The 57,172-nt window shown below is 71.3% G+C and carries 47 protein-coding genes (1 of these 47 cut by a window edge); 28 read left to right on the forward strand and 19 right to left on the reverse strand.

Going from position 1 to position 57,172, the window contains the following annotated elements; all coding sequences use genetic code 11:
- Nucleotides 1-127 precede the first annotated feature (127 nt).
- The 9 genes from ACIBQ6_RS24145 (at nt 128) to ACIBQ6_RS24185 (ending at nt 10,707) form a co-directional block, all read left to right on the forward strand.
- Nucleotides 128-796 carry an amino acid ABC transporter permease gene (locus ACIBQ6_RS24145; RefSeq protein ID WP_397214581.1) on the forward strand — a complete coding sequence of 223 codons (669 nt, stop codon included), beginning with the start codon at nt 128-130 and terminating at the stop codon, nt 794-796.
- Nucleotides 793-1,710, forward strand: a complete 918-nt coding sequence (locus ACIBQ6_RS24150) for an amino acid ABC transporter permease (protein ID WP_397214583.1) — start codon at nt 793-795, stop codon at nt 1,708-1,710. Before ACIBQ6_RS24145 ends, ACIBQ6_RS24150 begins: the two co-directional genes overlap by 4 nt.
- Before the next feature lie 127 nt (nt 1,711-1,837).
- On the forward strand, nt 1,838-2,689 hold the full coding sequence (locus tag ACIBQ6_RS24155; RefSeq protein ID WP_397214814.1) for a glutamate ABC transporter substrate-binding protein: 852 nt from the start codon (nt 1,838-1,840) through the stop codon (nt 2,687-2,689).
- 40 nt (nt 2,690-2,729) lie between these two features.
- On the forward strand, nt 2,730-4,535 hold the full coding sequence (locus ACIBQ6_RS24160) for a S9 family peptidase (RefSeq protein ID WP_397214585.1): 1,806 nt from the start codon (nt 2,730-2,732) through the stop codon (nt 4,533-4,535).
- A 203-nt stretch (nt 4,536-4,738) separates the two neighbouring features.
- A complete protein-coding gene (locus tag ACIBQ6_RS24165) occupies nt 4,739-6,565 on the forward strand; it encodes an ABC transporter substrate-binding protein (protein WP_397214587.1) in 1,827 nt (608 codons plus the stop codon).
- Between the two features lie 61 nt (nt 6,566-6,626).
- On the forward strand, nt 6,627-7,664 hold the full coding sequence (locus ACIBQ6_RS24170; RefSeq protein ID WP_352352400.1) for an ABC transporter ATP-binding protein: 1,038 nt from the start codon (nt 6,627-6,629) through the stop codon (nt 7,662-7,664).
- A complete protein-coding gene (locus ACIBQ6_RS24175; RefSeq protein WP_387672309.1) occupies nt 7,664-8,662 on the forward strand; it encodes an ABC transporter ATP-binding protein in 999 nt (332 codons plus the stop codon). Before ACIBQ6_RS24170 ends, ACIBQ6_RS24175 begins: the two co-directional genes overlap by 1 nt.
- Entirely contained in the window at nt 8,659-9,702 is a 1,044-nt protein-coding gene (locus tag ACIBQ6_RS24180; protein ID WP_397214589.1) for an ABC transporter permease, read from the forward strand. The genes ACIBQ6_RS24175 and ACIBQ6_RS24180 overlap by 4 nt, the downstream gene beginning before the upstream one ends.
- 42 nt (nt 9,703-9,744) lie before the next feature.
- A complete protein-coding gene (locus ACIBQ6_RS24185; RefSeq protein WP_352327360.1) occupies nt 9,745-10,707 on the forward strand; it encodes an ABC transporter permease in 963 nt (320 codons plus the stop codon).
- A gap of 215 nt (nt 10,708-10,922) precedes the next feature.
- Here ACIBQ6_RS24185 and rny read toward each other — a convergent pair whose 3' ends face one another.
- Nucleotides 10,923-12,539 carry a ribonuclease Y gene (rny, locus tag ACIBQ6_RS24190; protein ID WP_358291906.1) on the reverse strand — a complete coding sequence of 539 codons (1,617 nt, stop codon included), beginning with the start codon at nt 12,537-12,539 and terminating at the stop codon, nt 10,923-10,925.
- Between the two features lie 530 nt (nt 12,540-13,069).
- On the opposite strand from rny, the gene ACIBQ6_RS24195 reads away from it, so the two are divergent.
- Nucleotides 13,070-13,471: an NUDIX domain-containing protein gene (locus tag ACIBQ6_RS24195; RefSeq protein ID WP_397214591.1), complete on the forward strand. Its 402-nt coding sequence runs from the start codon at nt 13,070-13,072 to the stop codon at nt 13,469-13,471.
- A gap of 455 nt (nt 13,472-13,926) precedes the next feature.
- On the opposite strand, the gene recX is transcribed toward ACIBQ6_RS24195, so the two are convergent.
- Nucleotides 13,927-15,957 carry a recombination regulator RecX gene (recX, locus tag ACIBQ6_RS24200; protein ID WP_397214593.1) on the reverse strand — a complete coding sequence of 677 codons (2,031 nt, stop codon included), beginning with the start codon at nt 15,955-15,957 and terminating at the stop codon, nt 13,927-13,929.
- 473 nt (nt 15,958-16,430) lie between these two features.
- A complete protein-coding gene (recA, locus tag ACIBQ6_RS24205; protein WP_352323144.1) occupies nt 16,431-17,525 on the reverse strand; it encodes a recombinase RecA in 1,095 nt (364 codons plus the stop codon).
- A 706-nt stretch (nt 17,526-18,231) separates the two neighbouring features.
- On the opposite strand from recA, the gene ACIBQ6_RS24210 reads away from it, so the two are divergent.
- Nucleotides 18,232-18,498, forward strand: a complete 267-nt coding sequence (locus tag ACIBQ6_RS24210) for a hypothetical protein (RefSeq protein WP_358291898.1) — start codon at nt 18,232-18,234, stop codon at nt 18,496-18,498.
- Between the two features lie 28 nt (nt 18,499-18,526).
- Here ACIBQ6_RS24210 and ACIBQ6_RS24215 read toward each other — a convergent pair whose 3' ends face one another.
- Together ACIBQ6_RS24215 and ACIBQ6_RS24220 are read right to left on the reverse strand one after the other, a co-directional pair.
- Nucleotides 18,527-18,721 (reverse strand): DUF3046 domain-containing protein, encoded by a 195-nt coding sequence (locus ACIBQ6_RS24215; RefSeq protein ID WP_352352391.1) that lies wholly within the window; start codon nt 18,719-18,721, stop codon nt 18,527-18,529.
- Between the two features lie 252 nt (nt 18,722-18,973).
- A complete protein-coding gene (locus ACIBQ6_RS24220; RefSeq protein WP_387672296.1) occupies nt 18,974-19,462 on the reverse strand; it encodes a VOC family protein in 489 nt (162 codons plus the stop codon).
- A gap of 83 nt (nt 19,463-19,545) precedes the next feature.
- On the opposite strand from ACIBQ6_RS24220, the gene ACIBQ6_RS24225 reads away from it, so the two are divergent.
- From ACIBQ6_RS24225 to ACIBQ6_RS24240, 4 genes are all read left to right on the forward strand, one after another.
- A complete protein-coding gene (locus ACIBQ6_RS24225) occupies nt 19,546-24,339 on the forward strand; it encodes an ATP-dependent helicase (RefSeq protein ID WP_397214596.1) in 4,794 nt (1,597 codons plus the stop codon).
- A 57-nt stretch (nt 24,340-24,396) separates the two neighbouring features.
- Nucleotides 24,397-25,074, forward strand: coding sequence for a GntR family transcriptional regulator (locus ACIBQ6_RS24230; protein WP_397214598.1), 678 nt, complete (start codon nt 24,397-24,399; stop codon nt 25,072-25,074).
- Between the two features lie 124 nt (nt 25,075-25,198).
- The gene (locus tag ACIBQ6_RS24235) at nt 25,199-27,013 is read left to right on the forward strand and encodes a gamma-glutamyltransferase family protein (RefSeq protein ID WP_397214816.1); all 1,815 of its coding nucleotides are present in this window, start codon (nt 25,199-25,201) and stop codon (nt 27,011-27,013) included.
- Nucleotides 27,014-27,119: 106 nt separating this feature from the next.
- Entirely contained in the window at nt 27,120-27,866 is a 747-nt protein-coding gene (locus tag ACIBQ6_RS24240; RefSeq protein ID WP_358291893.1) for a sulfite exporter TauE/SafE family protein, read from the forward strand.
- 20 nt (nt 27,867-27,886) lie between these two features.
- Here ACIBQ6_RS24240 and ACIBQ6_RS24245 read toward each other — a convergent pair whose 3' ends face one another.
- From ACIBQ6_RS24245 to ACIBQ6_RS24255, 3 genes are all read right to left on the reverse strand, one after another.
- Nucleotides 27,887-28,972, reverse strand: coding sequence for a glutamate--cysteine ligase (locus ACIBQ6_RS24245; RefSeq protein ID WP_358291891.1), 1,086 nt, complete (start codon nt 28,970-28,972; stop codon nt 27,887-27,889).
- Nucleotides 28,973-29,046: 74 nt separating this feature from the next.
- Nucleotides 29,047-29,703 carry a M15 family metallopeptidase gene (locus ACIBQ6_RS24250; RefSeq protein ID WP_397214600.1) on the reverse strand — a complete coding sequence of 219 codons (657 nt, stop codon included), beginning with the start codon at nt 29,701-29,703 and terminating at the stop codon, nt 29,047-29,049.
- A 12-nt stretch (nt 29,704-29,715) separates the two neighbouring features.
- Nucleotides 29,716-30,864, reverse strand: coding sequence for an ROK family transcriptional regulator (locus ACIBQ6_RS24255; RefSeq protein ID WP_358291887.1), 1,149 nt, complete (start codon nt 30,862-30,864; stop codon nt 29,716-29,718).
- 137 nt (nt 30,865-31,001) lie between these two features.
- Between ACIBQ6_RS24255 and ACIBQ6_RS24260 the strand changes: the two genes are divergently transcribed.
- The 4 genes from ACIBQ6_RS24260 (at nt 31,002) to ACIBQ6_RS24275 (ending at nt 35,700) form a co-directional block, all read left to right on the forward strand.
- On the forward strand, nt 31,002-32,321 hold the full coding sequence (locus ACIBQ6_RS24260; RefSeq protein ID WP_358291885.1) for an extracellular solute-binding protein: 1,320 nt from the start codon (nt 31,002-31,004) through the stop codon (nt 32,319-32,321).
- A gap of 2 nt (nt 32,322-32,323) precedes the next feature.
- Nucleotides 32,324-33,337 (forward strand): carbohydrate ABC transporter permease, encoded by a 1,014-nt coding sequence (locus ACIBQ6_RS24265; RefSeq protein ID WP_397214603.1) that lies wholly within the window; start codon nt 32,324-32,326, stop codon nt 33,335-33,337.
- Nucleotides 33,334-34,185, forward strand: a complete 852-nt coding sequence (locus ACIBQ6_RS24270) for a carbohydrate ABC transporter permease (RefSeq protein WP_352352381.1) — start codon at nt 33,334-33,336, stop codon at nt 34,183-34,185. The genes ACIBQ6_RS24265 and ACIBQ6_RS24270 overlap by 4 nt, the downstream gene beginning before the upstream one ends.
- A gap of 75 nt (nt 34,186-34,260) precedes the next feature.
- Nucleotides 34,261-35,700, forward strand: coding sequence for a glycoside hydrolase family 3 protein (locus tag ACIBQ6_RS24275; protein ID WP_397214605.1), 1,440 nt, complete (start codon nt 34,261-34,263; stop codon nt 35,698-35,700).
- 24 nt (nt 35,701-35,724) lie between these two features.
- Here ACIBQ6_RS24275 and ACIBQ6_RS24280 read toward each other — a convergent pair whose 3' ends face one another.
- Nucleotides 35,725-36,906 carry an ROK family transcriptional regulator gene (locus ACIBQ6_RS24280; RefSeq protein WP_352352797.1) on the reverse strand — a complete coding sequence of 394 codons (1,182 nt, stop codon included), beginning with the start codon at nt 36,904-36,906 and terminating at the stop codon, nt 35,725-35,727.
- 89 nt (nt 36,907-36,995) lie between these two features.
- On the opposite strand from ACIBQ6_RS24280, the gene ACIBQ6_RS24285 reads away from it, so the two are divergent.
- The 3 genes from ACIBQ6_RS24285 to ACIBQ6_RS24295 all read left to right on the forward strand — a co-directional run bounded on the left by ACIBQ6_RS24285 (nt 36,996) and on the right by ACIBQ6_RS24295 (nt 40,189).
- Entirely contained in the window at nt 36,996-38,867 is a 1,872-nt protein-coding gene (locus ACIBQ6_RS24285) for an endonuclease/exonuclease/phosphatase family protein (RefSeq protein WP_397214607.1), read from the forward strand.
- An 8-nt stretch (nt 38,868-38,875) separates the two neighbouring features.
- Complete coding sequence (locus ACIBQ6_RS24290) at nt 38,876-39,325, forward strand: Rrf2 family transcriptional regulator (RefSeq protein WP_358291879.1); 450 nt, start codon at nt 38,876-38,878, stop codon at nt 39,323-39,325.
- Nucleotides 39,326-39,409: 84 nt separating this feature from the next.
- Nucleotides 39,410-40,189, forward strand: coding sequence for a DNA-formamidopyrimidine glycosylase family protein (locus ACIBQ6_RS24295; protein ID WP_397214609.1), 780 nt, complete (start codon nt 39,410-39,412; stop codon nt 40,187-40,189).
- Here ACIBQ6_RS24295 and ACIBQ6_RS24300 read toward each other — a convergent pair.
- The 6 genes from ACIBQ6_RS24300 to ACIBQ6_RS24325 form a co-directional block, all read right to left on the reverse strand.
- The gene (locus ACIBQ6_RS24300; protein ID WP_352323171.1) at nt 40,186-40,542 is read right to left on the reverse strand and encodes a helix-turn-helix transcriptional regulator; all 357 of its coding nucleotides are present in this window, start codon (nt 40,540-40,542) and stop codon (nt 40,186-40,188) included. The genes ACIBQ6_RS24295 and ACIBQ6_RS24300 overlap by 4 nt on opposite strands.
- A 286-nt stretch (nt 40,543-40,828) precedes the next feature.
- Nucleotides 40,829-41,320 (reverse strand): CinA family protein, encoded by a 492-nt coding sequence (locus ACIBQ6_RS24305; RefSeq protein ID WP_397214611.1) that lies wholly within the window; start codon nt 41,318-41,320, stop codon nt 40,829-40,831.
- An 8-nt stretch (nt 41,321-41,328) separates the two neighbouring features.
- Nucleotides 41,329-41,901 (reverse strand): CDP-diacylglycerol--glycerol-3-phosphate 3-phosphatidyltransferase, encoded by a 573-nt coding sequence (gene pgsA / locus ACIBQ6_RS24310; RefSeq protein WP_357985696.1) that lies wholly within the window; start codon nt 41,899-41,901, stop codon nt 41,329-41,331.
- Nucleotides 41,898-43,307 (reverse strand): 30S ribosomal protein S12 methylthiotransferase RimO, encoded by a 1,410-nt coding sequence (gene rimO / locus ACIBQ6_RS24315; protein WP_352323163.1) that lies wholly within the window; start codon nt 43,305-43,307, stop codon nt 41,898-41,900. The genes pgsA and rimO overlap by 4 nt, the downstream gene beginning before the upstream one ends.
- A 58-nt stretch (nt 43,308-43,365) precedes the next feature.
- Entirely contained in the window at nt 43,366-44,130 is a 765-nt protein-coding gene (locus ACIBQ6_RS24320) for a helix-turn-helix domain-containing protein (protein WP_358291873.1), read from the reverse strand.
- Between the two features lie 77 nt (nt 44,131-44,207).
- Nucleotides 44,208-46,718 (reverse strand): DNA translocase FtsK, encoded by a 2,511-nt coding sequence (locus ACIBQ6_RS24325; protein ID WP_397214613.1) that lies wholly within the window; start codon nt 46,716-46,718, stop codon nt 44,208-44,210.
- Nucleotides 46,719-46,799: 81 nt separating this feature from the next.
- Between ACIBQ6_RS24325 and ACIBQ6_RS24330 the strand changes: the two genes are divergently transcribed.
- Complete coding sequence (locus tag ACIBQ6_RS24330) at nt 46,800-47,087, forward strand: hypothetical protein (RefSeq protein ID WP_397214615.1); 288 nt, start codon at nt 46,800-46,802, stop codon at nt 47,085-47,087.
- On the opposite strand, the gene ACIBQ6_RS24335 is transcribed toward ACIBQ6_RS24330, so the two are convergent.
- Nucleotides 47,071-47,778 (reverse strand): GntR family transcriptional regulator, encoded by a 708-nt coding sequence (locus ACIBQ6_RS24335; protein WP_358291867.1) that lies wholly within the window; start codon nt 47,776-47,778, stop codon nt 47,071-47,073. The two genes, ACIBQ6_RS24330 and ACIBQ6_RS24335, sit on opposite strands and share 17 nt — an antisense overlap.
- Before the next feature lie 215 nt (nt 47,779-47,993).
- Between ACIBQ6_RS24335 and ACIBQ6_RS24340 the strand changes: the two genes are divergently transcribed.
- On the forward strand, nt 47,994-50,456 hold the full coding sequence (locus tag ACIBQ6_RS24340) for a SpoIIE family protein phosphatase (protein WP_358291863.1): 2,463 nt from the start codon (nt 47,994-47,996) through the stop codon (nt 50,454-50,456).
- Here ACIBQ6_RS24340 and ACIBQ6_RS24345 read toward each other — a convergent pair.
- The 3 genes from ACIBQ6_RS24345 to ACIBQ6_RS24355 all read right to left on the reverse strand — a co-directional run bounded on the left by ACIBQ6_RS24345 (nt 50,446) and on the right by ACIBQ6_RS24355 (nt 53,217).
- The gene (locus ACIBQ6_RS24345) at nt 50,446-51,381 is read right to left on the reverse strand and encodes an aldose epimerase family protein (protein ID WP_397214618.1); all 936 of its coding nucleotides are present in this window, start codon (nt 51,379-51,381) and stop codon (nt 50,446-50,448) included. The two genes, ACIBQ6_RS24340 and ACIBQ6_RS24345, sit on opposite strands and share 11 nt — an antisense overlap.
- Complete coding sequence (locus ACIBQ6_RS24350) at nt 51,378-52,340, reverse strand: LacI family DNA-binding transcriptional regulator (protein ID WP_364342723.1); 963 nt, start codon at nt 52,338-52,340, stop codon at nt 51,378-51,380. The genes ACIBQ6_RS24345 and ACIBQ6_RS24350 overlap by 4 nt, the downstream gene beginning before the upstream one ends.
- Nucleotides 52,341-52,422: 82 nt before the next feature.
- Nucleotides 52,423-53,217 (reverse strand): NAD-dependent epimerase/dehydratase family protein, encoded by a 795-nt coding sequence (locus ACIBQ6_RS24355; RefSeq protein ID WP_397214620.1) that lies wholly within the window; start codon nt 53,215-53,217, stop codon nt 52,423-52,425.
- A gap of 135 nt (nt 53,218-53,352) precedes the next feature.
- On the opposite strand from ACIBQ6_RS24355, the gene ACIBQ6_RS24360 reads away from it, so the two are divergent.
- The 4 genes from ACIBQ6_RS24360 to ACIBQ6_RS24375 form a co-directional block, all read left to right on the forward strand.
- Nucleotides 53,353-54,660 (forward strand): extracellular solute-binding protein, encoded by a 1,308-nt coding sequence (locus ACIBQ6_RS24360; RefSeq protein ID WP_397214622.1) that lies wholly within the window; start codon nt 53,353-53,355, stop codon nt 54,658-54,660.
- Nucleotides 54,657-55,583, forward strand: a complete 927-nt coding sequence (locus tag ACIBQ6_RS24365) for a carbohydrate ABC transporter permease (protein WP_397214624.1) — start codon at nt 54,657-54,659, stop codon at nt 55,581-55,583. Before ACIBQ6_RS24360 ends, ACIBQ6_RS24365 begins: the two co-directional genes overlap by 4 nt.
- Nucleotides 55,580-56,440: a carbohydrate ABC transporter permease gene (locus ACIBQ6_RS24370; protein ID WP_397214626.1), complete on the forward strand. Its 861-nt coding sequence runs from the start codon at nt 55,580-55,582 to the stop codon at nt 56,438-56,440. Before ACIBQ6_RS24365 ends, ACIBQ6_RS24370 begins: the two co-directional genes overlap by 4 nt.
- A 66-nt stretch (nt 56,441-56,506) precedes the next feature.
- Nucleotides 56,507-57,172, forward strand: partial view of an IclR family transcriptional regulator gene (locus ACIBQ6_RS24375; RefSeq protein WP_358291848.1) — the 5' portion only. Its footprint extends 96 nt past the window's final position; only the first 666 of its 762 coding nucleotides appear in the window; it begins with the start codon at nt 56,507-56,509; its stop codon lies beyond the right edge, outside the window.

Raw genomic sequence — 57,172 nt, forward strand, 5'->3', positions numbered from 1 at the left:
TGTGGGGGGGGGGGGTGGGGGGGGGTGTGGGGGGGGGCCCGGGCCCCCGGGGGGGGGGGGGGATGCTCGCCCCGCGGGGGGGGGGGGGGGGCCCCCGGCCCCCCGCCGCTCTATGCGGTGGAGCACGATGGATGAACTAATCAAGTACCTGCCCGACCTCGCGATGGGCTTCTGGGGGAACATCAGGATCGCGCTCGTGGCCGCGGTCGTCTCGCTCGTCCTCGGGACGGTCCTGGCCGGGATGCGCGTCTCCCCGACGCCCGTGCTGCGCGCGGTGGGCACGGTCTATGTGAACGTGGTGCGCAACACCCCCCTCACCCTGGTGCTGGCGTTCTCGGCGCTGGGCCTGAGCGACAAGCTCGGCCTCGTCTTCTCCGGCGAGCCGCGGACGAACTCCTTCTGGATCGTCTCGATGGGCCTGTCGATCTACACGTCGGCGTTCGTGTGCGAGGCGGTGCGCTCGGGCATCAACACGGTCCCGATGGGACAGGCGGAGGCGGCCCGCGCGATCGGGCTGAGCTTCATGCAGACGCTGCGGCTGATCATCCTGCCGCAGGCCTTCCGATCGGTCATCGCGCCGCTGGCCAGCGTGATGATCGCCATGATCAAGAACACGACGGTGGCGGTCGCCGGCGGGTACGCCGCCGACGTGGCCGCCGAGATGAAGCTCACGTTCGACACCACGGGGGCCTCGATCCCGATCTTCCTCGGGGTGGTCGTGGCCTTCATGGTCGTGACCATGCCGATCGGCTTCTTCTCCGGCTGGCTGGCCCGGCGTCTGGCGGTGGCACGATGAGCGCGTCCGTCCTGTTCGACGCCCCCGGCCCCCGGGCCCGGCTGCGCAACCACCTGCTGACGGCGATCAGTGTCCTGGCGGTCCTGGCCGTCGCGTACTTCGTCTACCGGGGCTTCGACGCCAAGGGCCAGTGGGACGGCAAGATCTGGCAGCCGTTCCTGACGGCCGAGGTGTGGCAGGAGTTCATCCTGCCGGGCCTGCTCGGCACGCTGGAGGCGGCGGCCGCCGCGGCGGTGCTCGCGCTGGTCTTCGGCGCGGTCTTCGGCCTGGCCAGGCTCTCCGACCACGCCTGGATCAGGGTGCCGGCGGCCGCGGTGGTGGAGATCTTCAGGGCCATCCCGCTGCTGCTGCTGATCTTCTTCATCTTCTACCTGGCCCCGGCCATCGCCGGTGGCGGCGACTACGCCTTCATCGCGGTGGTGCTGGGCCTGATGTTCTACAACGGCTCGGTGCTGGCGGAGATCGTGCGCGCGGGCGTGCACGCCATCCCCAAGGGGCAGGCCGAGGCCGCCTACGCGGTGGGCATGCGCAAGAACCAGGTGCTGCGCCTGGTGCTGCTGCCGCAGGCGGTCACGACGATGATGCCGGCGATCGTCAGCCAGCTCGTGGTGCTGCTGAAGGACACCGCGCTCGGCTACATCATCGCCTACGTCGACCTGCTCAACACCGGGTTCAAGATCCTGCCGGCCGCGTACTTCGGCTCGCTGATCCCGGCGGCGATCGTCATCGGCGTCATCTACGTGGCGCTCAACATGACGCTGAGCTACCTGGCCACCCTGCTGGAGCGGCGCAGCCGGCGCAGCAGGAAGACCTCGGCGCGGCCGATCGCCACCCCCGGCGCGGCCTCCGTCGGCGTCGCCACCGGCCAGGGCACCGAGGGCGGCGGCATGGCGCCCGACATCCCCGTGGAGTGACCTGCGAGCATGGCGGCGGGGTTCCCGTCCCGCCGCCGTCTCGTAAAGAAAGCCTCAGATCTTCGCCGGTGCGGCACGCAGACCGGGCCCGCCGGGCCGCCGAGCCCACAGACTCCTGTGCGTGCGGATGCGTGGAGTCGTGGTGGCGCTGGCCGGCACGGCCGTGTTCGCCGTCCCGGTGGCGTGCGGGGGCGGCGGCGCCTACTCCGACGTCGTGGGCAAGATCAGGGGCACCGGCCAGGTCATCGTGGGGACCAAGTGGGACCAGCCGAGCCTGGGTCTGAAGGCCGGTCCCGGCGATCCCGTGGGCTTCGACGTGGACGTCGCCCGGTACGTCGTCGCCAAGCTGGCCCGCGGCCGGCCCGTGCGCATCACCTGGCGGGAGGCGCCGGCGGCGGGCCGCGAGGCGCTGCTCCAGAACGGCACCGTGGACATGGTGTTCGCCACCTACTCCATCACCGAGGCCCGCCGGCCCAAGGTGACCTTCGCCGGCCCGTACGTGCTCGTGCACCAGGACACGATGGTCCGGGCCGAGGACGCGTCCATCCGCGACGTCAACGACCTGCGGGGCAAGCGCGTGTGCCAGGTGCCGGGCTCCAACTCCTTCAAGCGCGTCGCCGACCCGCCTCCTGACGGCAAGCTCGACCTGCCCGTCGTGGCCGTGCCCGCGGCCAACTACTCCGACTGCGTGCGCAAGCTCAGCGACGACGAGCTGGACGCCGTCTCCACCGAGGACCTGACCCTGGCCGGCTTCGCCCAGCAGGCCCCCGGCCTGTTCCGGCTGCTGAACGACCCCTTCACCGACGAGCGGTACGCCATCGGCCTGAAGAAGGGCGACATCGTCACCTGCGAGGCCGCCGAGCGGGCCGTGGTCGAGATGTGGCGGGACGGGACGGCCACGCGCCTGCTGCGCAAGTGGTTCGGCGACACCGGGCTCAACCTGCCCACCTCGATGCCGCCGCAGGAGAGATGTTCTTGATCGCGCCCCACGGCCCCGGATCTTCCGGCAGGATGCGGGTATGCCTTTCTGGCCGTCCCCCATCTCCGCCCGCGACGTCGCCGCCGCCGGTCTGCGGCCCGGCTGGCCCGTCGCGCAGGGCGGCCGGGTGTGGTGGACCGAAGACCGTCCGGGCGAGGGCGGCCGCACCGCGATCGTCCGCCGCGAGGCCGACGGCACCTGCCATGACCTGCTGCCCGCCCCCTGGAGCGCGCGCACGAGGGTCCACGAGTACGGCGGGCGTCCCTATGCCGTGACGCCCGGCGGCGACGTGGTCTTCGCCGGTCTGGCCGACCAGCGCCTGTACCTTCTCGGGCAAAACGGCCAGCCGAAACCCCTCACCGCCGAAGGTTCCCGCTACGCCGACCTGACCGTCCACGACGGCGAGATCTGGGCGGTGCGCGAGCGCCACGGCGAGCACGGCAAGATCACCCGGTCCGTGGTGTCGATCCCGCTGGAGGGCGGCGAGCCCCGGGAGCGGGCCTGCGGCCACGACTTCTACGCCTCCCCCGTCCTGTCCCCCGACGGCGCCCACCTGGCCTACGTCTGCTGGAACCACCCCCGCATGCCCTGGGACGGCACCGAGCTGCGCGTCGTCCGGCTGCGCGACGGGCGGGCCCGCACGGTGCTGGGCGGCGCGGCGGAGTCCGTCCTGTCGCCCGCCTGGAAGGACGACGCCACCCTCTACCTGGTCTCCGACCGCTCCGGCTGGTGGAACCTCTACGAGTGCGGCCTCGACGGCGCCGCGCCGCGGGCGTTGTGCCCGGCCGAGGAGGAGTTCACGCAGCCGCCGTGGCAGCTCGGCGGCGCGCCCTACGCCGTGCTCGGCGACGGACGGCTCGCCGTCCTGCACGGGTGCGGCGACCTGCGGCTGGGCGTGCTCGACCCGGCCACGGGAGCGCTCCACGACCTCGACCTGCCCTACACGGGATGGCAGGCCGCGCTCGCGGCCGACGGCATGTCCGTGACGGGCGTCGGCCACGCCGCCCGGCTGCCGCGCTCTGTCGTGCGGGTCGACGTCGCCGCCGGGCGGGCCGAGCCGCTGGCGCGGGCCGGCGAGCGCCTGCCCGACCTGTCCGGGGTGCCCGATCCGCGGCCGGTGGTCGTGCCGGGCGAGCGGCCCGTCCACGCCTTCCTGCACCAGGTCGCCGAGGAGCCGACGCCGTTCGTGGTGTTCGTGCACGGCGGCCCGACCGCCCACGCCGACACGGCGCTCGACCTGGAGAAGGCGTTCCTGACCTCGCGCGGCATCGGCGTGCTCGACGTCAACTACGGCGGCTCCACCGGCTACGGCCGCGCCTACCGGGAGCGGCTGCGCGGCCAGTGGGGGCTGGTCGACGTCGCCGACACCGTCGCCGCCGCCCAGTGGCTGGCCGACTCCGGGCTGGCCGATCCGGCCCGGATCGCGGTGCGCGGCGGCAGCGCGGGCGGCTGGACGGTGATGGCCGCCTGCTGCCGCTCCGGCGTGTTCGCGGGCGGGGTGTCCTACTACGGCGTCAGCGCGCTCGCGCCGCTCGCCGCGCACACCCACGACTTCGAGTCCCGTTACGTCGAGTGGCTGGTCGGCGACGACCCGGCCGTCTACGCCGCCAGGGAGCCGCTCGGCCTGGTCGACGGGGTGTCCTGCCCGATGCTGCTGCTGCAGGGGCTCGACGACCCGGTGGTGCCGCCCGAGCAGTCGACGGCCTTCGCCGACGCATTGTCCGAGCGCGGCGTCCCGTGCACTTATCTCGCTTTCGACGGCGAATCCCATGGATTTCGCCGATTGGAGACGCGGGTCGCGGCCCTGGCCGCCGAGCTGGCTTTCTACCAGCAGCTATTCAGTTAATGTCGCGATCTCCAGACAATTCCCGTACTGAATCAGCATTACCGACCAGTCGCTAGTCGCAAACAGTTACGTAACCGACCTCGACAGTCTTCCTCCGGCATGGGTTGCTCGTCTCAGTAAACGTGGGGCGCGCGTCGCGGCCACGACGCGCGCCCCAGCTGTGCCAGCCAACAACACCCCCATCTCGGCACGAGGGAGGCCAGATGGCCAGCTTGCGCCATCTCAGCATCATCACGGTGGCGGCGGCAACTCTGCTCGCCACCTCCTGCGCGACGCAGAACGGAACCAGCAGATCCGCTCCGCCCCCCGCAGCAAGCCAGAGCTCCGGAAGCCCCGTCACGGGCGGCACGCTCAGGCTCGTGGGCTCGGGCGACGTCGACCATCTCGACCCGACCAGCATCTACTACGTCGTCACCATCGGGATCATGCGCGGCTACTCGCGCCAGCTGTACGCCCTCCAGGGCGTCGCGGCGGGAGCCGACACCACCAAGGGCTACGAGGTGCTGCCCGACATAGCGACCGAACTGCCCACCGAGGCGAACGGCGGCCTGAGCGCCGACAAGCTCACGTACACGATCAAGTTGCGCGACGGCGTGCAGTGGGACACCCAGCCGCCGCGGCCGGTGACGGCGGGCGACTTCGTCCGCGGCTTCAAGCGCATCTGCAACCCGGTGGCGGGCTCCGGCGCGCCCGGCTACTACACCAGCACGATCAAGGGCATGGCCGAGTACTGCGACGCCTACATCAAGGCGTTCGAGAAGGCCAAGCCCACCGCCAAGGCCCTGGCCGACTTCCAGAACGGCCACGACATCGCCGGCGTGCAGGCCAAGGACGACAAGACGGTCGTCTTCACCCTGACCCAGCCCGCCGGTGACTTCCTCAACATCCTGGCCCTGAACTTCGCCTCGGCGGCGCCGCAGGAGTACGACCAGTACGTCCCCGACGACGCCACCTTCCGCCAGCACGTGATCTCCAACGGCCCGTACAAGATCACCTCGTACGTGGCCACCAAGTCGATCCGGCTGGAGAAGAACCCGGCCTGGAAGCAGGAGTCCGACCCGATCAGGCACCAGTACGTCAACGCCATCGACGTCAAGATGGGCGTCGGCGAGCCCGACGCGGTCCAGCAGCAGATCGAGGCCGGCAGCGCCGACCTGTCGTGGGACCTGCCGGTGCCGACCTCGCAGATCCCTCAGCTCAAGAGCAACGACCCCAACTTCACGATCTTCCCCGGCGCGGTGACGAACCCGTACGTGGTGTTCAACCTGCAGAGCAAGAACGCCGGCGGGGCGATGGGCAAGCTCAAGGTCCGCCAGGCCATCGAGTACGCGATCAACAAGACCGCCATCGCCAAGATCTACGGCGGCGCGGACGTCGCGACCGCGCTGCACACGGTCATCCCGCCCGGCAACATCGGCTACCAGGAGTACAACCCGTACCCGACGCCTGGCGACCAGGGCGACCCCGCCAAGTGCAAGCAACTGCTGAGCGAGGCCGGCTACCCCAACGGGCTGACCCTCATCGGCGCCTTCCGCAACGCGGGCAACCACCCGGCCAACTACCAGTCGTACTCGGCCGACCTGAAGAAGTGCGGCATCACCGTCAAGGGCCTGCCGCTGCGCCAGGGCGACTACTACACCTACCTGCAGACGCCCTCGCACGCCAAGAACAGCGAATGGGACCTGTCGGCCCCCGGCTGGATCCCCGACTGGTACGGCAACAACGGCCGCGCGGTCATGCAGCCGCTGTTCCAGACCAACTGCAACGCCGGCACCAGCAACTACGGCTGCTACAGCAACCCCAAGGTGGACGACCTGATCAAGCGGGCGCTCGCCGAGACCGACCAGGCCAAGGCCGCGGCGCTGTGGCACGAGGCCGACCAGACGGTGCTGGGCGACGCGGTGATCGTGCCGCTGAACAACCAGAACACGCCGCTCTACAAGAACAAGCGGGTGCAGAACGCCCTGTACCTGCCGTCGTACCAGATCTACGACGTCACCAACCTCTGGCTGAACCCCAGCACGCCTTGACGACCGGCGTCCCGCGGGCGCGCCGGCAGGCGGGCCCGCGGGACGGCCGCGAGGGAGACATATGAGCCTGCTTGAGGTAACCGACCTCCAGGTGTCCTTCCCCACCTCCGACGGCGTGGTCCAGGCGGTGCGGGGGCTGTCGTTCACCGTCGACCGCGGCCAGACTCTGGCGATCGTCGGCGAGTCCGGCAGCGGCAAGACCGTGAGCACCCAGGCGATACTCGGGCTGACCCCCGACGCCGACATCACGGGCACGGCCCTGTTCGAGGGCGTCGACCTGCTCGGACTCGACAACGAACAACTTCGCCGCATCCGCGGCGCGGAGATCAGCGTGGTCTTCCAGGACCCGCTGACCAGCCTCCACCCGCTCTACAAGGTCGGCTGGCAGATCGAGGAGCTGATCCGCGTCCACAATCCCGGCACGCGCCGCGCCGAGGCCAGGAAACGGGCCGTCGAGCTGCTGGGCCTGGTGGGCATCCCCCGTCCCGACCGCAGGGTGGACGACTACCCCCACCAGTTCTCCGGCGGCATGCGGCAGCGGGCGATGATCGCCATGTCGCTCGCGCTCAACCCCAAGCTCATCGTCGCCGACGAGCCCACCACCGCGCTGGACGCGACCGTCCAGGCGCAGATCCTGGAGCTGATCGGGCGGGTGCAGGCCGAGTTCGACATCGCGCTCGTCCTCATCACGCACGACCTCGGCGTGGTGGCCGGCATGGCCGACGAGGTGCTCGTCATGTACGCCGGGCTCGTCGTCGAGCGGGCCGACCGGCGCACGCTCTACTACCAACCGCACCACCCGTACACCAAGGGCCTGCTGGAGTCGATCCCGGGCAGCACCGGCGACCGCGGCGGACGGCTGCGGCCCATCCCCGGCTCGCCGCCGAGCCTGATCGCGATCCCGTCCGGGTGCGCCTTCCATCCGCGCTGCCCGTACGTGATGCCGGTCTGTCCGGCCGAACGGCCGCCGCTGGCCTCCATCACGGGCGCGCGCGGGCACGCCTCGGCGTGCTGGCTGCCGCACGAGGCGATCGGGCTCGGCGCGGAGGCCGAGGCGCTGCGCAAGCGGGCGGTGCTCGGCACGGCGGAGGAGGCCTGATGCTGCTCGAAGTCGAGAACCTGGTCAAACACTTCCCCATCACCAGCGGCATGCTGATCAAGCAGACGATCGGCCAGGTCAGAGCCGTCGACGGCGTCAGCCTGTCGCTGTCGCCCGGCGAGACGCTCGGCCTGGTCGGCGAGACCGGCTGCGGCAAGTCCACGCTTGCCCGGTGCATCGCGGGCCTGCATCCCATCACCTCCGGCAGCGTGCGCTTCGACGGCGCCGACATCACGAACCTGCCGCGGCGCCGGATGCGGCCCTACCGGCGCGACATCCAGGTGATCTTCCAGGACCCGTACGGCTCGCTGAACCCGCGCCGGCGGGTCGGCTCGATCATCGCCGACCCGCTCGTCATCCACCGGGTGCAGAGCGGCCAGGAGCTGCGGCGGACCGTCCAGGAGCTGATGGAACGGGTCGGGCTCAACCCCGAGCACTACAACCGGTTCCCCGCCGAGTTCTCCGGCGGGCAGCGGCAGCGCATCGGGGTCGCGCGGGCGCTCGCGCTGCGGCCCCGGCTGATCATCTGCGACGAGCCGGTGTCGGCGCTCGACGTGTCCATCCAGGCCCAGATCCTCAACCTGCTCAAGGACCTCCAGGACGACTTCGGGCTGACGTACCTGTTCATCGCCCATGACCTGTCGGTGGTGCGGCACGTCAGCGACCGGATCGCGGTCATGTACCTGGGCAAGGTGGCCGAACTGGCCACCGCTGAGGAGCTGCACGCGGCGCCCCGCCATCCGTACACGAACGCGCTGCTGTCGGCGACCGCCGTGGCCGACCCCGACGAGGCCGAACGGCGGCACCGCATCATCCTCACCGGCGACGTGCCCTCGCCGATCGACCCGCCCGCCGGCTGCCGGTTCCATCCGCGGTGCCCGAAGGCGCGCGAACGCTGCTCGGCCGAGGAACCGCTGCTGGTGCCCCAGGAGCACCTGGTGGCCTGTCACTACCCCGTCGAGGCGGGCGAGGACCTGACCGCCGGGAGGACCGCATGACTCTCACGGAGATCCGTCCGGACGTCGTCACCGACCGCACGATCGCCGGACGCAGCCCCTGGCAGCTCGCCTGGGCGCGGATCAGGTCCGACCGGGTGGCTCTGATCTCGGGCATCGTCGTCGTGCTGCTGTGCCTGCTCGCCCTGGCCGCGCCCCTCATCTCGGCGTGGAACGGCCACGACCCCGACGAGCAGTTCCGCGACACCGGCATCACCGACCAGGGCCTGCCCGTCGCGCCCAACGGCGAGTTCTGGTTCGGCACCGACCGCCTCGGCCGCGACCTGTTCATCAGGGTTCTGTACGGCGCGCGCGTCTCGCTGCTCGTCGGCGTGGTCGCGACCGGCGTGGCGGCGCTGATCGGGGTCGTCATCGGGCTGCTGGCCGGTTACTACGGCGGCGTCATCGACACCATCCTGTCCCGGCTCATGGACGTGGTCCTGTCGTTCCCGTACCTGATCTTCGCGATCGCGGTGGTGTCCATCGCCGGGCCCTCGCTGACCGCGACGATCGGGGTGATCTCGTTCTACTCCTGGGCGGCGATCGCCCGCGTGGTGCGCGGCCAGACCTTGTCGCTCAAGGAACGCGAGTACGTGGAGGCGGCCCGGTCCATGGGGGCCGGCGACGCGCGGATCATGTTCGTGGACATCCTGCCGAACCTCCTGGCCCCCGTCATCGTCCTCACCACGCTGCTGGTGCCGGCCGCGATCGTGTTCGAGTCCACCTTGTCCTATCTGGGGCTCGGGATCGTTCCCCCCACCCCGTCGTGGGGGAACCTGCTGAGCGAGGCCCAGGGGTTCTACCGGGTGGCGTACTGGTATCTGGGCTTCCCGGCGGCCTCGCTGCTGATCACGACGCTGGCGTTCAACCTGGTGGGCGACGGGATCAGGGACGCCATCGATCCCCGGATGGAACGGCTGTTCAGCCGCCGGCGACGGCGGAACCGGCGCGCGGCCTCCGCTCCGGCGTCCGCTCCGGCCTCCGCGCCCGCCGTCGGTGGGTCCGATGCCGCTGCTGGGGGGTCCGATGCCGCTGCTTCGTGACCGGGGTGGGATGCCGGGGTTGTTTCAGGAGGTGGAGGGCTGATGTTGCGACGGTTCCTGCTGCGGCGGACACTGCTCGGGGTGCTGGTGTTGTGGCTGGTCTCCCTGGGCACGTTCTTCCTGTTCTTCGTCGCCCCCGGCGACCCCGCCCGTACGCTGGCCGGCCGCCAGGCCACTCCCGAGCAGGTCGACCTGATCCGGCACAACCTCGGCCTCGACCGTCCCACCATCGTCCAGTACTTCGACTACCTGGGCCGGCTCCTGCACGGCGACCTCGGCCAGTCGTACTTCTCGGGCGAATCGGTGGGCAAGCTGCTGGCCCAGGACTTCCCGCCGACGTTCTCGCTGGTGCTCGGCGGCGCCGTCCTGTGGCTCTGCGTCGGCGTCGGCGCCGGCGTGCTCAGCGCCACCCGCGTACGCTCGTTCCTCGACCGCGCCCTGACCACGCTGGCCCTGGCCGGGGTCTCGATGCCGACGTTCGTGGTCGGCCTGTTGCTGCTGTATTTCTTCTTCTTCCAGCTCACCATGGCGGGCGCCCCGATCCTGCCGCCCGACTCCTACGTGCCCTTCTCCGAGAACCCCGGCGAATGGGCCCGGCACCTGATCCTGCCGTGGATCACGTTGGCCATGGTCCAGGCGGCCTCGTACGCCCGGCTCACCCGGGGCTCCATGCTGGACGTCCTGGGCGAGGACTACATCCGTACGGCCCGCGCCAAGGGCGTGCCCGAGGGCCGCGTCATCTACCGGCACGGCCTGCGGGCCGCGCTGACCCCCGTGGTGACCCAGCTCGGTGTGGACATCGGCACGCTGATCGGCGGTCTGGTGGTGACGGAGTCGGTCTTCGGGCTCGGCGGCATCGGGCAGGCGGTGGTGCAGGCGTTCATCAGCGGGGACCTGCCGGTGATCATGGGCGTCGTCATCCTGGCCACCACCGCCGTGGTGGTGGCGAACCTGATCGTGGACATCGCCTACGGGCTCCTGGACCCCCGGATCCGTCTGGCCTGACGATGCGAGCGGCGCCTCCCGGCGGGCGCACCACGCGCGCCCGCCGATGCGCCGCCCTCGCAACCGTCTCGTCCGTCGGGAGGCTTCGGCATCGGCCTGATCTGCGCATTAGGACGCTCCGCCCCTGCCCCGCGCTCCCAGCCTCCTCGGAAGGGGCTCGCAAGGGGCTCGGAATGAGCGGGCCTGCTTGGGACCGGCGGGCGGGATCCTCGGGGTCAGCGGGCGAACTCGGTGGCGCGGGACTCGCGCACCACCGTGATCCGGATCTGCCCCGGGTACGTCAGCTCCTCCTCCACCTGCTTGGCCACGTCCCGGGCGATCACCTGCGCCTGGATGTCGTCGATCGCGTCCGGCTTGACCATGACCCGGATCTCCCGCCCGGCCTGCATGGCGAACACCTTCTCCACGCCCTCGTACGACTGCGCGATCTCCTCCAGCCGCTCCAGCCGCTTGACGTACGCCTCCAGCGACTCCCTGCGCGCCCCCGGACGGCTGCCGCTGATGGCGTCGGCCGCCTGCGTGAGCACCGCCTCGACCGTACGGACCTCGACCTCGTTGTGGTGCGCCTCGATGGCGTGCACCACGTCCTCCTGCTCGCCGTACCGGCGGGCGATCTCGGCGCCGATCAGCGCGTGACTGCCCTCGACCTCGTGCGTGAGGGCCTTGCCGATGTCGTGCAGCAGCGCGCACCGCTTCATGAGTTGCTGGTTCATCTTCAGCTCGGCCGCCATGATCCCGGCGATGTGCGCGGACTCGATGAGGTGCTTGAGCACGTTCTGACCGTAGGAGGTGCGGTATCGAAGCTGCCCGAGCAGCAGCGTCAGCTCGGGATGCATGTCCGTGATGCCCAGCTCGACCAGCGCGTCCTCGCCGGCCCGCGCGCAGAGGTCCTGGACCTCCTGGCGGCTGCGGTCGTGCGCCTCCTCGATGCGCTGCGGATGGATGCGCCCGTCCAGCACCAGCTTCTCCAGCGTGAGCCGCGCCGTCTCCCTGCGCACCGGGTCGAAACACGACAACAACACCGCCTCCGGCGTGTCGTCGATGATCAGGTTCACGCCGGTGGTCGACTCGAACGCCCGGATGTTGCGCCCCTCGCGCCCGATGATCCGGCCCTTCATCTCGTCGCCGGGCAGATGCAGCACGCTGACGACCGACTCCGCCGTCTGCTCGGCCGCCACCCGCTGGACCGCCAGCGTCACGATCTTGGTGGCCCGCTTCTCGCCCTCCTTGCGGGCCTCGCCCTCGATCTCCCTGATGATCAGCGCCGCCTCGCGCTTGGCCTGGTTCTCGATCTCCTTGACCAGCTCGGACTTGGCCTGCTCGCCCGTCAACCCGGCGACCCGTTCCAGGATCACCCGCCGCTCGTCCTCGACCTGGAGCAGTTCCTCGCGCCGGTCGGCCAGCTCGACCTCGGTCTCGGCCAGCTTCCTGTCCCGCTCGGACTGCCGCCTGGCCTCCTCGTCGAGCCGCTGCTCGCGCTCGGCCAGCCTGGCCTCCCTGCGTTCGAGATCGGTCCGGAGCTCCTTGAGCTCGGACTTCAGGATCCGGCTCTCCTCCTCGACCTCCCGCCGCATCTGCGCGGCGCTCTCGACGGCGCTCTCCGACCTGCGCAGGAGCTCCTCGGCGTCGCTCTCCGCCTTGGCGCGGATCTCCCTGGCCCGCTCCCGCGCCTCCTCAAGCTCCGTGTGTACGGCCTCCACCTGCTCAGGGCTCGGCTCGGACTTCCGGGGCAAACCGCTAGAGGTACGGCGTATGACGACGAGCAGCGCCACGATCATCCCGAACGCGAGCACGAGCACCGCCACCATCAGCACCACGACAAGCGGCTGCATGCGCGCCCCGCCCTCCTCGCGTCGTCAACACCTCATAACGCGGACCCAAAACGGGAGGGGTCACGTGCGCGCCACGGAAAGCCCGGTCGGCGTCGTCTCCAGGGCCGATGTCAGGCCAAGGCGGACCGGGCATCGGCCCCCATAGCCGACACCTCGCCTGCCTCGATCAACCGAGCTCGTTCGTCCGTCGTTCACCGGTATGGCAATCCGCGCTGCGCGGAGTAACTCCTCACTGCCGTCGAGGTTATGCGTCGAACAGGTCACGGGCAAGCAAACGCGTCCTCAAGCGTGTCTTACAGGCCCGCATCTCCCCAATCAACCACATAACCCACGATCACCCCCATTTGTCCCCCACCCGCACCTCTCCAACCCCCATAGCCCAGACAAACCCCACAACCAGCACCCAGCGACCACCCGGCCGTGAAACCGTAGGCCTCCGACGGGCGCCCCCAGCCCTACGTCCCCCGTCGCCCGCGAGAAACTCTTCGAACGCCCGACGCCCGGCTCGCCCGCCCTCACAGGAGCACACGGTGAACAACCTCATCGACAAGATCGCCTGGATCCACCTGGACAACAACAAGATCCTCAGCACCCGCTCACGAGGCAAGAACGCCTACTACCTCCCCGGCGGCAAACGCGAGCCCGGCGAAACCGACCTCGACACCCTGATCCGCGAGATCGACGAGGAACTCTCCATCACCATCATCCCGGCCACCGTCACTCACCTGGGCACCTTCCACGCCCAGGCACACGGCCACGCCGACGGCGTCACCGTACGGATGACCTGCTACACCGCCGAGCACCACGGAGTCCCGACCCCCGGCAACGAGATCGAAGAGATCACCTGGCTGACCTACGCCGACCGCAACCGCGTATCGCCGGTCGACCAACTCATCTTCGACCACCTCCACCAAACCAACCAACTCCCCTAACCCCACCCCACCGCCCCAACCCCCAACCCCCAAGCCCCAAGCCAATCCCCCAACCTCCAGTGACTCAGCACCCCAAGCCTCCACGGACCAGCGCTCTGAGGCGATCCCCCTGCCTCGCCTTCCGCCTCCTCCGCGTCCCAACCCCATCCTTATGGGCGCCTATCCAGGCAGCAGCCCACGCCCTCCGCCTCCCTGCCCCCTGAACAGGAGACGCTCCGGCCCGGCAGCCCCACAACCCCTTCATCTGCCTGAGCCCGAGCGTAAGAAGCCCCAAACCCGGCGTCAGACCCGCAACCCTTTCGGCCTTCCTATGCTCCGAACCCGGCGGCAGACCTCCAGCCCTCCCACAATCCCCGAGCGAGAGAGCGCCCGGCCCGGAGGCAGACCCACAGCCCCTCCATCTCTCTGAGCCCCGAGCGTGACGAGCTCCGGACCTGGTGGAGGCCGCTGGGGGATCAGGAGAAGTCGTCCTCCAGGTCGATGCCTTCCTGTGCGAGAGCCTCTCGGATCACCCGGTACGCCAGCCCCGACGAGTACCCCTTGCGGGCGAGCATGCCGGCCAGACGCCGCGTACGGGTCTGCGAGTCGAGAGATCGGGTGGAGGCGAGCTTACGGTCCACCAGCCGTCGGGCCGTCTCGGCCTCCTGGTCGGAGTCCAGGCGCTCCACGGCTTCCTTCACGGTCTCGGTGTCCACACCCCGATGGCGCAACTCGGCCGCGAGCGCACGCTTGGCGAGGCCCCGACCATGGTGCCGGGAATCGACCCATGCCTCCGCGAACGCCTCGTCATTGATCAGCCCGAGCTCGACAAACCGATCAAGCACCGTTCCGGCAGCCTCATCCGGTACGTCCCGCTTACGAAGGGCCTCGGCGAGCTGCGCCCGCGTCTTGGGAGCCATGGTGAGCAGCCGAAGACAGATGGCCCGCGCAACGGACTCCGGGTCCGCCGCGGGCGCCGCCGCAGCGGAACTGCCGACGTCCGGCCCATCAGGCAACGGCCCGCCATGCGATGACCCGTCGTGCATTGGCCCGTCGTGCATTGGCCCGTCAGACGGCGACCCGTCGGACGGCGGGCCGCCACGGCCGGTCGCGCCTCTCCCGAAGCGTCCGCTCCCCCTGCCGCTCCCTCGTCCAGTGCCCCGGCCACCTGTCCGGCGCCCCTTGCCTGAACGCTTCTTCCCACCCGCGTCCTGCTCATCGCCGAACCAACTGCTTCCGGCCAGCACCTCAGAATGCCACTCATCGGCGCCGCGCTTCTCCTCGGAGGAAGCCTCACCCTCCGGCCTTCCGCCAACGCCGCCGGGCTCGTACGGATCTTCCCGTTCCCGCAGGCGCTCCTCAGCGACACCGTCGTCATCCTGACCACTCAGCCCAGCCGACCGCGCCCCGGAGCTTTCCTCATTCTCCTGATCTCCGTGCCCGTTCGTACGCCGCGGAGCAACGCCGGCAGCATCCTCGCCGTCATGGCCACTCAGCTCATCCGAAGGGCTTCCAGAGAAACCCTCGCCGTCCCGAGCCCTCCGCCTGCTCGTGCGCCGCCCAGCATCCCCGGCAGCGCCCTCGCCGTCATGATCGCCCAGCTCGCCCGGGGAGCTTCCGGCGAATCCCTCGTCGATCTGGGCCTTCTTCTTACGCCTTCCGGAACTGCCCTTACGGGCCGGTTCGGTGCGGGCGTCTTCGGCAAGCAAGTCCGGGACACCGCTGCGGTCGGCAGGGGTCTTACGCTCGCCTGGCCAGACGAAGATCGGCGCGTCGGCGCCCTCGTCCGAGCGCCCTCGGGATCCCCGTCCCCCGGCCCGGCCGCCGGTCCGGCCGCCGGTCCGGCCACTGCCTCGCCCACCAGCTCGGCCGCGATCAGACGGGCTGCCGTCGGGGGCGGCTTCGTCGTCCTGAGCGCTGGGGGCGGCCGAGTGGAGCCGGCCGGGAGAGGGCTGGTCAGCCGGATCGCCATGCTCAGCGCCCGGCCACGTCATGAACACCTCACTGCGCGGCCTGAGCCCGAAACCCGCTTCACCGCCCAGCCCAACATCGGCCTCACTGCCCGGCGTGACGCCAGCCCCTTCGCCCAGCCCAACACCGGCGTCACCTTCCGGCGCAACGCCCGCCCTTCTGCGCGGCCCAACGTCAGCCTCATCGTTCGGGACGACGGGCGCCCCTTCGCCCAGCCCGACCTCAGCCCTCTGGCTCAGGCTCCCGTCGGCTTCGCGAGTCGAGTCCGTATCTTTCTCGTCGGCCTGGGGGCGGGGGTCGCCCGGCCAGTGGAAGGTCGGCGCGGCCATCTCCCGGCCGGGGCCCCACGCCGGGGGCACGACAACGGCCTGCCCGCCCGTGCCCCAGCCCGACACACCCCCGTCGTCCACGTGCGCAGGTACGACCACGTCGTCCACCTGCGCAAGGACGACCACGTCGTCCACATCGTCGCGAACCACCACGTCGTCCGCTTCATGGTGAACGACCGCAGCGTCCGCCTGATCGTGGACGGCCATGCCCTCCACGCCAGCGGCCCCGGCGGGATCGGCGGCGTCGGCCAGCCCGTCGTGGGGAGCCGGGTCATCTGCCCTGGTGTGGGTGGTCGGGGGGTGGTCGTCGTCGGGGGTGGTCGGCTCGGAGGCGGCGGCGCGGAGGCGGGCGCGTTGTTCGTGCCATTCGTCTACCGACGGCCAGCCGTCCGCGGCCGACCGGGCCAGGTCGGCGCCACGTGCGCCCCTGCCCGAGGCGGGACGGCCGGTAGCCCGGGTCACCGGCTCGGGGGTGGTGGCCCCGGACATCGACTCGGCCGGGGTGGCCCAGGTCGGCGAGCCGGGGGTGGTGGAGGTGGACGTCGGGTCGGAGGGGGTGGCCCGGGGGCCGCGAGGTCCGCGCTTTCTGCGCTCCCCCGAGGCGGGGAGGTCGGGCCATGCGCCCCACTCCTGGGAACGGGGCGCCTGCGACGGATCCCTGTCACTCATGCGCCGACCGATCAGACGTCACCCGGCTTGGGGGTGGACTTCGAGCCACGACCCGAGGGCGCGGCGGCGGGAGCCGGGACGGCGGCGGCGGGCTCGGCGGGCGTGTCGAGCTTCGGACCGACACCGAGCTTGTCCTTGATCTTCTTCTCGATCTCGTTGGCCATGTCGGGGTGGTTCTTCAGGAAGTTGCGCGCGTTCTCCTTGCCCTGGCCCAGCTGGTCGCCCTCGTACGTGTACCAGGCGCCCGACTTGCGGACGAAGCCGTGCTCGACGCCCATGTCGATGAGGCCGCCCTCGCGGGAGATGCCCACGCCATAGAGGATGTCGAAGTCGGCGACGCGGAAGGGCGGGGCCATCTTGTTCTTGACGACCTTGACCCGGGTGCGGTTGCCGACCGCCTCCGTGCCGTCCTTCAGGGTCTCGATGCGGCGGATGTCCATGCGGACGGAGGCGTAGAACTTGAGCGCCTTACCACCGGTCGTGGTCTCGGGGCTGCCGAACATGACGCCGATCTTCTCGCGGAGCTGGTTGATGAAGATCGCGGTGGTGCCGGTGCTGTTGAGCGCGCCGGCGACCTTGCGCAGGGCCTGGGACATGAGGCGGGCCTGGAGGCCGACGTGGCTGTCGCCCATCTCGCCCTCGATCTCGGCCTTGGGCACCAGGGCGGCCACCGAGTCGATGACGATGATGTCGACCGCGCCGGACCTGATCAGCATGTCGGCGATCTCGAGCGCCTGCTCACCGGTGTCGGGCTGGGAGACCAGCAGGGCGTCGGTGTCGACGCCCAGCTTCTTGGCGTATTCGGGGTCAAGGGCGTGTTCGGCGTCGATGAACGCCGCGATGCCGCCGGCCCGCTGGGCGTTGGCCACCGCGTGCAGGGCGACCGTGGTCTTGCCCGAGGACTCGGGGCCGTAGATCTCGACGATGCGCCCACGCGGGAGGCCGCCGATGCCGAGGGCCACGTCAAGGGAGATCGACCCGGTGGGGATCACCTCGATGGGGGCTCGGGCGTCGTCGCCCAGTCGCATGACGGAGCCCTTGCCGAACTGCCGCTCGATCTGAGCGAGCGCGGTCTCGAGGGCCTTCTCGCGGTCGTTGATAGCCATGGGAGCTCCCTCTGGAGGGTCGTGGTCCGATCAGTCGAGTGAAAGCTACGGCCTGCCACCGACATTTTCTGAGACGGTCGGGGAAGGCGTGGCCGGGTTCGGCAGGTTCATCGTAGCCGAACGGCTGTTCGATCACATCACGAACACGCTGCTGGGATGCATGCGGCGTGTTCAGAGGAGGGCGAGGCCGATGCTCGGACGTCGCTCGCGTTCATGGTGGTTGCCGGCCGATTGGCCGTGGGGTCTGCCCGGGGGGTCACGGCCGTGGGATCGGGCGCGGCGGGCGGAGGTGATGGGGTGCCCCCGCATGGGCGGCTGCCTGGGTCCGGGTCCGACGAACGCCTGTCCCTTGCGGACGGGCGACATCTGACCCCTCCGGGAAAACGCGGCTCCGGCCGTCCCGGAGAACACGAATCCGGCCCGTCCCGAAGAACGCGGACCTGGACCGTCCCGGAGAACGCGGACCTGGACCGTCCCGGAGAACGCGGACCTGGACCGTCCCGAAGGATGCGGATCGCCGCGTGGGGAGACGTCACGGACGCTCTCCCCACCGGCGCGGAGAGCACGGGCACCGGGGCCAGGGGGACACCGGGGACACGTGGGGCGAGGGCGTTCGCGATCTCCCGCGCGGGTTGCCGCCGACGTGTTGTCATACGCCGTGAGCTGGGGAGACTCCCATGCAGGGGATTGGCTGGGAGGCGGCGAAGTGGCGAGTGGCTACACCGGGGAACGACGCACCCTTCTGGAGGCGCTCGCCGAGTTGCTGCCCCATCAGGGGCTGGTCAGCCGCATGGTCGGCGGTGACGATCCGGTGCTGTGGGTGTGGCATCCGCGCACGCGCCGCCAGACGATCATCTTCGCCACCCCCTCCAGCGGGGGCTGGACGTTGTTGTGGTCGCCGGGCGGCCAGGGCAGCGCGGACGACCTGGAGGCCACGGCGGACGCGCTCCGCCGGACGCTGGGCTCGACGTAGCCCGGGACGGGACGTCCCCGACCCGGGTTCAGCGCAGCCCGGGCGAGACGTCCTCCACCTGGCACACGGCCCGCCACACGGTCTTGGCGCTCTCGCCGTCGGCCAGCGCCTGGATGACGGTACGGCCGCCCAGCGGGGCGATCACGTAGTCGCGGGCCCACGACTCGGCATAGGTCTCGCCGAAATGGACGTTCATCCGTCTCCAGAACTCGGTCAGGCGCATGGACCAAGTATGGAATCGCGTCAGGTGTGGGTAAGACATCCGCATGCCAAAGACCCCCAAGTCTTCACCCCCGAAGACCGCCAGGACCAAGGCCAACAGGGCGCGGCGCCGCCGGCTGTTACTCGCGATGCGGCAGGCCGTCCAGAAGGAGAAGGGACAGCGATCGGAGCGGCACGCGGGAATCAGGCGGGAGCCGCGTGCGGGCAGCCCGCGTACGCGCAGGGCGTCACGGCGCTGAGCCGGGACGAACCGTCACAGAACTCGCGCACCGTACATCTCACCGAGATGGTCGGCGAGCAGCTCCAGGCGGGCGCCGTCGGGGTCCTTGAAGTAGATGGAGGCGCCGCTCTCGATCTGGTGCGGCACGCCGGCCATCTCCAGCTTGCCGCGCAGCCGCTCCCAGGTGGCGGGGTCGACGGAGATCGCCACGTGGTGCAGCCCGCCGAGCACCTCCTGGTACGGGCCGAGGTCGAGCCCCGGGAAGTCGAAGAACGCGAGCAGGTTGCCGTTGCCGATGTCGAAGAAGAAGTGGCTCGAACCCTTGTAGTCGCGGTTCTCGATGATCTCCGTCAGCGGGAATTCCAGCAGTTCCTGGTAGAACTTGATGGTCCGCTCCACATCGGACGACAACATGGCCACGTGGTGCAGGCCACGGGCGCTGCTCGACGGCCGGTGCGGTAAGGCGTACTGGCTTCTCAACTGTGCGCGTCGGGTCTCGACGGCGGCATAATCAATGGTCACGGTCGCTGTATGTCCGCCTTGACCCCCGCTCAACCACCCGGCGCCGCTCGAATGCGTTTTCTGTCGGTGGCGCGAGGCAGTATGTGCTGGTGAGCTCGCTAGACCACTTCACCCAGGTGACCAGGCAATGGTTCGCCGGCGCCTTCCAGGCGCCCACGGCGGCCCAGGAGGGCGCGTGGGAGTCGATCGCGCGCGGCGACAACACGCTGGTCGTCGCCCCCACGGGGTCGGGCAAGACGCTGGCGGCGTTCCTGTGGTCGCTCGACCGGCTCGCGGCGCGGGCGGCCGAGCAGGCACCGGGCGAAGGCGTCGCGAAGGGGCACAAGCCGGGCACGCGCGTGCTCTACGTGTCGCCGCTCAAGGCGCTGGCCGTCGACGTCGAGCGCAACCTGCGCGCGCCGCTGGCCGGGCTCAGGCAGACGGCGCGCCGGCTCGGGCTGCCCGTCCCGGAGATCTCGGTGGCGATCCGCTCCGGCGACACCCCGGCCGAGGAGCGCAGGCGGTTCGCCGCCAAGCCCTCCGACATCCTGATCACCACTCCCGAGTCGCTGTTCCTGCTGCTCACCAGCCAGGCGCGCGACGCGCTGCGCGACGTCGAGACGGTGATCGTCGACGAGGTGCACGCGGTCGCGGCCACCAAGCGCGGCGCCCATCTGGCGCTCAGCCTGGAGCGGCTCGACGCGCTGCTGGAGCGTCCGGCCCAGCGGGTGGGGCTGTCGGCGACCGTGCGGCCGGTGAGCGAGGTGGCGGCCTTCCTCGGCGGCACGCGTCCGGCGACGGTGGTGCAGCCGCCGTCCGACAAGCGCATCGAGATCGAGGTCGTCGTCCCGGTCGAGGACATGACGGAGATGGCGGGGGCGCCCGATCCCGAGCAGGTCGAGCCGTCGTCCAGCCGGTCGATCTGGCCCCATGTGGAAGACCGCCTGTTCGACCTGATCGAGTCCCACAGCTCGACGATCGTGTTCGCCAACTCCAGGCGGCTGGCCGAGCGGCTGTGCACCCGGCTCAACGAGCTGGCCTACACGCGGCGGCAGGGCCCGGAGGCGATCGACCTGTCGATCTGGGAGACGCCGCCGCAGGGCCAGGAGCCGTCGCCGGACGACCAGGAACCCCCGCCGTCCAGGCGCATGCCCGCCGAGACGATGGCGCAGGCGGGGGCGAGCAAGGGCGCGGTGAGCGAGATCGTCCGGGCCCATCACGGCTCGGTGTCGAAGGAGGAGCGGGCCCAGATCGAGGAGGCGCTCAAGTCGGGGCGGCTGCCCGCCGTGGTCGCCACCTCCAGCCTGGAGCTGGGCATCGACATGGGCGCGGTCGACCTGGTGGCGTGCGTGGAGGCCCCGCCGAGCGTGGCCAGCGGGCTGCAGCGCATCGGCCGGGCCGGCCACCAGGTGGGCGCGGTCTCCCGAGGGGTGATCTTCCCCAAGTACCGGGGCGACCTCGTCCAGACGGCCGTGGTGGCCGAGCGCATGCGCGGCGGGCAGATCGAGGAGTTGCGCTACCCGCGTAACCCGCTCGACGTGCTGGCCCAGCAGATCGTGGCCATGACCGCGCTCGACGAGTGGACCGTCGACGAGCTGGAGACCGTGGTCAAGCGGGCCGCCCCCTACGCCACCCTGCCGCGCAGCGCGCTGGAGGCGACGCTCGACATGCTGGCCGGCCGCTACCCGAGCGAGGAGTTCGCCGAGCTGCGGCCGCGCATCGTCTGGGACCGCGTCACCGGCGCCCTCCAGGGGCGGCCCGGCGCGCAGCGGCTGGCCGTGACCAACGGCGGCACGATCCCCGACCGCGGCCTGTTCGGGGTGTTCCTCGTGGGTGAGAAGGCGTCCCGGGTGGGCGAGCTCGACGAGGAGATGGTCTACGAGTCGCGGGTGGGCGACGTGTTCGTGCTGGGCGCGACGTCGTGGCGGATCGAGGACATCACGGCCGACCGGGTGCTGGTCTCGCCCGCTCCCGGCCAGCCGGGGAAGCTGCCGTTCTGGCACGGCGACACGGCCGGGCGTCCGGCCGAGCTGGGCCGGGCGATCGGGCAGTTCCTGCGGGAGCAGGCCAAACAGGGTTCCACCGACCGCATCAGGGAGGCGGGGCTCGACGAGTTCGCCGCGAGCAATCTGCTGGCCTACCTCGACGAGCAGCGCGAGGCCACGGGCTACGTGCCCGACGACCGTACTCTGCTGGTCGAGCGCTTCCACGACGAGCTGGGCGACTGGCGGGTGGTGATCCACTCCCCCTACGGCGCGCGGGTGCACGCGCCCTGGGCGCTGGCGATCAACCGGCGGCTGCGCGAGCGTTACGGCATCGACGTGCAGGCCGTGCACTCCGACGACGGCATCGTGCTGCGCATCCCCGACACGCTGGCCGAGCCGCCCACCGACGTGGCGGCGTTCGACGCCGAGGAGATCGAGCAGATCGTCACCGAGGAGCTGGGCGGGTCGGCGATGTTCGCCTCCCGGTTCAGGGAGTGCGCGGGGCGGGCGCTGCTGCTGCCGCGCCGCGTGCCGGGCCGGCGCAGCCCGCTGTGGCAGCAGCGCCAGCGGGCCGCCCATCTGCTGGGCGTGGCCTCCCAGTACGCCTCGTTCCCGATCGTGCTGGAGACGATGCGCGAGTGCCTCCAGGACGTGTTCGACGTGCCGGGGCTGGTCCAGCTCATGCGCGACATCGCGGCCCGGCGGATCCGGGTGGTGGAGGTCGAGACGTCGCAGGCCTCGCCGTTCGCCGCGTCGCTGCTGTTCCACTACGTCGGCGCGTTCATGTACGAGGGCGACGCGCCGCTGGCCGAACGCCGCGCGCAGGCCCTGGCGCTGGACACCACGCTGCTGGCCGAGCTGCTCGGCCAGGCCGATCTGCGCGAGTTGCTCGACCCAGACGTGATCGTGAGCAGCGAGCGCGAGCTGGCCCGGCTCGACCGGCCGCTGCGCGACGCCGAAGACCTGGCCGACCTGCTGCGTTCGCACGGGCCGCTGCTGACGCCCGACGTGAGCGTGCGCGGCGGCGACCCGTCCTGGCTGGAGGAGCTCGAACGCGCGCGCCGGGCCATCCGCGTGCGCATCGCGGGCGAGGAGCAGTGGGCGGCCGTGGAGGACGCCGCCCGGCTGCGCGACGCGCTCGGCGTGCCGCTGCCCGTGGGGGTGCCGCACGTGTTCCTGGAGCCGGTGCCCGACCCGCTGGCCGACCTGGTGGCCCGGCACGCCCGCACCCGCGGGCCCTTCCACGCCGGCACCGCCGCCGCCAGGTTCGGGCTCGGCGCGGCCGTGGTGACCGACGCGCTGCGGCGGCTGGCCGCCTCGGGGCGTGTGATGAACGGCGAGTTCCGGCCGGGCGGCCGGGGCGAGGAGTGGTGCGACGCCGGGGTGCTGCGGATGTTGCGCCGCAGGTCGCTGGCCCGGCTGCGCAAGGAGGTCGAGCCGGTCGCGCCCGAGACGCTGGCCCGCTTCCTGCCCGCCTGGCACGGCATCACCGGTTCTGGCACGTCGTCCGACGGTTCACGGGCCGGGGCGGCCCGGGCCATGGACGCGCTGGTGCGATCCGTCGAGCAGCTCCAGGGGGCCGCGGTGCCGGCGTCCGCGTTGGAGACGCTGGTGCTGCCCTCGCGGGTGCCCGGCTACCATCCGGCGCTGCTCGACGAGCTGACCTCGTCGGGCGAGGTGATGTGGGTGGGGCAGGGGTCGTTGCCCGGCGGCGACGGATGGGTGTCGCTCTACTTCGCCGACACCGCGCCGCTGCTGCTGCCCGACCCGGCCGAGATCACGATGACCCCGCTGCACGAGCGCGTGCTCGACCTGCTGGGCGGCGGGGGCGCGCTGTTCTTCCGGGGCATCTCCGACCAACTCGGGGCCCAGGGCGGGGCGCTCGACGACGCGACGCTGGTCTCGGCGTTGTGGGATCTGGTGTGGTCGGGCCGGGTCTCCGGCGACACGCTCGCGCCGCTGCGGGCCACGCTGGGCACCGGGCGTCCGGCGCACCGGCCCGCCACGACGCGGCGGCGCCGGGCCGTGCTGCCGTCGAGGAGCGGGCCGCCGACCGTGGCCGGGCGGTGGTGGCTGCTGCCCGGTCCGGCCGACGACGCGACGCAGCGGGCGCACGCGCAGGCCGAGGTGCTGCTCGAACGGCACGGCGTGGTGACGCGCGGGGCGGTGACCTCCGAACGGCTGCCCGGCGGGTTCACGCCTGTCTACCAGGTGCTTCGCGCCTATGAGGAGAGCGGGCGGTGCCGCCGGGGGTACTTCGTCGAAGGGCTGGGGGGTGCGCAGTTCGCGCTGGCGGGCGCGGTCGACCGGATGCGCGCCATGACCCCGAGCGTCGCACCGACCGGCGGTGGGCCGGGCGAGGGCTTCGGCCCGCCGCCCGAGACCCCCGCTTGGGAGACCGGCCGGCCCGGCGGCGGGGGGTTCGGTCCCCCCGGCGGGGGGTTCGGTGGTGGAGAGGGTGGCCGGAGCTCACGGCCCGGAGGCGGCGGGTTCGGCCAGGGCGGCGAGGCCGGGATGCCTGGTCAAGGCGGCCGGAGCGGGGCCGGGCGGCGGGCCGTGGTGCTGGCCGCCGCCGACCCGGCCAGTCCGTACGGGGCCGCGCTGCCCTGGCCGCAACGTCCCGGCGACGTCGGGCACAAGCCGGGCAGGAAGGCGGGCGCGCTGGTCGTGCTCGTGGACGGCTACCTCGTCCTGTACGTGGAGCGGGGCGGCAAGACGTTGTTGTCGTTCGCCGACGACGAGCGGCTGCAACCGGCGGTCGACGCGCTGGCGCTGGCCGTACGCGACGGGGCGCTCGGCAAGCTGACGGTGGAGCGGGCCGACGGCACGTCCATCGTGGAATCGCCGCTGGCGGCCGCCCTGGAGGCGGCCGGGTTCCATCCGACCCCCCGGGGGCTGCGCCTACGCGCCTGACCAGTCGGTGGTGGTGGCGGTCGGCCGCCCGCGGATTTGTATACGATGGGCGGCCATATGACTGATGTGATGCGGGGCGCGGGGCGTACGACGCTGCTGGGCGAGGTCACCGAGGAGCTGCGTCGTCGCATCCTGTCCGGTGAGCTGGCGCAGGGAGAGCGGCTGGTCGAGGATCGGCTGGCTGCGCTGCTCGGCGTGTCGCGCAACCCCGTGCGCGAGTCCATCCGGGTGCTGGCGGCCGAGGGGTTCGTCGAGGTCGTCCCGCGGGTCGGCGCGACGGTCGCGCGGCTGACGGCCGAGGAGGGCGAGGAGCTCTTCGACGTGCGCATGGCGGTCGAGGGCCTGGCCGCCCGGCTGGCGGCGCGCAAACGCAGCCCCGAGGCCGTCGCGCGGCTGCGCCGGATCCTCGACGCGACCAGGCAGGCCGTGGAGGCCGGGCGACCGGCGGAGGTGGCCGAGCTCAACACCGCCTTCCACCTGGCCGTGGGCGAGGCGGCGGGCAACTCCTACCTCAACCTGATGATGAGGCCCATGGTGCTGCGGGCGCAGTGGGTCTTCAGCCAGACCGCCGCCGCCCGGGGGCCGCACTCCTGGACGGAACACCTGAGCCTGTGCGAGGCCATCGCGGCGGGCGACGAGGACGAGGCCCAGGCCAGGGCGGTCGCGCACGTCGCCGCCGCCCGCCGGTCGTTCCTCGCGGCCGTGCCCCGTACGGCGAACCAGCCGATCGACTAGACAGGCGGCAACCGGTACCCCGCAGCACGGGTGAGACGCACGGATTGTATACAGTCTCCTGAACCGTCCCCCGGAGGAGAGACCGTTGTTCACCACCAGACCCGAGCTGACGGGCGACTTCGGCATGGTCGCCAGCACCCACTGGCTGGCCTCGGCGGCCGGGATGGGCGTGCTGGAGCGCGGCGGCAACGCCTTCGACGCGGCGGTGACGGCCGGGTTCGTGCTCCAGGTCGCCGAACCGCACCTGAACGGCCCCGGCGGCGAGGTGCCGATCCTGCTGTGGAGCGAGGAGGAGCAGAAGGTCTCGGCGGTGTGCGGCCAGGGCGTGGCCCCCGCCGCCGCGACCGTCGAGCGCTTCGCCGCGATGGGGCTGGACGTCGTCCCCGGCACGGGTCTGCTGGCGGCGACGGTGCCGGGCGCGTTCGGCGGCTGGATGTTGCTGCTGGAGCGCTGGGGCACCTGGTCGCTGGCCGAGGTGCTGGCCCCGGCGATCCACTACGCCGAGCGCGGCGTGCCGGTGCTCGACCGGATCGCCGCCACGATCGGCACGGTCGAGGAGCTGTTCAGGCACGACTGGCCCACGTCGGCGGCCACCTGGCTGCCGGACGGCCGGGTGCCCGCGCCGGGTTCGAGGCTGGCCAACCCGGTGCTCGCGGCGACCTACCGCAGGCTGGTCGCCGAGGCCGAGGCCGCCTCGGCCACCCGCGAAGGTCAGCTCGCCGCCGCCCGGCATGCCTGGTACGAAGGTGTCGTCGCCGAGGCCGTCGCCGGTTTCAGCACCGGCACCGCCTGGCGGGACAGCTCGGGCGAGGTCCACGGCGGCCTGCTCACCGGGGACGACCTGGCCCGCTGGTCCGCCACGGTCGAGGAGCCGGTGAGCTTCGACTACCGCGGGCACACCGTGTACAAGACGGGACCTTGGGGGCAGGGACCGGTCTTCCTGCAGCAGCTCGCCCTGCTGTCCGGGTTCGACCTCGACGCCGCCGGCTTTCTGGACGCCGACTACGTGCACGTGGTGACCGAGGCGGCCAAGCTCGCCTTCGCCGACCGCGAAGCCTGGTACGGCGACGCGGACGTCCCCATGGCGGACCTGCTGAGCGCGGCGTACAACGAAGAGCGGCGGCGGCTGATCGGGACCGAGGCCAGCCTGGAGCTGCGGCCGGGCGCGCCCGGCGGCCGGGAGCCGCGGCTGCCGGTCCTCCCGCCCGGCACGGCGGCCCTCTCCCCCGCGATTCCTGCGCCCGTTCGTCCGGGCATCGGCGAGCCGACGGTCGCCCGCCACGACGCACCGCCGACCGGCCGCCCGCGCACTCTGACCGGCGCCGGTGAGCAGACGGTGACGCCGGACGGCGCGGTGCGGGGCGACACCTGTCACGTGGACGTCGTGGACCGGTTCGGGAACATGGTCTCGGCCACGCCCAGCGGCGGCTGGCTGCAGAGCTCCCCCACGATCCCCAAGCTCGGCTTCTGCCTGGGCACCAGGGCGCAGATGTTCTGGCTGCAGGAGGGGCTGCCCGCCTCGCTGCGGCCCGGCGCGCGCCCGCGCACCACGCTGTCGCCGTCGTTCGCCACCCGGGACGGCAGGCCGTGGCTGGCGTTCGGCACGCCGGGCGGCGACCAGCAGGACCAGTGGAGTGTCAACTTCTTCCTGGCCGTCGTGCACGGGCGGCTGAACCTCCAGGAGGCGATCGAGGCGCCCATGTTCCATTCCGCGCACTTCCCCAGCTCGTTCTTCCCGCGTGGCTCGCGTCCCGGGGTGTTGCATGTCGAGGAGCGGCTCGACGCGGGGGTGGTGGCCGAGCTGCGGCGGCGCGGGCACGAGGTCGAGGTCGAGGGCCCGTGGTCGCTCGGCAGGCTCAGCGCGGTGGCCCGCGACGGCGCCTTCCTGCGTGCCGCCGCCAATCCCCGCGGCGCCCAGGGCTACGCGGCGGGCCGATGACCGGCAACCGCACCTCCCGCCTGAAGGCGAGGACGACCCCCGACCGCACGCCCCGACCCGCGGCGGGGACCACCACCGATCGCGCGTCGCGGCTGGGGGTGGGGTGGTGACGGTTGGGGAGCTGGTTTTTCTGGTGGGGGCCGGGTTGCTGGCGGGGGCGGTCAACGCTCTGGCCGGGGGCGGCACGCTGATCTCCTTCCCGGCGCTGGTGGCGTTCGGCTACCCGGGCGTCACCGCGTCGGTGACCAACGCGGTGGCCCTGTGGCCCGGCTACCTGGGCGGCGTCGTCGGCTACCGCGCCGAGCTGCGCGGGCAGCGGCGCAGGGTGACGGCGCTGTCGGCCGCCACCGTGGCGGGCTCCGTGGCGGGCTGTTCGCTGCTGCTGCTCACGCCGGGCCGGCTCTTCGACTCGCTGGTGCCGTGGCTGGTGACCTTCGCCAGCCTCGCGCTGCTGGCCCAGCCGTGGCTCAAGGACCGCTTCGGCGGCGCGGCCGGGCAGCCTCCGAGCAGGCTGGTGTACGCCGGGGTGTTCCTGGGCGGCTGCTACGGCGCCTACTTCAACGGCGGGATGGGCGTGCTGCTGCTGGCCGTGCTCGGCATGTTCCTGCACGACGACCTGCACCGGGTCAACGCCGTACGGGCCGCGTTGTCGCTGGTCGTCAGTACGGTGTCGGTGGTGGCGTTCGCGCTGTTCGGCCCGGTGGAGTGGCAGGCCGTGGCCGTGGTGGCGCCGGCCAGCCTGGCGGGTGGCTTCCTCGGCACCCGCGTGGCCCGGCTCATGCCGCCGAACGTGCTGCGCGGCGTCGTCGTGACCTTCGGCCTCGGCGTGGCGGCGGTGCTCGCGCTGCGGTGAAGCTGCGTCGAACGGGCGGTTCAGGCGACGGTGGCCTCGATCAGGTCATCGACCACGTCGGTCAGGTCGTTGCCCCGGGCGTGCACGCGCCGCTGGCGCACCGCCCCGGAGCCCTTGCTCAGCAGCCGTTCCAGGCCCTCTTCGATGAAGGTCAGGTCGCCGGCCTCGGCCAGCGCGGCGCTCACGTGGCCGAACAGGCGGCGGGCCATCACCGTGGCGGGCACGAGCGTTCCGTGCCGCACGTCGAGGCTGTCGCCGACCAGGCCGTCCCGGGCGGCCCGCCAGTAGGCGGCCCGCAGCACCTCCGACGGGATCGGCAGCCCGCGGTCGCCGCGCGCCACCTCCCGCAACGCGGTCACGACCAGGGCCCGGATCAGGCCGATGATCGTCAGGCTGTCGCTCACGTCGAGCGGCACGTCGGCCACCCTGATCTCGACCGTCGGCAGCCTCGGCGACGGACGGGTGTCCCAGAAGACCGTCTTGGGGTCCATCAGCGCGCCCGACTCCGACAGCGCACGCAGCGCCAGTTCGTAGTCGCCGAACGTCGGGAAGTACGGCGGCGCCCCGGACACCGGCCACCGCCCCCAGCTGATCACCCGCCAGGACGCGTAGCCGGTGTCGCGGCCCACGAAGAACGGCGAGTTGGCGGCCAGCGCGATCAGCGTCGGCAGCCAGGGTCTGAGATGGTTGCCGACGTAGACGGCGATCTCCTCGTCCGGTACGTCGACGTGCACGTGCAGCGCGCAGATGCTGATCTCGTCCTGCAACGCCCGGTAGAGCTCCTTGCCCTGCTGATAGCGGTGGTCGTCGGTGAGCGGCGGCGGCATGACGTTGCCGAGCACCGGGATGCCGCTGGCCACGACCGCCAGGCCGCAGGACCGGGCCGCCTCGGACACCTCCTTCCGTGCTGCCCGGAGCTGGGAGCCCAGCTCACTGAGGTCGGCGGAGGGCGGCGTACGGGCCTCCACCTGGAAACGGGTGATCTCGTGGGCCACGTCGAGCATGTCCGTCGCGGCGGCCAGGACCTCGGCCGCCCGGGGGGACACGTGGCGGGTGCGGGGATCGACGACGAGGTATTCCTCTTCGATCCCGATCAACGGAACCATGCACACCTCGCTGGGGGAGTCCGAAGAGCCTCCGCCACAGGTTGTGCCCGTGCCGCCGCCGGGGGAAAACCTGGCTAGAAGGGGGCAGGACCGTACAGGGCGGCAGGGGCGCCGGTGGACATGGCCCAGTAGCGGTCGCCGTACGACCAGTGCCACCACTCGGTCGGGTAGTTGACCAGGCCCACGGGCTCCAGGGCGGCGGCCAGGATCTCGCGGTGGGCGCGGGCCTGCGCCGGGATACCGGCGGCGGCCGTGTAGCAGGCGCCGCCGCTCTCCTCGGGGTTGTCGTTGACCTGGGTGCCCATGTCGTACTCGGTGCCGTCGGGGGCGCACAGGGTCAGGTCGACGGCGGCGCCGGCAGTGTGGGGGGCGACCTCAACAGGGGAGACATACCGACTGGCCGCAATAAAGGACTCGTCAGGCGACATGTCGGGATAAGTGGTGAGGAGCTCCTCGCGATACCCCTCGAAAATACGCCGCTGCGTGGCGATGGGCCGGTATCCCTCGACGATCAGCAGGTGGAAGCCGTCGGGCAACGAGCTCTCGGCCCGCTCCAGCCGGTCGAGCAGCCCCGCGCGCAGGTGCGCGTACGCGCCGTCGGCGTCGGCCAGCCGCGTGTCGACCCGCAGCCGCCCGCGCACGTCGGCCAGCGGCTCACCGCACTCCCGGACGGGAACCGCCGAGACGCGCGGGTCGGAGATGAGGACTACGTCGGTGTCGAGCTGCCACATGGGCAGAAATTCTCACACAGTGTCGGAGAAAACCTGCTCCCGGGCCTGCTCCAGGGCCGCGACCATGGCCCCGCGCAGCACCGCGTTGCCGGTCACCCTGGTGGTGACCACGGTCGGCTGGCTCGGGCACACGCGGGCCACGGCCTCCTCGACCTTGGCGGCCAGCCGCTCGCCGCCGGCCCGGCCGACGTCGCCGCTGAGCACGATCAGCCCGGGGTCGAGCACGACGGCCACGGCCGCCGCGCCCACGGCCAGGCGGCCCGCCACCTCGTCCAGGTAGTCCTCGTCGCCGTTGCGGACCAGGTCGGGCACGGTGTAGCCGATCACGCCGTGCTCGCCGGCCAGGCCGCGCAGGGCGTCGTGGCCCACCAGGCGCTGGAACGAGCCCGACTGCGGCTGCGAGACGTCGGACGGCAGCGGCTCGCCCGGCACCGGCAGCCAGCCGATCTCGCCCGCGCCGCCGGTGATCCCCCGGTGCAGCCGGCCGCCGAGCATGACGCCCAGGCCCTGGCCGACGCCGGCCCAGATGACCACGAAGTCGTCGTGGCCGACGGCGGCGCCGTAGCGGCTCTCGGCCAGGGCGACCAGGTTGACGTCGTTCTCTATCGTCACCGAGCCGCCGAGGGTCTGGCGCAGGCTGGCCAGCACGCCGACGTGCCAGTCGGGCAGGTCGTAGGACCAGCGCACGTCGCCGCTGCGGGGATCGACGACGCCCCGGGTGCCGATGACGAACGAGCGGAGCTGGGAGAGCTCGACGCTGGCCGTGGCGCAGGCCCGCTGGACGGCCGAGTGGACCGCCTTCACCGGATCGCGGGCGTCGGACGGGTTGACCGTCACCTCGACAACGATTTTACCTGTGATGTCCGCCACACCGACAGTGAGGCTGTCGGGCAGCACCTCCAGCCCGGCGACGTACGCGCTCGACGGAACCACCGCGTACAGGGCGGCGTGCGGGCCGCGGCCGCCGGCGCGCTCGCCCGCGACCTCCACCAGGCCCCGTTCTTCGAGTCGAGCGAGCAGCTGACCTGCGGTTACCTTGGATAGCCCCGTTCGCTCCCCCAGTTCGGCGCGGGTCAGCGGACCGTCCGCGAGGAGGAGTTCAAGTGCCGAGCGGTCGTTCAACCTGCGCAGCAACCGGGGGATCCCCGGGCTTCGACTCATTACCGCACCCCTCTCGTCACGAATGGCTAACGAGCGTTTCTTTTAAGAAAGTTTCTTGTTAGTTTAACAGCGTCGTTCGGCATTTGACGATCAGCCTGGTGCGGACCGTAGGCCAGCACCCGGGAAGGGAGAACCCTGTGAGGATCGCGAAGATCACAGCCACTACGGTCACCACGGCCGCCCTGGCCCTGGGCCTGGCCGCCTGTGGGTCAAGCGAGGAGCCGAAGCCGTCGTCCAGCGCGGCCGCCCCCGCTTCCAGTGGCCCGAAGTTCGCGGGCAAGACGCTCAGCGTGTGGCGTCTCGGCGACAGCAACCCTGCCGCCGCCAAGTACATGGAAGAGCTCAACGCCGAGTTCAAGAAGCAGACCGGCGCCGAGGTCAAGCTTGAGTGGATCCCGTGGCCGCAGGTGGCGGACAAGTTCGCCGCCGCCGCGACCGGCACCGGCCCGGACGTGACCGAGATCGGCAACGACCAGGTCCCGATGTGGCAGAGCCAGGACGCGCTCACCCCCATCACCGACATCGCGCGTGAGGGCGACCGGGCCCAGATCCCCGAGAACCTCTACGGCTACGAGACGGTCGACGGCGAGATCTACGGCATCCCGTGGGGCGCCGGCGCCCGCGCGGTGCTCTACCGCAAGGACTGGTTCGCCGACCTGAAGATCGAGGTTCCCAAGACCTGGGACGAGCTCGTCGCCGCGGCCAAGAAGATCCAGAAGGAGAAGGGCGCCGGCGTCGACGGCTTCGCCTTCAACGGCGGCTCCGACGCCAACCACCTGCTGGCCGCGTTCGCCTGGTCCGAGGGCGGCGAGTTCGCCGTCAAGGAGGGCGACAAGTGGGTCGGCAAGCTGACCGACCCCGGCTTCCAGAAGGGCTTCGAGACCTACACCGGCCTGGTCACCGGCGGCCTGTCCAGCAAGGCGAACCTGACGCTGAACACCGTCGACATCCGCAAGCGCTTCGCCAACAACAAGGTGGCGATGTACCTCACCGCCGGCTGGGACCTGCCCGGCATCGAGGAGGACTCGAAGGGCAAGCTGAAGGGCGACAAGCTCGGCTTCTTCCCGCTGCCCGCCAAGACCGGCGGCCTGGCCCCGTCCTTCTTCGGCGGCAACGACATCGCGCTGTGGGGCGGCACCAAGGAGGCCGACCTCGGCAAGGAGTACCTCAAGCTCGCCACCAGCAAGACCTGGGCCGACCGCTACGCCAAGGAAGGCGGCCTGCTGCCGGTCTACCCCGACACCCTGGCGGCGCTGAACGAGGACCCGGCGCAGGGCCCGTTCGCCCAGGCCTTCGCCAAGGCCAAGGCGTTCCCGGCCGACCCGAACTGGGCCGAGGCCGACGCCACCAAGGCCGTGCTGCAGAACGCGGCGCGCGCCGTCATCGAGGGCAAGAAGGACACCACCACGGCTCTCGCTGACGCCAACAAGGAACTCGAAGAGATCCTGAACCAGTAACGATGGCGAACACGACTACGGTCACCCGGGGCAGGGGCTCGTCCCCCGCCCCGGGGCGCCGCCGTAAGAAGGGCGGCGGGCCCGTCAAGGCCACCGGGATGCCCACGTGGAGCATCCCGTACGTGCTGCTCATCCCCGGTCTGCTGGTCATCGCGGGACTGCTGCTGTACCCGATGTTCCAGCTCGGCGTGATGGCCTTCCAGAAGGTCGGGCTCGCGCAGATCAGGGGGAGCAAGCCGGCCGAATGGGTGGGCCTGGACAACTTCAACAAGGTCCTCTCCAACGACATCTTCTGGTCGGCTCTGCGCAACACCGTGGTGTTCGCCTTCGTCGCCGTCAGCCTCACGTTGATCGTGGGCACCGCGGTCGGCGTGCTGCTGAACAAGCTCGGCAAGAAGATGTCCCTGTTCGTGGTCATCGGGTGCATGTTCGCCTGGGCCGTGCCGCCGGTCGCGCAGGGCGTCATCTGGCGCTCGCTCTTCGACGCCGAGTCCGGCATCGTGAACTGGCTGCTCAACCTGCTGCCCGACTGGCTGGCCGCGCCGCCCGCCGGCCAGCAGGACTGGAGCGGCACCCCGTGGCTCAACGACACCTTCCCGCTCTACGTCGCGCTGATCGTGTGCGTGGTGTGGGCCGGGTTCCCGTTCATCGCGGTCTCGGTGCTGGCGGGGCTCAAGGGCATCCCGTCCGAGCTGTACGAGGCGGCCAAGGTCGACGGCTCGGGGGCGTGGCGGACGTTCAGGAAGATCACCCTGCCGCTGCTCAAGCCGGTCTTCGCCGTCCTGACGATCCTGTCGATCATCTGGGACTTCAAGGTCTTCAGCCAGCTCTACGTGCTGATGAACGGCCCGACCAACCGCGACGGTTTCAACCTGTCGATGTACGCGGTCGCGGAGGCGTTCAAGCCCCCGCAGAAGCTGGGCACGGGCGCGGCGATCTCCATCGTGCTGACGATCATCCTGCTCATCATCACCGTCGCGTACGTCCGGCAGATCGTGAAGCAGGAGGAGATGTGAACGCGCTGGCCCGCAAGAAGCTCGGGAAGATCCTCCTGAACACGGCCGGTGTGCTGGTCTTCCTCTACGCGGTCTTCCCCGTCTACTGGATGGTCTCCACCGGCTTCAAGGAGAACGACCAGATCTTCACGACGGAGTTCATCCCGTTCCCGACGCACTTCACCTTCGACCACTTCGCGCGGGTGCTGACCGAGGGCGTGGCGAACAACTCCATCTGGCTCTACATGCGCAACAGCGCGATCGTGGCGCTCGGCACCGTGCTCATCGGCTCGGTCTTCGCGCTGCTGTCGGCCACGGCCATCGCCCGCTTCCGCTTCAAGGGGCGTGGCACGTTCCTGGTCATCCTGCTGATCGTGCAGATGTTGCCGGCCGAGGGCCTGCTCATCCCGCTGTACATGATGGTCAAGCGGGTCGGCCTCGGTGACCAGCTCATCGGGCTGATCATCACCCAGGTCGCGCTGACGCTGCCGTTCGGCATCTGGATGTTGCGCACGTTCGTGGCCGCGGTGCCGCGGACGCTGGAGGAGGCGGCCTGGATCGACGGCGCGAGCCGCCTGACCACGTTCTGGAAGGTGCTGTTCCCGCTGGTCGCGCCGGGGTTGGTGGCCACGAGCATCTTCTCGTTCATCACCGCCTGGAACGATCTGGTGTTCGCCCTCTACCTGATGTCGGGTTCCGAGGGCTACACGATGCCGGTCGCCCTGCAGTACTTCTTCGGCCAGAAGGGCGTCGACTGGGGCGCGATCATGGCCGGTTCCACCCTGATGACCCTTCCGGTGGTCGTCTTCTTCCTGCTGGTACAACGCCGCATGGTCGCCGGTCTCACCGCCGGGGCCGTGAAGGGGTAACAGGCACTGATCCTCGTACGGCTCGGCTGGTCCGGGCCGTACCCGATCGTGCCTTCATTCAAGTGATGAGGAGCCATGAGTCAGAGTGATCGGGGGCTGCGTCGCCTCGCGGCCGGCACGCTGCTCGTCGCCTTCCAGGGCACCACGGCGCCCGACTGGGTGCTGCGTGAGCTGGACAACGGCCTGGGCGGCGTGACGCTCTTCGGGTTCAACGTCGCCGGTCCCGACCAGGTCAGGTCGCTCACCACGACGTTGCGCGCCTCGGCCGAGCCCGTCATCTCGCTCGACGAGGAGGGCGGGGACGTCACCAGGCTGGCCTACCACGTCGGCAGCCCGTACCCGGGGAACGCGGCGCTGGGGGCGGTCGACGACGTGGACCTGACCTGCCGGGTCTACGCGGCGATCGGGTCCGAGCTGGCCGCGTGCGGCATCAACGTGGACCTCGCGCCGAGCGCGGACGTCAACACCGAGGCCGACAACCCGGTGATCGGGACCAGGTCCTTCGGCGCCGACCCGGCGCTGGTGGCCAGGCACACGGTCGCGGCGGTCAACGGGCTGCAGTCGGTGAACGTGGCCGCCTGCGTCAAGCACTTCCCCGGCCACGGCGCCACCCGGGTGGACTCCCACCTGGCCGTGCCCGTCGTGGACGTCGGCCTGGACGTGCTGCGCGCCCGCGAGCTCGCGCCGTTCCGGGCGGCCATCGAGGCCGGCGCCAAGACCGTGATGACCGCCCACGTGGCGGTTCCGGTGGTGACCGGGGACACTCCGGCCACCCTGTCACCCGCCGCTCTGACCGGGCTCCTCAGGGGCGAGCTCGGCTACGACGGCGTGGTGATCACGGACGCGCTGGACATGCACGCGATCACCAAGAGCGTCGGGCTGGCCAACGGCGCCGTGCTCACGCTCGCGGCCGGGGCGGACCTGATCTGCCTCGGCCCGATCCCCGGCGAGGACGACGTCCAGCGGGTCATCGGGGAGATCGTGGCCGCGGTGACCGAGGGACGCCTGCCGGCCGCCAGGCTGGAGGAGGCGGCCGACCGCGTGGGGGCGCTGCGGGCCTGGTTCGGCACGCCCGAGGTGATCGCGGCCGAGCAGAACGGGGTCGGCCTGCACGCCGCCCGCCGCGCCGTGCGGCTGACCGGCGAGACGGAACCTCTGGTGGAACCCCTGGTGATCGAGGTGGACACCCCGCCCACGATCGCCGTGGGGAACGTGCCATGGGGGGTCGGCCCGTGGCTGCCGGACGCCGAGATCGTCCGCGTCGAGCCCGCGGCCGCCGACGTCCCCGCCCTGCTGGCCAAGGCCGCGAACCGGTCGCTGGTCATCGTGGTGAAGGACGCCCACCGCTACCAGGCGAGCCAGGAACTGGTCTCCGCTCTGGTGGCGGCCCGCCAGGACGCGACGGTGATCGAGATGGGCCTGCCCGTCTGGCGGCCCGACAGCGCCGCCTACATCGCCACGTACGGGGCGGCCAGGGCCAACGCCCAGGCCGCCGTGGAACTGATCACCGCCTGAGGCGAACAGCCCGGGCCCGCCGGATCAGGGCGTGAGGAGCTCTTCGCGCGCCTGGTCCAGGGCGGCCAGCACCGCGCCGCGCAGCACCGGGTTGGCGTGGGCGACCGCCGTGGTGACCACCTGCGGCCGCACCGGGCAGATCCGCGCCACGGCCTCCTCCACCCTGGAGGTCAGCGCGGATCCCCCGGCGTGGCCCACCTCCCCGGCCAGCACGACCAGCCCCGGGTCGAGGATCACGCAGACCGCCGCCACGCCCAGCGCCAGCCGGTGGGCGATCTCGTCGAGCATCGGCTCACCGCGGGACCCGGCCGCCACCGCGACCTCGACGCACTCGCCGGCGCTCTCGGCCGTGAAACCGTAGCCGCGGGCCAGCTCGGCCACCGCCTCGGCGCTCACCAGCGACTGCAGGCCGCCCGCCAGCGACGGCAGCCGGCCCGGCTTGGTGCGGATGTCCTCCGGCAGCGGCACGCCGGGCACCGGCAGATAGCCGATCTCCCCCGCGCTGCCCGAACGCCCCCGGTGGAGCTTGCCGCCCAGCATGACGGCCATGCCGAGGCCCCGGCTCGCCCACACCAGCACGAAGTCGTCGACGCCCTTGGCCGCGCCGTCGGCGTACTCGGCGATGGCGGCCAGGTTCACGTCGTTCTCGATCGTCACCTCGCGCCGCAGGTCGCCGGCGAGCGCCTCGTGGATGCCCTCGTGCCAGCCCGGCAGGTCGAAGGAGAAGCGCACGTCGCCGCTGCGCGGATCGACCACGCCCGGGGTGCCGATCACCACGCCGCGCAGCTTGGCCAGGCTGACCTTCGCGCTGCGGCACGCCTTGACGATCGCGCCGTGCACGGCGGCCACCGGGTCGTCGTGGCCGCCGGGATCGACGGTGACCTCGGCGATGGTGCGGCCGTGGATGTCGGCGACGGCGGTGGAGATGAGCTCGGGCCCGACCTCCAGACCGGCCACGTACGCGCTGGAGGGGATGACCGAGTAGAGCGCCGCGTTCGGCCCCCTGCCGCCCGCCTGCGCGCCCACCACCTCGACCAGGCCGCGCTCCTCCAGCCGCGCGAGCGTCTGGGAGGCGGTGACCTTGGACAGACCGGTCAGGTCGCCGATCTGCCCCCTCGTCATGGGGCCGGTGGCCAGCAACAGCTCCAGTGCGGCCCGATCGTTGATCTCCCGGAGAAGTCTGGGCACACCAGGACGACGCTCCACGCTGATTCCCACCGTCAATTCGAAAAGGTTGTTGGAAGTTTAGCGTCCCAGCTCTTGCATATCATCGGAGCCGAACACGAGGATGCCTCATGACAATCCCCCGCGGCCCGGCGATCATGCTCGCGCTGGGCCTCGTGCTGCTGCTGGACGTGTTGAGAGTCTTCCTCCCGTCGTTGATCACCCTGTTCGGCCGGGCGGGCGAGACGCCGCCGGAGCTGATGGGCCTCTACGCCGCCGCCTGGTTCATCCTGCCTTTCCTGGCGCTGTTAGCCAAGCCGCGCCACGCTCTGCTCGGCGGCGCCGCGGCGCTGGTCCTCACCAGGATCCTGCTGCAGGCGGGCGTGAGCCAGCTCTACGTCGCCTCCGCCGGCGTCACCGCGGGCCTGGTGTTCCTGTACGGCTGCGCCCACACCGTCCCGCGCCGGGCGGTCCCGGTCGGCGTCATGGGCGGACTGAGCCTGTCGCTGGTCGTCCACCTGCTGCTGGACGGCGTGGACCTGGTCTGGCGCGACGGCCTGGTCCCGTGGCTGGCGGTGCTCTGCGTCTGCGCCGCCTTCCTGAGCCTCCTCCGCCCGCCGGTCGCCGAGGTGGACCGCGCGCCCGCGCTGACGTGGTTCCTGCTCGGCCCGGCGATGCTGCTGACCGGCGTCGCCGCCACGGGCTGGGCCAAGCCGGAACAGAGCCCGACCGACCTGTGGCAGATGCTGGTGGGCACCGGCCTGCTCGCCGCCGTCCTGGTCATGGCCGTTGTGCAGGCCGCCCGCCCGCCGCTGTCGCCGGTCTTCGATCTCATGATCGGCGTCCTGCTGGTGGCCTTCACGGTGCTCTTCACCCTGTCGGCGCCCTACGTCGCCGTGCTGCTGATCGGCTGGCTCGGCGCCCTGCTCGCCGGAACCGCGCGGCCCGACTATCCCGCCGGGCGACGTCCTGGCGTGGCCGTGCTCGGGGGCGGGCTGGTCTTCTTCGTCGGGCTGTTCGTCTACTACGCGGCCTATGACATGAACCTCGGCTTCCCCAACGGCCAGATCCTCGTGGCGGTGGCGGTGCTGGTGGCCGCCCTCAGCGTGATCACGGCTCTGGTCCGGCACTCGCCGCCGCCAGCCGGGCCGGTCCGCCTCAGCTGGCTGCCGCCGGCGGTCGCCGTGCTGCTGGTGGGGCTCGTCACGCTCGGGACGCCGTCCGCGCCGCCCGTACGGGCCAAGCAGGGCGACACCTTCACCCTGATCGCCTACAACATCCGCATGGGCTACGGCCTGGACGGCCGCCTGTCGCTCGACAAGATCGGCGCGTGGGCCGCCGCCCAGAAGCCCGACGTCGTGCTGCTCAGCGAGGTGGACCGCGGCTGGCTGCTCAACGGCGGCCACGACGACCTGGCCAGGATCGCCCGCCGCCTCGGCATGCGCTACCACTTCGCGCCCGCCGCCGACCAGGTGTGGGGCGACGCGCTGCTCACCAACCTCCCGGTCAAGCAGGTGCACTCCCACCCGCTGGGCTCCCACGACTACCCGACGGGGGCGCAGGCCCAGACGGTCGTCCTGGAGGTCGGCGGCAGGGAGGTGGGCATCGTCAACACCCATCTGCAGGCTCCCGAGGGCCAGGCGCCCGAGGTCGCCGCGATCGCCCGCGCCCTGGCCGCCGGCCGGGACGCCGACGAGGCCGGGCACAGCGCGGCCGGAGCCGGGGAGCAGGTGAGGCGACCGGTGGTCCTGGCCGGCGACCTCAACACGCGGCCCATCGATCCGGCCATGGAGGTGCTGAAGGCGGCCGGGCTGAGCGACCCGCTGACCGCGTTCGGGGACCCGCCGACCTCGCCCGCCGACGACCCCAAGGAGCGCATCGACCACGTGCTGCTCACCAAGGGATTGACCGCGGTTTCTGCGCAGGCGCCGCGGTTGCCGTATTCGGATCACCTGCCCGTTCTGACGACCTTGCGCCTAACCAGTGTTGACCAGGAGGGATAATCGAGAACATGCGCCTTTCCGCTCGTGTCGACTACGCCCTCCGTGCCGCCGCTGAACTCGCCGCAGCCGGCGCGGGTCCGACTACCGTGGGTGAGCTCGCCAAGGAACAGGACATGCCTCCCAAATACCTGGAGAACATCCTGCTCCAGATGCGCCGTGCCGGCCTGGTGCGCGGCCAGCGGGGCCCCGAGGGCGGCTACGTGCTGGCCCGGCCCGCCGCGAACATCTCGCTCGCCGACGTGATCAGGGCCGTCGACGGGCCGCTGGCCAACGTGCGGGGCGAGCGTCCCGAGCACGTCGGCTACCGGGGTCCGGCCGAGTCGTTGCAGCAGGTGTGGATCGCGTTGCGCGCCACCGAGCGGGCCATCCTGGAGGAGGTCACGCTCGAACAGGTCGCCTCGGGCAGCCTTCCCGAGCGCGTCCGCCAGCTCGCCGCCGACCCCGCCGCCTGGGACTGACGCCTCCCGGCCGGGCCTGGCGGCGGGCGCCCTCGGGCCCATGGCCGCCGTCCCGGCCGGGAGACGGGTACCTAGACTGGAGGGATGCCCGAGGGAGACGCCGTCTACCGCACCGCGGCACGCCTGCGCGGCGCGCTCGACGGCCGCGTGCTGACCAGGTCGGACTTCCGCGTCCCGCGGCACGCCACCGCGGACCTGAGAGGCCGTGCGGTGCTCACCACCGTCTCCAGGGGCAAACATCTGCTGACCCGGGTCGAAGGCGGCCTGACCGTGCACACCCACCTGCGCATGGACGGAAGCTGGCGGGTCATGCCCGCGGGCCGGCGCACGGCCGGCGGCGACCAGGTGCGGCTGATCCTGGCCAACGAGGAGTGGCAGGCGGTGGGGATCAAGCTCGGCATGGTCGACCTGGTCACGACCGCCGACGAGAAGCGCCTGGTGGGGCACCTGGGGCCGGACCTGCTGGGCGCGGACTGGGATCCGGGCGAGGCCGTGCGAAGGCTACGAGCGGCACCGGACAGGACGATCGGCGAAGCGCTGCTCGATCAGCGCAACCTGGCGGGGATCGGCACGATCTATCGCGCCGAGACCCTGTTCCTGCGCGGGATCTGGCCGTGGCGGAAGGTCGGGGAGATCGAGGATCTCGAAGGGCTCGTCACGCTGGCCCACCGGCTGCTGGAGGCCAACAAGGGACATGGCGGCACGGTGACCACAGGTGATCGCCGCCCGGCGAACCAGACCTGGGTCTACGGCAGGGCAGGGAGACCCTGTCGCCGATGCGGCACGCGCATCAGCCGCGGGGAGATGGGGGCACAGCCACAGGAAAGGCTGATCCTGTGGTGTGGTGGCTGCCAGCCGCGTTAGGCCGCCACCATGTCCTTGACCTCGGGGAAGACAGTGTCGCCGATCGAACCGGGAACCGTCTCGGCAAGGGGCAGGCGCTCGTGCTCGGGCATGTCGGCCAGAACAGGCGCGGCCTGCAGCTCCGCCAGCGCGAACTGGTCGGAAACCTCACGCAACACCTGCGAGAGCGGCACACCGAGGGCACCGCAAATGGACGCGAGCAGCTCGGACGAGGCTTCCTTCTGGCCACGCTCGACCTCGGAAAGGTAACCGAGCGAGACACGCGCCAGCGTGGACACCTCGCGTAGCGTGCGCCCCTGACGCACCCGCAACCGCCTCAGCACGTCACCGAGCAGCTGACGCAGCAGAATCATCTGTCGCTCCCTCCCCGGCGTGGATGTCTTCACCACGCCCCGCGCGATCGGATCGTGCCGCACATTGGTCTTCTTGGCTTCGTACATACTCCTCGCCGTCATCATGGGGCGTCGCCTCCCCGGGTCTGCCGCTCGTGCCTGGTCGCGCGACTCATCAGGCCCGCCTGCCGGGCGCTCGGTGCTTGCAGTTGGCTCACGGACCTCACTCACAGCTCCACCGTACCCGTATCCACCGACACCGCGTCAGACCGTGCTTCGCATGTTCGCTCGGGACGTAACACGGTAATCATCCGGAATGTTCCCCTTTGTTGGCCTTCAGCACACCTGCGAGGAGATCGACTGCCTCGTGCACCGTCCTTACCCGGATACGTTCGCGCGACCCCTCAAGGCTCAACGCACGCACCAGGTTCTCCCCGCCCGGGCCGTGGACCGCGGCGTACACCAGGCCCACGGGCTTTCCGTCCTGGGGTTCTGGGCCGGCCACACCCGTCACGGCCAGCCCGTACGCCGCCCCGCACACCCGGGCGACCCCTTCGGCCATCGCCGCGGCCACCTCGGGATGCACGGCCCCCTCGCGGCTCAGCAGCTCGCCGGGCACGCCCAGCAGATCGCGCTTGAGAGCGGTGGCGTAGGAGATCACCCCGCCCCGGAACGCCTTGGACGCCCCAGGGACCGACGTGAACGCGGCCCCGATGAGCCCGCCGGTCAGCGACTCGGCCACCGCCACGGTGGCGTCCTGCCGCACCAGGAGGGCCACGACCTCGGCCACGTCCGCCATCGCTCAGATCACTCCCCACGCGCCCGTCTGGCCACCTGGCGCAGCTTGACCGCCCGTACGAGATAGTCGACGCCCGTCGCGACGGTCACGACCAGGGCCGCGCCCATCACCACCCATCGCAGCGGGTCGGGCACCCCCGGCAGGATGTAGAGCACGATGGCGGCGATCTGCAGCACGGTCTTGACCTTGCCGCCGTAGCTGGCCGGGATGACCGCGTGCCGCAGCAGGACCAGCCGGAGCAGGGTGATGCCCAGCTCGCGGCCCAGGATCACGATCGTGACCCACCACGGCAGCTCGTCGAGGATCGACAGGCACACCAGCGCCGCCCCGGTGAGCGCCTTGTCGGCGATCGGGTCGGCGATCTTGCCGAAATCGGTGATCAGCCCGTAGCGGCGGGCCAGCTCGCCGTCGAGATGGTCGGTGATCGAGGCGACCCCGAACACCCCCAGGGCGGCCAGCCGCCAGCCGGTGCCGGGCAGGAACAGGCATGCGACGAAGAAGGGGACGAGCGCCAACCGGAGGACCGTGAGGACGTTGGCGATGTTCCACGGGCTCACCACGCGGCGCTCGTCCCTGGTCATGGACTGGCCTTGATGCGCGCGATCAGGTCAACCCCCTCGGCGTCGACCACGACCGCGCGCACGATCTGTCCCTTGACCAGGCCGATGCCCTGGACCGTCACCGAGCCGTCGACCTCCGGGCCCTGGTGGGCGGCCCGGCCCTCGTAGCCGCCGTCTCCCAGGTCGTCGTCGATGAGCACGTCGACCTCCGTGCCGATGCGCTCCTCCGCGCGTTGGGCGGTCAGTTCCTCCGCCAGCTCGGTGAGCACGCGCACGCGCTCGTCGATGACCTCCTGGTCGAGCTTGCCCGGCAGGTTGGCAGCCTCCGTGCCGTCTTCGTCGGAGTAGCCGAACACGCCGATCACGTCGAGCCTGGCCTGCTCCAGGAAGCCGACCAGCTCGCCGAACTCCTCCTCGGTCTCGCCAGGGAAGCCCACGATGAAGTTGGAGCGCACGCCCGCCTCGGGAGCGCCCTTGCGCACGCTCTCCAGGAGGCCGAGGAAACGCTCGGGGTCGCCGAAGCGGCGCATCCGGCGCAGGACGCCGCCGCTGGCGTGCTGGAAGGACAGGTCGAAGTAGTCGGCCACGCCCTCGGTGGCGGTGATGACGTCGATCAGCCCCGGCCGCAGCTCGGCGGGCTGCAGGTAGCTGACCCGCACCCGGTCGATGCCCGGCACGGCGGCCAGCTGCGGCAGCAGCTTCTCCAGCGCCCGCAGGTCGCCCAGGTCCTTGCCGTAGGAGGTGGAGTTCTCCGAGACCAGGACGAGCTCGCGCACGCCGCGATGAGCCAGCCAGTCGGCCTCGGCGAGCAGCTCGTCGGGGTTGCGCGAGACGTAGGCCCCGCGGAAGGCCGGGATGGCGCAGAACGTGCAGCGCCGGTCGCAGCCGGAGGCCAGCTTGAGCGAGGCGACCGGGCTCTCGTCGAGGCGTTTGCGCAGCACGCGCGGGCCGCTGGCGGGCGCGAGCCCGTCGGGCAGCTCGCCGTGGCCCGGGATGCCGGTCTTGGGCGCGCTGCCGCGCTCGACCGGCGAGATGGGCAGCAGCGTGCGGCGGTCGCGCGGCGTGTGCGGCTTGAGCGGACGCCCGGCCAGCACGTCGTCGAGCCGGCCGCCGATCTCGGTGTAGTCGTCGAAGGAGATGACGGCGCTCGCCTCGGGCAGTGCCTCGGCCAGCTCGTTGCCGTAGCGCTCGGCCATGCAACCCGCGGCCACCACCTTCGCCCCGGAGTCGGCGGCGGCGAGCAGCGTGTCGATGGAGTCTTTCTTGGCCGAGTCAATGAAGCCACACGTGTTGACGACGACGACGTCGGGGTCGTCGTCGCCCAGCTGCCAGCCGGCAGCCTCTAGTCGCGCGGCCAGCTCCTCGGAGTCGACCTCGTTGCGCGCGCAGCCCAGGGTGATCAGCGATGCGGTTCGGCGGGATGACATGGTGAACACTACGGTATCGGGAGTTGGCCACCACCTGATGCACGGCCTCCCCGCCGGACTACCGCGGAGGCGACGCGTCGAGGCCGAACGAGCGGGTCACCATCTCGCCCCGGCCCCCGAGTTTGTCCACCTTCTTGCCGTTGACCTGCAAGGACACCGCTCCGGCGTCACCGAGGAGCAGGCTGACCTTCTCGGCGGCCCGCCAGGTCGAGCTGTCTCCGGCCTTCAACATCCCGGCGAAGAGCATCCGGCCCTGACCGTCGCGCACGTTCACGTACGACGTACGCCTGGCCTCGATCTTCAGGGTGACCATGCCTTTGCCCGCTTTGCCCTTGCCCGCCGCGGCCCTGGGCCCCTCGGTGATGGGCGTGTTCGGCGGCACGCTGGGCTTGGGCGTGATGGCGTGCACGTCGGCGGTGCGCACCTGGTCGCTCGCGCCGCCGAGCACGCGCACCGTGCCGAACACCACCACGACGGCCAGCGCCACGCCGAGCGCCATCGTCCAGTTGGGCCCCCGGCGTTCGCGCAGGGCGAGCGTGCGGTCGGCCTGGAACACGGCGGCGGCGCGGACGGGCTGCGGCGCCCCGCCGTGTTGCTGGTCGAACAGGTGGACCGTGGCCTCGGGATCGAGCCCGACGACCTTGGCTATGGCCTTGACGTGACCGCGGGCGTAGAACCCGCCCCCGCACTGTTCGTAGTCTTCCTGCTCGATCCGGTTGATGATCGTTTCTCTGATCCGGGTCGCCGCGCTGACCTGCGCGACCGTCAATCCCGCCGCCTGCCTGGCCGCTGCCAGCATGGCCCCGATGCTCTGTTCCTGCACAGCGAACGCCTCCCCACCACGACAGTGCGTAGTGGTTCATATTCAATCAGTTATCGCCGTGGAACCGTGCATTGGGGTCATTCGCCACGCAGGTCGGCCAGCAGGCCGGGCAGATCGTCCGGTTTCACCAGCACTTCTCGGGCCTTGGAGCCTTCGCTGGGGCCCACCACGTTGCGGCTCTCCAGCAGGTCCATCAGCCGTCCGGCCTTGGCGAAGCCGACCCGCAGCTTGCGCTGCAACATCGAGGTCGAGCCGAACTGGGTGGTCACGATCAGCTCGGCGGCCTGGATCAGCAGGTCGAGGTCGTCGCCGATCTCCTCGTCGATCTCCCGCTTGACCGGCGCGGCGGCCACGTCGTCGCGGTACTCGACCTGCATCTGCTCCTTGCAGTGCGTGACGATCTCGGCGATCTCCTTCTCCGAGACGAACGCGTTCTGGATCCGGATGGGCTTGCTCGCGCCCATCGGCAGGAACAGCGCGTCACCCTGGCCGACCAGCTTGTCGGCGCCCGGCTGGTCGAGGATGACCCGCGAGTCGGTCAGCGACGACACCGCGAAGGCCAGCCTGGACGGCACGTTGGCCTTGATCAGGCCGGTGACGACGTCGACCGAGGGCCGCTGGGTGGCGATCACCAGGTGGATGCCGGCCGCGCGGGCGAGCTGCGTGATGCGCACGATCGAGTCCTCGACGTCGCGCGGGGCCACCATCATGAGGTCGGCCAGCTCGTCCACGATCACCAGCAGGTACGGGTAGGGCTGGTAGACCCGCTCGCTGCCCGGCGGCGGCACGAGCTTGCCCGCGCGCACGGCCTTGTTGAACTCGTCGACGTGCCGGAACCCGCTGGCGGCCAGGTCGTCGTAGCGGCGGTCCATCTCGCCCACGACCCATTCCAGGGCCTCCGCGGCCTTCTTCGGGTTGGTGATGATGGGCGTGATGAGGTGCGGGATGCCCTCGTAGACGCTGAGCTCGACGCGCTTGGGGTCGACCAGCACCATGCGCACCTCGTCGGGGGTGGAGCGCATGAGGATGCTGGTGATGAGGCCGTTGACGCAGACCGACTTGCCGGCGCCGGTCGCGCCCGCGATGAGCAGGTGGGGCATCTTGGCGAGGTTGGCGACGATGGTCCGTCCCTCGACGTCCTTGCCCAGGCCCACGATCATCGGGTGGTGGTCGGCCTGGGCCACCTGGGAGCGCAGCACGTCGCCGAGCGCGACCAGGTCCTTGTCGGCGTTGGGGATCTCGACGCCGATCGCCGACTTGCCGGGGATGGGAGACAGGATCCGGACGTCGGCCGACTTGACGGCGTAGGCGATGTTCTTGGTGAGGGCGGTGACCTTCTCCACCTTGACCGCCGGGCCCAGCTCGATCTCGTAGCGGGTGACCGTCGGGCCGCGGGTGAAGCCGATCACCTGCGCGTCGATGGAGAACTGCTCCAGCACGCTGGTCAGCGCGTTGACCACGGTCGTGTTGGCCTTGGTCTGCGGCTTGGGCGCGGTGCCTGGCTTGAGGAACTGCAGGTCGGGCAGGCTGTACGGCCCCGCCTGCGGCGACAGCACGAGCTGCTCGACCTTGCGCGGCGCGGGCGTGGGCTCCGGCGGCTCCGGCCTGCGCTCGGGCACGGACGGCTCCTCGTCCGCGGGCCCGTCGACGAGCCCCGGCACGATCTCCGGCGAGTGGTCGGCCAGCTTGTCCTTCTCGGCGATGACCGGGGTGTCGTACGGCTTGACCGTCTCGGCGCCCTCGCCTTCCGCCTTCTTGGACCGCGGCCGGCGCTTGGCGGGCTCGCGCGGCGCGAGCGGCTCGGCGTGCCGCTCGAACAACATGTGCCGCAGCTCCGACAGCCGCTCGGGGATGCGGTGGACGGGCGTGGCGGTGATCACCAGCACGCCGAACCCGGACAGGAGCAGCAGCAGCGGGATCGTGATCCAGGACGGCAGGATGCTCATCGGCGGCGCCGACACGATGAACCCGATCATGCCGCCGGCGGCCGACACCTTGTCCATGCCCTGCCCCTGGCCCGCCGGGTAGGGGGTGTCGTTGGCCACGTGGATGACGCCGAGCACGCCGACCATGAGCGCGCTCCACCCGATGACCATGCGGCCGGTGTCGGCGTTCTGGTCGGGGTGGCGCAGGTAGCGCCAGGCCAGCAGGCCGAGCAGCAGCGGCAGCGCCCAGGCCAGCGAGCCGAACACGGCGTGCACGACGGTGTTCACGACGCCGGAGACCGTGCCCTCGGGGTTGCGCCAGGTCATCGAGGCCAGCACGATCGCGCCGGCCAGCACCGACAGGCCCACGCCGTCGCGCCGGTGTGCGGGGTCGAGCTCGCGGGCGTTCTTGCCGAGCGCGCGGGCGGTGCTGCCGATGCCGTTGGCGAGCAGCATCCACAGCCCGACGATCAGCTTGCCGATCATCGTGAAGACCCAGCTGATCGGGTCGGGATGGGTCACGGAGGACTTGCGGCCGGAGCTCGCGGCCTTCGCCCTCGGTCGCCCCGCCGCCGTGGCCGGCCGCTTCGCGGGGGTCGATCGAGGCGAGGTCGACCGCTTCGCCGGCCCCTTCGATGCGCTTTTCGGCGTACGGGTGGCCATGATGCCAAAGGTACGTCGGAGACGGCGTCGCACGCGCGGAGACGCGCCGTGCGCCCGAAATGTCCTACTGTATTCATATAGATGGCTGATCACGTTCAGTGGCGTCGTGCGTCGTCCGCCGTCATGACGTACCCGCTGATCCATCTCACCGACGTCCACGTCGTGCCCGAGGGGCCGCTGTACGGCTCGGCGGCCTCGTACCGGCTGCCGGCGGAGGCGGTCGGGGAGGCCGCGCGGGCGCTGCCGCTGCAGGCGTTCGCCCGCGTGGACCTCGGCCCCTCAGGGGCGCTCGCCACGCTCGTGCCGCTGCCGGCCGCGCCGCCGGTCCACGGGCCGGACACCGAGGTCCTGCTCAGTCATATCGGGTGACGAACGAGATCATGTCGCCGCGGCAGCGCCGCTCGACGTGACACAGGGGCTGCCCGTCGTGCGTGAGCAGCCCCTCCCGCACCAGCACCGCCTCGCCCGCCTGCATCTCCAGCATGCTCTGGTCGTGCAGGTCGGCGGGCTCGGCCGAGATGGCGTGCCAGGCGTAGCGGTAGGCGTGCCCGGCGGCCTCCAGCGCGGCGAGCACGCCCGCCCTGGCGTCGAGGCGCAGCCCGGCCAGCTCGGGGGCCAGGCGGTAGCGGCTGAGCACGCAGGGCCGCTCGGCGTTGCGGAGCAGGGTGGTGATCTCGTGCACGACGCCGCCGGGCAGCCGCAGGTGACCGGCCGCCACCGGATGCGCCGCCTCCGCGCGCTCCACGACCCGCTCGCCGCCGCCGAACACGCCCGCCATGCCCGCGATGTCCGAAGGGCGGTGCCGACGCGTCTCGGGGTCGACGGAGACCTCGATCCGGCGCGGCGCCCGCCTGACGAAGCTCCCGAGCCCCTGCCGGGTCTCGACCAGGCCGGCCTTGCGCAGCTCCACCATCGCCTGGCGGGCGGTCAGCCGGTGGACGCCGTAGCGCTCGGCCAGCGCGTCCTCGGTCGGCAGGCGCTCGCCCGGCGCCAGCTCGCCCGATTCGATGGACCTGCCGAGGGCTTGGGCGATCTCCCGGTAGCGGGCTTGTCGTGGCACGTGAACACCTTAAAGGCGCCGCGGGGTTCATCCTCCGGCCACATGCGGGCAGCCTTTCCGCCGCCCCTGGATCCTCGGCGGCATGGTGACCCAGGTGCCGCCCGACGAGCGCGCGGCCGGGAGCACCTTCTTCACAACCGGAGGTATCAACGGCACCCATCTGACACTCTGACTGTGACCGAACTGCCACAACGAGTGATGTTCTAGGACGCACAGTGGACACGACCAGAGTGTCGAGCACAGCCTTCGACGGCACTCCGCACGCCCCGGCGCACGCGCGCCGCTTCATCCGCCAGGTGCTCGGCGAGTGGCGCCTGGGCCACCTGACGGAGGACGCGGTACTGCTGACCAGCGAGCTCGTCACCAACGCCGTGCTGCACGCGGGCACCGGCATCGAGCTGACCTGCCGCCTCGACGTCGCGGCGAGCCCGGCCAGGCTGGAGATCGAGGTCGACGACCACCGGCCCGGCAGGACGGTCCCGACCCCCGAGGCCATGTCCACCGACCCCGCGCGCACGTCCGGGCGCGGGCTGGCGCTGGCCGCCATGCTGGCCGACGCCTGGGGCGTCACCTACACCAGGACCGCCAAACGGGTGTGGGTCCGCATGGAGCTGACCGACGGGCCCGACCACCAGGAGGTCATGGTCGGCACGCCGGGCCTGGCGCCCGCCACCGTGGCCGCGCCCATCGAGGGGCTGCACGTCGGGGTGCTGCTCGCCGACGGCGACGGGACCGTGCAGTCGTGGAACTCCGAGGCCGAGCACCTGCTGGGCTGGACGTCCGAGCAGGCCGTCGGCAGGCCGCTGGCCGACCTGGTGGCCTGGCGCGGCCACGGCCCGTACGCGATGTCCCTGGCCGGCACCCTGTCCCTGGGCCGCTGGCGGGGCGAGGCGCGCATGCGCCACCTCGACGGCCGGCTGATCCCCGTCTACGTCTCCCACGTGCGCAGCCGCGGCGGGTCGCAGGACCGGCGGTCGATCTGGATGATGGTGGCCGGCGACCACCGCTACGTGCTGACGCCGCCGGCCGCGCCGCTGCGCAGGGAGGCCGGGCGGCGGATCAAGGACCTGCTCGACCGGGACATGCCGTTCGCGGAGCTGCTGGACACCATCGCGCGGATCGTCCAGACCAGCAGCGGCGGCGACGCGGCGTACGTGCTGCTGGCCGCCGAGGGCGGCGACCGGTTCGGCGTGGCGGCGGGCGCGGGCGCGACGGCGGGGCTGGTCGGCGTGCTGGCCGCGGGCGTGTTCGGCCCCGACGGCAGGACGCCGTCGATGATCGACGACCTGCTGGCCGGCGACGTCGAGCTGGCCCAGCAGCTGCGGGCCAGGTCGCTGGCGTGCGCGCCGATGAGCGTGGGCGGCGAGGTGACCGGCTACATCGTGGTGACCGCGGCCCAGCCGGGCCGCTTCGACCAGGAGCTCACGGTCAGCCTGCAGCACATCGCCGACCAGGTGGCCGTGCCGGTGCAGCGCGAGCGGCTGGCCGAGCGCGAACGCGCCCACCGGGGCCGCCTGTCGTTCCTGGCCGAGGCGGGCGAGCTGCTGGCCGGGGTGCACGACGAGGAGCTGATCGCCGCGCTGACCGCGCAGCTCGTCGTGCCCAAGATCGCGACGTGGGCGGCGGTCTACCTGACCGATCTGGCGGGCATGACCAGGCTGGCGCACGTCTGGCACAGCGAGGAGCGCTACAACGCCAACCTGCGCAGGTCGCTGCCGGCGATCCCGCGAACCGCGCTCAACGAGGTGAGCTGGCCGGTCGGCCCCGAGACGGTGCTGTCGTTCCCGCTGCTCACGCAGGGCAGGTCGCACGGCGCGCTGGTGATCGGCCGCGCCGAGCCGACCCTGCCGCTGGAGCTGGCCGACCTGCTGGCCGACCTGTGCCGGCTGGTCGCGCTCAACCTGCACACCGCCATGCTGTACGCCCGCCAGGCGACCACCTCCCGGGTGTTGCAGCGCAGCCTGCTGCCCATGCGCGTGGCCCCCATGCCGGGCCTGGAGTCGGCGGTCGTCTACGAGCCGGCCGAGGAGGGCGCCGACGTGGGCGGCGACTTCTACGACCTGTTCACCGTCTCCGACCACTGGTGCTTCGCCCTCGGCGACGTGTGCGGCAGCGGCCCCGAGGCGGCCGCGGTGACCGGCCTGGCCCGGCACGCCGTCCGGCTGCTGGCCAAGGAGCACTACACGGTGGCCGACATCCTCGACCGGCTCAACCAGGCCCTGCTGGAGGAGGGCGACGACGGCCGTTTCCTGAGCCTGCTGTGCGGGGAGCTGATCCCGCTGCCCCAGGGCGGCGCGCTGTGCACGATCGCGTCCGCCGGGCACCCGCCGCCGCTGCTGCTGCGCGCCGACGGCGCGGTCGACACGGTGGCCGCGCCGCAACTGCTGCTCGGCGTCGAGGCCGGCGCCAGGTTCTACGTCGAGACGTTCGAGCTGGCGCCGGAGGAGGTGCTGCTGTGCGTCACCGACGGCGTGACCGAGCGGCGCGACGGCGACCGGCTGCTCGACGACGACGACGGCCTGTCGGCGCTGCTGTCCACCTGCCGCGGACTGAGCGCCCACGCGGTGGCCGAACGCGTGCGGCACGCGGTCGAGACGTTCGCCCAGGAGCCGTCGCAGGACGACGTGGCACTGCTGGTCATCAAGGCCGCGACGGAGCTGCGCGGGGTCAGGCCGTGAAGCGGTAGGTGGTCGAGGAGGTGTGGCGCTCGCCGGGCCGCAGCACGGTGGAGGGGAAGTGCGGCTGGTTCGGCGAGTCGGGGAAGTGCTGGGTCTCCAGGCACAACCCGGCGAAGGGCCCGTACGGCGTGGCCACCCCGTCGAGCATGCCGCCCGTGTAGAACTGCACGCCCGGCTCGGTGGTGGTCACCCGCATGGTCAGGCCGCCCGCGCTGACCTCGATGTCGCCGTCGAGCACGTAGCAGTGGTCGTAGGCGCCGCCCATCCGCTCGCCCACCGCGTGCGGCTCGGTGAAGTCGAAGGGGGTGCCCTTGACCGGCGCGAGCTCCCCGGTGGGGATCTTGCCGTCGTCCACCGGGAGGTAGTGGGCGGCGTCCAGCCTGACCAGGTGGCCGAGCACGTCGCCGCCGCCGGTCAGGTTGAAGTAGGAGTGGTTGGTGAGGTTGAGCACGGTGGGCGCGTCGGTCTCGGCGGCGTAGTCGAGGCGGAGGGCGTCGTCCTCCAGGGTGTAGGTGACCGCGGCGGTGAGCGTGCCGGGGTAGCCCTGGTCGCCGTCGGGGCTGGTCAGTTCCAGGGTGACGGAGGCGGGGGTGCGGGCGGTGATCGTCCATACCTTGCCGTCGAAGCCCTCGGTGCCGCCGTGCAGGCTGTTGGGGGCGTGGTTGACGGGCAGGCGGTGCTCGCGGCCGTCGAGGGTGAAGCGGCCGCCGGCGATGCGGTTGCCGTAGCGGCCGACCACGGCGCCGAAGTAGCGGCTGCGGGTGCGGTAGTCCTCCAGCGTGTCCAGGCCGAGCACGACGTCGAGGCCGGAGACCGCCAGCGAGCGCAGGACGGCGCCGTAGGTCAGCACCTCGGCGCGCAGCCGTCCGGACGACAGCTCCACGCGCTCGACGGTCTCCCCCGACGGCAGCGTTCCGAAGATCATGAGTTGGCCCTTCCCGTGGACTCGCGGACGATGAGGTCGGTGTCCAGGTTGATCACCGCGCCCTCGCCCTCTGACTGCAGCAGCAGATCGACCGCCATCCGACCGGCCACCGCGGCGGGCATCGCCACCGTGGTGAGCTTGGGCCGGCCGAGCCGCCCCGGCAGGATGTCGTCGAACCCGATCACGCTGATCCGGCCCGGCACCTCGACGTCCATCGCGGTGAGCCCTTCGATGAGGCCCAGCGCGACGAGGTCGTTGTAGGCCAGCACGCCGGTCGCCCCGCAGGCGGCCACCTCCGGCGCCACCGCCAGGCCGCCGGACTCGGTGGGCTGGTTGGGGCCGAAGAAGAGCAGGTCGAGGCCCGGCATCTCGGCCGCGGCGGCCTGCATCTCGTTGCTGGTCCACGAGCCGGGCGGGCCGGACAGCAGGGCGATCCTGCGGTGGCCGAGCCCGGCCAGGTGCTCCAGCGCGAGCCTGGCGCCCTTGCCGACGTCCATCAGCACCGCGGGCATGCCCTTGATCCGCCGGTTGACCAGCACGAACGGCACATCCTCCGCCAGGCGTTCGATCATCCGGTTGGACAGCCGGGGGCTGCACAGCAGCACGCCGTCCACCTGCTTGGCGAACGTGCGGATCAGCTCCTCCTCGACCCGCGGATCCTCGTCGGTGTCGGCCACGAAGACGTGGTAGTCGCGCCCCCGCGCCTGCGCCTGCGCGGCCTTGATCAGCGGCGGGAAGAAGGGGTTGGCGATGTCGGCGACGATGAGGCCGAGGTTGAACGTGCGGCCGGTCGTCAGCGCCCTGGCCGCCCTGTTGGGCCGGTAGCCGAGGTCGTCGGCGGCGGCCAGCACCCGGTTCCGCGTGGCAGGATTGACCAGGTGCGGCGCCGAGAACGTGCGCGAGACGGTCGAGACGTGCACGCCGCAGGCGCGGGCGACGTCTTTGATCGTCACCGTCATGGCCGTCCTCCTTGCAAACGGTTGCCAGAGCCAAGCCTTGACCTTCGGCGGTCCCGGCGTCAAGGTTTCTGCAACCGTTTGCCTACCAGGAGCCGCCGAGTTCATTGAGCGTGAACATCCCGCCGGCGCGGTCGTGCACCGGGTCCGACAGGTCGGGCTCGCCCTGTTCGGCGACGAGGGCGGCGGCCTGCGGCTCGGAGTCGTCGCGGGGCTCGTAGCCGAGGCGGCGGGCCTCCTCCAGCGACCACCACCGGCGGGCGTTGCCCGAGACGCCCCAGACGACGTGGTAGCCGGGCGCGACCAGCGCGGCCTCCACCAGGCGGGCGAGGTCGCCGGGCGAGATCCAGGTGGCCAGGCCGCGGGTGTCGGCCGAGCCCTCGTTGCAGGTGCCGAGCCTGATCACGGTCACGTTCATGCCGAACCGGTCGTGGTACAGGCTGCCCAGGGCCTCCATGACGACCTTGCTGACGCCGTAGAAGGTGTCGGGCCGCGGGAAGGCGTAGTCGGGCAGGTCGGAGCCGTCCCGCGGCCTGGTGTGGAAGCCGGCCGCGTGGTGGCTGCCCATGAGCACCAGGTGCCGGACGCCCTCGTTCCTGGCGGCCTCCATGAGGACCTGGGTGCCGTTGACGTTGGCGTGCACGATGTCCTCCCACGGGTGCTCGCGGCTCTGGCCGCCCAGGTGGAGGACGGCGTCCACGCCCTTCATGGCCTCGGCCACGGCCGCGCGGTCGGCCAGGTCGGCGCCCGCCCATTCCTCGTCCGGGCCCGGCTCGACCGGCCGGAGGTCGGAGAGCCGCAGCGTACGGCCTGGACGGGCGAGCCGCGGACGGAGCAGCGTGCCGACTTTTCCCGCGGCGCCGGTCATCAGAATGCGCATGCCCACCGTTGTACACAATTCTGATTCAAATTCACATACTTGAATATTGACCGCCTTGTCTCGCGCTAGTTACCTTCACAGGAACAAGTTCATACACACGACACGTGTCCACGTATGTGAACGGGAGGCGGTCTGATGTCACGCCGTTTGCTGGGGGTCGTGCTCGCCGCGGCCCTGGCCGCAACGCTGACGGGCTGCGGTTCCGGGGGATCGAGCAAGAACGACACGCTGGAGATCTGGATCAGGCAACCGCCCGACTCCGATTCCGCGAAGACGGCGGTGAAACTCGCCGACGCCTTCACCAAGGCCGCCGGGGTCAGGACCAAAGTCGTCGCGCTCTTCGACGACTTCGAGACGAAACTCAACCAGCAGGCCGCCCAGAAGGCGCTACCCGACATCGTCATCAACGACACCGCCCAACTCGGCAACATGCATTCGCAGGGCTGGCTGCAGGAGGTCGACAAGGGCCGGCTGGCCGGCGGCGACCAGCTCTCCGATCTGGCCTGGAAGGCGGCCACCGGCTCCGACGGCAAGTTCTACGGCGCCCCCTTCTCCGCGCAGGCCTTCGCCCTGATCGTGCGCAAGGACTGGCGGGAGAAGGTCGGCATGCGACCGCCGGCGACCTGGGCCGACCTGGCCGCGCTCGCGCGTGCCTTCACCGAGAAGGACCCGGACGGCAACGGGCAAAAGGACACCGCGGGCTTCGTGATCCCGGCCGGCACCAAACGCGGCTACGCCTCCTGGTACGCCTCCTCCCTCGTCTACGCCAACGGCGGCGACTTCGTGAAGCCCACCGGACCCGGCAAGTTCGCCGCGATGACGGACGATCCCAGGACCGTCGAGGCCGTCCAGTTCCTCCAGGACCAGTTCTGCAAGAGCAAGACGGTCAATCCGGGCGCGGTGAGCAACGACACCACCGTCACGCACGAGGTGTTCGAGAAGGGACAGGGCGGCATCTACCTGGTCGGGCCGTACGTGCTGGCCCGGTTCGTCAAGAGCGTCGGGACCGACAGGATCGAGGTGCTGCCGGTGCCCAAGGGCCCGTCCGGCGGCCCCGGCACTCTCGGCGAGGGCGAGAACGTCTACCTCATGGTCGGCTCGGACCTGGCTGACGCCCAGAAGAAGTTCGCCGAGTTCGCGATCTCCCCCGAAGGCCAGCGGATCGGCATGAACAAGGACGCCAACGGCGCCATCGTCCGTCTGCCCGTGAACAAGGGCGTCGACCTGGCCGCCGAGCGGCAGGACCCGCGCTGGAAGGTGTTCCAGGAGTCCTACGAGCACGCCGTCTACGCGCCGCCGGTGCCCAACTGGGCGCCCATCCGGCAGGACTCGGCCGACGTCATCAACACGGTGTGGGCCGACTGCGGCGCCGACGTCAAGGCCAAGATGGCCGAGCTGACCGCCAGGCTCAACCAGGAACTGCAGAGCCAGAAAGCGTCATGACCGCGACCGTCACGGGGACGCCCGCCACAACGGCCGCCCCGCGCCGCCGCGCCGGGCGGGCGCGGCGGCGCGGAACGCTGGTCGCCTGGCTGTTCCTCGCGCCCGCCCTGCTGCTGTTCCTCTACTTCAAGTTCATCCCGATGGCCCTCGGCCTGTGGAAGAGCTTCAACAAGGTCCAGTACGCCTCCGACGAATGGGTCGGACTCGGTAACTACCGCACGATCATCGCCGACGACGCGTTCGTCTCGGCCGCCTGGCACAGTCTCGTGCTGGCGCTCGGCACCACGGTCGGCTCGCTCCTGCTCGGGCTCCTGCTCGCGCTGCTCATCGAGGGGCCCGCCCGCTACCTGTGGTTCGTCAGGACCGCGGCCTTCCTCCCGGTCGTCACCACGATGGCGGCGGTGGCCGAGGTGTGGCGGATCATGTTCCATCCGGGCGACACCGGCCTGCTCAACGTCGTCATCGGCTGGGTGGGCGTCGATCCGCAGCCGTGGCTGGGCAGCGAGGACTCCTCGCTCTGGTCGATCATGATGATGAGCGTCTGGCGCGGGACGCCGTACGACATGATGATCTTCCTGGCCGGTCTGGTCGGCGTGGACCGCAGCCTGTACGAGGCCGCCGCCGTCGACGGCGCCGCCACCCGGCACCGGCTGCGGCACATCACGTTGCCGGCGTTGCGGCCGGTGTTCTGGATCCTGTTCACGCTGGCCGCCATCCGCGGGCTGCGGGTGTTCGTCGAGGTCTACGTCCTGACCAACGGCGGCCCCAACGGCTCGTCGGAGGTGCTGATGACGCTGATCTACAAGCTCGGCTTCCAGAAGAACGAGCTGGGGGTGGCCGCCGCGGGCGGGATCGTGCTCTTCCTGGCCACGCTGGCGCTCACCCTGGTCGTGCAGACGCTGCGCAGGAGGCAGGCGACATGAGGTTCGACAGCGCCCTGGGCCTGGAGGCGCGCAAGGGGCCGGCGGCCATCCTCGGGAAGGTCGCGCTCTACTCGGCGATGGTCCTGGTGTTCACCGGGCCGCTGGTGGGGCTGCTGGTCAGCGCGTTCAGCAGGACGCTCGACCCGACGTCCTTCTCGTTGTGGCCGGACGACCTCACGCTGGAGAACTTCGTCCAGGCCGGGGAGAAGAACGTCTACCTGTACCTGGTGAACTCCTTCGTCGTCGTGGGGTTCGGGCTGCTGCTGCAACTGCTGGTGAGCGTGTTCGCGGCGTACTCGCTGGCGCGCAAGCGGTTCCGCGGCATGACCGTCGTGATGCTGCTCATGCTGGCCACGATGATGCTGCCCGAGGAGATCATCGCGATCCCGCTGTCGCTCGTCCTCGCCGACCTGCCCGTCCTGCACCTCAACCTGATCGGCACGTACGCCGGGATGATCCTGCCCGTCGGCGCCTGGGGCTTCTCGATCCTGGTCATGACGGAGTTCATGAAGGAGGTGCCGGTCGAACTGGAGGAGGCGGCCCGCATCGACGGCGCGGGCGAGCTGCGCGTCTTCGCGACGATCATCGTGCCGCTGTGCCGGCCGGCGCTCGGCGTGATCGGCGTCTTCGGCTTCACCATGATCTGGGACCAGTACCTGCTGCCGCTGATCGTCTCGACGGACTCCAGCACCTGGACCCTGCCCATCGCCCTGCGCTCGCTCCGCTCCGACGAGGAGGTCGGCATCGGCGTGCTGCTCGCGGCCTCGCTGCTGGCGCTGCTGCCGTCGATCATCGTGTTCCTGGGGTTCCAGCGGCAGTTCATGCGGGGTCTGACAAGTGGCGCGATCAAGGGTTGATGTCCATGTATCTGGACGGGATCCCATATCCTGACACCCTGAAGCCGCCGCCGAGATGGGACGAGTATGGAGCCACAGCTGGTCAAGTCCGCCGAGCGGACCGTACGCATCCTGGAGACCCTGGCGGAGTCCGCCGCCCCCATGACGCTGTCGGAGCTCCAGCGGCGCACCGGCTTCCCGCGCAGCAGCCTCCATGCCCTCATGCGCACCCTCGTCGAGCTCAACTGGGTCGAGACCGACACGACCAGGTCGGCGTTCGGGATCGGGCCGCACGCCCTGCTGACCGGCACCGCCTACCTCGACAAGGACCCGGCCCTGCGCTTCGCCCAGGAGACCCTGGAGGACCTGCGGGACGAGATCGGCCAGACCGTGCACTTCGCCCGCAGGGACGAGGCCCACGTCCTCTACCTGGCCACCCGCGAGTCGCGCGAGGCCGGTCACGTGATCCCCAGGGTGGGCCGGCGGCTGCCCGCCCACGTCACCGCGCTCGGCCAGGTGCTGCTCGCCCAGCTCACCGACGACGAGGTCGTGGCCCTGCTGCCCGACCCGCTGCGGGCGCTGACCGAGCACACCATCACCGACCTGACCAAACTGACCGACGAGCTCGACCAGGTCCGCACCCGCGGCTGGGCCCTCGAACGCGAGCAGGGCACCCCCGGCGTGGCCTGCGTGGCCGTGGCGGTCGACTACCGCATCCCGGCCACCGACGCGATCAGCTGCTCGATGCCGGCC

Origin of the sequence: Nonomuraea sp. NPDC049655 (genome assembly GCF_044465465.1) — a bacterium.
Taxonomy (GTDB): domain Bacteria; phylum Actinomycetota; class Actinomycetes; order Streptosporangiales; family Streptosporangiaceae; genus Nonomuraea.

Bases quoted from the DNA above. Each gene is read 5' to 3' on its own strand.
- ACIBQ6_RS24145 (WP_397214581.1), top strand. From the start codon at position 128: ATGGATGAACTAATCAAGTACCTGCCCGACCTCGCGATGGGCTTCTGG.
- ACIBQ6_RS24150 (WP_397214583.1), top strand. From the start codon at position 793: ATGAGCGCGTCCGTCCTGTTCGACGCCCCCGGCCCCCGGGCCCGGCTG.
- ACIBQ6_RS24155 (WP_397214814.1), top strand. From the start codon at position 1,838: ATGCGTGGAGTCGTGGTGGCGCTGGCCGGCACGGCCGTGTTCGCCGTC.
- ACIBQ6_RS24160 (WP_397214585.1), top strand. From the start codon at position 2,730: ATGCCTTTCTGGCCGTCCCCCATCTCCGCCCGCGACGTCGCCGCCGCC.
- ACIBQ6_RS24165 (WP_397214587.1), top strand. From the start codon at position 4,739: ATGGCCAGCTTGCGCCATCTCAGCATCATCACGGTGGCGGCGGCAACT.
- ACIBQ6_RS24170 (WP_352352400.1), top strand. From the start codon at position 6,627: ATGAGCCTGCTTGAGGTAACCGACCTCCAGGTGTCCTTCCCCACCTCC.
- ACIBQ6_RS24175 (WP_387672309.1), top strand. From the start codon at position 7,664: ATGCTGCTCGAAGTCGAGAACCTGGTCAAACACTTCCCCATCACCAGC.
- ACIBQ6_RS24180 (WP_397214589.1), top strand. From the start codon at position 8,659: ATGACTCTCACGGAGATCCGTCCGGACGTCGTCACCGACCGCACGATC.
- ACIBQ6_RS24185 (WP_352327360.1), top strand. From the start codon at position 9,745: ATGTTGCGACGGTTCCTGCTGCGGCGGACACTGCTCGGGGTGCTGGTG.
- rny (WP_358291906.1), bottom strand. From the start codon at position 12,539: ATGCAGCCGCTTGTCGTGGTGCTGATGGTGGCGGTGCTCGTGCTCGCG.
- recX (WP_397214593.1), bottom strand. From the start codon at position 15,957: ATGGCCGTCCACGATCAGGCGGACGCTGCGGTCGTTCACCATGAAGCG.
- recA (WP_352323144.1), bottom strand. From the start codon at position 17,525: ATGGCTATCAACGACCGCGAGAAGGCCCTCGAGACCGCGCTCGCTCAG.
- ACIBQ6_RS24215 (WP_352352391.1), bottom strand. From the start codon at position 18,721: ATGCGCCTGACCGAGTTCTGGAGACGGATGAACGTCCATTTCGGCGAG.
- ACIBQ6_RS24230 (WP_397214598.1), top strand. From the start codon at position 24,397: ATGACTGATGTGATGCGGGGCGCGGGGCGTACGACGCTGCTGGGCGAG.
- ACIBQ6_RS24235 (WP_397214816.1), top strand. From the start codon at position 25,199: ATGGTCGCCAGCACCCACTGGCTGGCCTCGGCGGCCGGGATGGGCGTG.
- ACIBQ6_RS24245 (WP_358291891.1), bottom strand. From the start codon at position 28,972: ATGGTTCCGTTGATCGGGATCGAAGAGGAATACCTCGTCGTCGATCCC.
- ACIBQ6_RS24250 (WP_397214600.1), bottom strand. From the start codon at position 29,703: ATGTGGCAGCTCGACACCGACGTAGTCCTCATCTCCGACCCGCGCGTC.
- ACIBQ6_RS24255 (WP_358291887.1), bottom strand. From the start codon at position 30,864: ATGAGTCGAAGCCCGGGGATCCCCCGGTTGCTGCGCAGGTTGAACGAC.
- ACIBQ6_RS24265 (WP_397214603.1), top strand. From the start codon at position 32,324: ATGGCGAACACGACTACGGTCACCCGGGGCAGGGGCTCGTCCCCCGCC.
- ACIBQ6_RS24275 (WP_397214605.1), top strand. From the start codon at position 34,261: ATGAGTCAGAGTGATCGGGGGCTGCGTCGCCTCGCGGCCGGCACGCTG.
- ACIBQ6_RS24285 (WP_397214607.1), top strand. From the start codon at position 36,996: ATGACAATCCCCCGCGGCCCGGCGATCATGCTCGCGCTGGGCCTCGTG.
- ACIBQ6_RS24290 (WP_358291879.1), top strand. From the start codon at position 38,876: ATGCGCCTTTCCGCTCGTGTCGACTACGCCCTCCGTGCCGCCGCTGAA.
- ACIBQ6_RS24295 (WP_397214609.1), top strand. From the start codon at position 39,410: ATGCCCGAGGGAGACGCCGTCTACCGCACCGCGGCACGCCTGCGCGGC.
- ACIBQ6_RS24300 (WP_352323171.1), bottom strand. From the start codon at position 40,542: ATGATTCTGCTGCGTCAGCTGCTCGGTGACGTGCTGAGGCGGTTGCGG.
- ACIBQ6_RS24305 (WP_397214611.1), bottom strand. From the start codon at position 41,320: ATGGCGGACGTGGCCGAGGTCGTGGCCCTCCTGGTGCGGCAGGACGCC.
- pgsA (WP_357985696.1), bottom strand. From the start codon at position 41,901: ATGACCAGGGACGAGCGCCGCGTGGTGAGCCCGTGGAACATCGCCAAC.
- rimO (WP_352323163.1), bottom strand. From the start codon at position 43,307: ATGTCATCCCGCCGAACCGCATCGCTGATCACCCTGGGCTGCGCGCGC.
- ACIBQ6_RS24325 (WP_397214613.1), bottom strand. From the start codon at position 46,718: ATGGCCACCCGTACGCCGAAAAGCGCATCGAAGGGGCCGGCGAAGCGG.
- ACIBQ6_RS24330 (WP_397214615.1), top strand. From the start codon at position 46,800: ATGGCTGATCACGTTCAGTGGCGTCGTGCGTCGTCCGCCGTCATGACG.
- ACIBQ6_RS24345 (WP_397214618.1), bottom strand. From the start codon at position 51,381: ATGATCTTCGGAACGCTGCCGTCGGGGGAGACCGTCGAGCGCGTGGAG.
- ACIBQ6_RS24350 (WP_364342723.1), bottom strand. From the start codon at position 52,340: ATGACGGTGACGATCAAAGACGTCGCCCGCGCCTGCGGCGTGCACGTC.
- ACIBQ6_RS24355 (WP_397214620.1), bottom strand. From the start codon at position 53,217: ATGCGCATTCTGATGACCGGCGCCGCGGGAAAAGTCGGCACGCTGCTC.
- ACIBQ6_RS24360 (WP_397214622.1), top strand. From the start codon at position 53,353: ATGTCACGCCGTTTGCTGGGGGTCGTGCTCGCCGCGGCCCTGGCCGCA.
- ACIBQ6_RS24365 (WP_397214624.1), top strand. From the start codon at position 54,657: ATGACCGCGACCGTCACGGGGACGCCCGCCACAACGGCCGCCCCGCGC.
- ACIBQ6_RS24370 (WP_397214626.1), top strand. From the start codon at position 55,580: ATGAGGTTCGACAGCGCCCTGGGCCTGGAGGCGCGCAAGGGGCCGGCG.